49 protein-coding genes and 1 riboswitch (1 of these 50 running past the window's edge) are annotated in these 57,671 nt (G+C 63.0%); of the genes, 34 read left to right on the plus strand and 15 right to left on the minus strand.

Annotation, left to right across the window (positions count from 1 at the left end; all coding sequences use genetic code 11):
• Nucleotides 1-109: 109 nt before the first annotated feature.
• The 7 genes from IG627_RS07700 to IG627_RS07730 all read right to left on the minus strand — a co-directional run bounded on the left by IG627_RS07700 (nucleotide 110) and on the right by IG627_RS07730 (nucleotide 11,378).
• Complete coding sequence (locus IG627_RS07700; protein ID WP_193191777.1) at nucleotides 110-2,803, minus strand: nitrate reductase; 2,694 nt, start codon at nucleotides 2,801-2,803, stop codon at nucleotides 110-112.
• Between the two features lie 2 nt (nucleotides 2,804-2,805).
• Nucleotides 2,806-3,180 (minus strand): nitrite reductase small subunit NirD, encoded by a 375-nt coding sequence (gene nirD / locus IG627_RS07705; RefSeq protein WP_193191778.1) that lies wholly within the window; start codon nucleotides 3,178-3,180, stop codon nucleotides 2,806-2,808.
• A 152-nt stretch (nucleotides 3,181-3,332) separates the two neighbouring features.
• On the minus strand, nucleotides 3,333-5,885 hold the full coding sequence (gene nirB, locus IG627_RS07710; RefSeq protein ID WP_193191779.1) for a nitrite reductase large subunit NirB: 2,553 nt from the start codon (nucleotides 5,883-5,885) through the stop codon (nucleotides 3,333-3,335).
• A gap of 390 nt (nucleotides 5,886-6,275) precedes the next feature.
• Nucleotides 6,276-7,970 (minus strand): bifunctional protein-serine/threonine kinase/phosphatase, encoded by a 1,695-nt coding sequence (locus IG627_RS07715; protein WP_226864831.1) that lies wholly within the window; start codon nucleotides 7,968-7,970, stop codon nucleotides 6,276-6,278.
• A 55-nt stretch (nucleotides 7,971-8,025) separates the two neighbouring features.
• The gene (locus tag IG627_RS07720; protein ID WP_193191781.1) at nucleotides 8,026-9,489 is read right to left on the minus strand and encodes a NarK family nitrate/nitrite MFS transporter; all 1,464 of its coding nucleotides are present in this window, start codon (nucleotides 9,487-9,489) and stop codon (nucleotides 8,026-8,028) included.
• Nucleotides 9,490-9,653: 164 nt separating this feature from the next.
• Nucleotides 9,654-10,721, minus strand: a complete 1,068-nt coding sequence (locus tag IG627_RS07725; RefSeq protein ID WP_193191782.1) for a CmpA/NrtA family ABC transporter substrate-binding protein — start codon at nucleotides 10,719-10,721, stop codon at nucleotides 9,654-9,656.
• A 72-nt stretch (nucleotides 10,722-10,793) separates the two neighbouring features.
• Complete coding sequence (locus IG627_RS07730) at nucleotides 10,794-11,378, minus strand: ANTAR domain-containing response regulator (RefSeq protein WP_226864832.1); 585 nt, start codon at nucleotides 11,376-11,378, stop codon at nucleotides 10,794-10,796.
• 335 nt (nucleotides 11,379-11,713) lie between these two features.
• On the opposite strand from IG627_RS07730, the gene mobA reads away from it, so the two are divergent.
• The 3 genes from mobA (at nucleotide 11,714) to IG627_RS07745 (ending at nucleotide 15,397) form a co-directional block, all read left to right on the plus strand.
• Entirely contained in the window at nucleotides 11,714-12,313 is a 600-nt protein-coding gene (gene mobA / locus IG627_RS07735) for a molybdenum cofactor guanylyltransferase (protein ID WP_193191783.1), read from the plus strand.
• 272 nt (nucleotides 12,314-12,585) lie between these two features.
• Nucleotides 12,586-13,941 (plus strand): 8-oxoguanine deaminase, encoded by a 1,356-nt coding sequence (locus IG627_RS07740; RefSeq protein ID WP_193191784.1) that lies wholly within the window; start codon nucleotides 12,586-12,588, stop codon nucleotides 13,939-13,941.
• A gap of 70 nt (nucleotides 13,942-14,011) precedes the next feature.
• Nucleotides 14,012-15,397 carry a uracil-xanthine permease family protein gene (locus tag IG627_RS07745; protein ID WP_193191785.1) on the plus strand — a complete coding sequence of 462 codons (1,386 nt, stop codon included), beginning with the start codon at nucleotides 14,012-14,014 and terminating at the stop codon, nucleotides 15,395-15,397.
• A gap of 333 nt (nucleotides 15,398-15,730) precedes the next feature.
• Here the strand turns inward: IG627_RS07745 and xdhC are convergent, their stop codons facing one another.
• Genes xdhC through xdhA form a run of 3 tightly spaced genes read right to left on the minus strand, consistent with a single transcriptional unit; the run spans nucleotide 15,731 to nucleotide 20,509 of the window.
• Nucleotides 15,731-16,603 (minus strand): xanthine dehydrogenase accessory protein XdhC, encoded by an 873-nt coding sequence (gene xdhC, locus IG627_RS07750; RefSeq protein WP_193191786.1) that lies wholly within the window; start codon nucleotides 16,601-16,603, stop codon nucleotides 15,731-15,733.
• Complete coding sequence (xdhB, locus tag IG627_RS07755; RefSeq protein ID WP_193191787.1) at nucleotides 16,597-19,002, minus strand: xanthine dehydrogenase molybdopterin binding subunit; 2,406 nt, start codon at nucleotides 19,000-19,002, stop codon at nucleotides 16,597-16,599. Before xdhB ends, xdhC begins: the two co-directional genes overlap by 7 nt.
• The gene (gene xdhA, locus IG627_RS07760; protein ID WP_193191788.1) at nucleotides 18,995-20,509 is read right to left on the minus strand and encodes a xanthine dehydrogenase small subunit; all 1,515 of its coding nucleotides are present in this window, start codon (nucleotides 20,507-20,509) and stop codon (nucleotides 18,995-18,997) included. Before xdhA ends, xdhB begins: the two co-directional genes overlap by 8 nt.
• 361 nt (nucleotides 20,510-20,870) lie before the next feature.
• Here xdhA and IG627_RS07765 point away from each other — a divergent pair, with 361 nt between their 5' ends.
• Both IG627_RS07765 and guaD read left to right on the plus strand, forming a co-directional pair.
• The gene (locus IG627_RS07765) at nucleotides 20,871-21,608 is read left to right on the plus strand and encodes a TetR/AcrR family transcriptional regulator (RefSeq protein ID WP_193191789.1); all 738 of its coding nucleotides are present in this window, start codon (nucleotides 20,871-20,873) and stop codon (nucleotides 21,606-21,608) included.
• A 313-nt stretch (nucleotides 21,609-21,921) separates the two neighbouring features.
• Nucleotides 21,922-23,223 carry a guanine deaminase gene (gene guaD / locus IG627_RS07770; RefSeq protein ID WP_193191790.1) on the plus strand — a complete coding sequence of 434 codons (1,302 nt, stop codon included), beginning with the start codon at nucleotides 21,922-21,924 and terminating at the stop codon, nucleotides 23,221-23,223.
• Here guaD and IG627_RS07775 read toward each other — a convergent pair.
• Nucleotides 23,220-23,786 (minus strand): DUF2239 family protein, encoded by a 567-nt coding sequence (locus IG627_RS07775; protein WP_193191791.1) that lies wholly within the window; start codon nucleotides 23,784-23,786, stop codon nucleotides 23,220-23,222. The genes guaD and IG627_RS07775 overlap by 4 nt on opposite strands.
• A gap of 334 nt (nucleotides 23,787-24,120) precedes the next feature.
• Between IG627_RS07775 and IG627_RS07780 the strand changes: the two genes are divergently transcribed.
• Together IG627_RS07780 and IG627_RS07785 are read left to right on the plus strand one after the other, a co-directional pair.
• On the plus strand, nucleotides 24,121-25,467 hold the full coding sequence (locus IG627_RS07780) for an NCS2 family permease (RefSeq protein WP_193191827.1): 1,347 nt from the start codon (nucleotides 24,121-24,123) through the stop codon (nucleotides 25,465-25,467).
• A 113-nt stretch (nucleotides 25,468-25,580) separates the two neighbouring features.
• Nucleotides 25,581-26,339, plus strand: a complete 759-nt coding sequence (locus tag IG627_RS07785; protein WP_193191792.1) for an outer membrane protein OmpK — start codon at nucleotides 25,581-25,583, stop codon at nucleotides 26,337-26,339.
• An 87-nt stretch (nucleotides 26,340-26,426) separates the two neighbouring features.
• Here the strand turns inward: IG627_RS07785 and uraD are convergent, their stop codons facing one another.
• Nucleotides 26,427-26,954: a 2-oxo-4-hydroxy-4-carboxy-5-ureidoimidazoline decarboxylase gene (gene uraD / locus IG627_RS07790; RefSeq protein WP_193191793.1), complete on the minus strand. Its 528-nt coding sequence runs from the start codon at nucleotides 26,952-26,954 to the stop codon at nucleotides 26,427-26,429.
• A 150-nt stretch (nucleotides 26,955-27,104) separates the two neighbouring features.
• On the opposite strand from uraD, the gene uraH reads away from it, so the two are divergent.
• The 21 genes from uraH (at nucleotide 27,105) to IG627_RS07895 (ending at nucleotide 48,891) form a co-directional block, all read left to right on the plus strand.
• Nucleotides 27,105-27,458 (plus strand): hydroxyisourate hydrolase, encoded by a 354-nt coding sequence (gene uraH / locus IG627_RS07795; RefSeq protein ID WP_193191794.1) that lies wholly within the window; start codon nucleotides 27,105-27,107, stop codon nucleotides 27,456-27,458.
• Between the two features lie 61 nt (nucleotides 27,459-27,519).
• Nucleotides 27,520-28,911 (plus strand): urate hydroxylase PuuD, encoded by a 1,392-nt coding sequence (locus IG627_RS07800; protein WP_193191795.1) that lies wholly within the window; start codon nucleotides 27,520-27,522, stop codon nucleotides 28,909-28,911.
• 142 nt (nucleotides 28,912-29,053) lie between these two features.
• Nucleotides 29,054-29,758 (plus strand): GntR family transcriptional regulator, encoded by a 705-nt coding sequence (locus IG627_RS07805; RefSeq protein WP_193191828.1) that lies wholly within the window; start codon nucleotides 29,054-29,056, stop codon nucleotides 29,756-29,758.
• A 386-nt stretch (nucleotides 29,759-30,144) separates the two neighbouring features.
• The gene (gene puuE / locus IG627_RS07810; protein WP_193191796.1) at nucleotides 30,145-31,083 is read left to right on the plus strand and encodes an allantoinase PuuE; all 939 of its coding nucleotides are present in this window, start codon (nucleotides 30,145-30,147) and stop codon (nucleotides 31,081-31,083) included.
• Nucleotides 31,084-31,113: 30 nt separating this feature from the next.
• A complete protein-coding gene (locus IG627_RS07815; protein ID WP_226864833.1) occupies nucleotides 31,114-31,962 on the plus strand; it encodes a bifunctional allantoicase/(S)-ureidoglycine aminohydrolase in 849 nt (282 codons plus the stop codon).
• Nucleotides 31,963-32,031: 69 nt separating this feature from the next.
• On the plus strand, nucleotides 32,032-32,544 hold the full coding sequence (locus tag IG627_RS07820) for an ureidoglycolate lyase (protein ID WP_193191797.1): 513 nt from the start codon (nucleotides 32,032-32,034) through the stop codon (nucleotides 32,542-32,544).
• 67 nt (nucleotides 32,545-32,611) lie between these two features.
• Nucleotides 32,612-34,387 carry a glyoxylate carboligase gene (gcl, locus tag IG627_RS07825; protein WP_193191798.1) on the plus strand — a complete coding sequence of 592 codons (1,776 nt, stop codon included), beginning with the start codon at nucleotides 32,612-32,614 and terminating at the stop codon, nucleotides 34,385-34,387.
• Nucleotides 34,388-34,456: 69 nt separating this feature from the next.
• Nucleotides 34,457-35,233 carry a hydroxypyruvate isomerase gene (gene hyi, locus IG627_RS07830; protein WP_193191799.1) on the plus strand — a complete coding sequence of 259 codons (777 nt, stop codon included), beginning with the start codon at nucleotides 34,457-34,459 and terminating at the stop codon, nucleotides 35,231-35,233.
• 242 nt (nucleotides 35,234-35,475) lie between these two features.
• Complete coding sequence (locus tag IG627_RS07835) at nucleotides 35,476-36,363, plus strand: 2-hydroxy-3-oxopropionate reductase (RefSeq protein WP_193191800.1); 888 nt, start codon at nucleotides 35,476-35,478, stop codon at nucleotides 36,361-36,363.
• 282 nt (nucleotides 36,364-36,645) lie between these two features.
• Complete coding sequence (locus IG627_RS07840; protein ID WP_193191801.1) at nucleotides 36,646-37,956, plus strand: glycerate kinase type-2 family protein; 1,311 nt, start codon at nucleotides 36,646-36,648, stop codon at nucleotides 37,954-37,956.
• A gap of 10 nt (nucleotides 37,957-37,966) precedes the next feature.
• On the plus strand, nucleotides 37,967-39,421 hold the full coding sequence (pyk, locus tag IG627_RS07845) for a pyruvate kinase (protein ID WP_193191802.1): 1,455 nt from the start codon (nucleotides 37,967-37,969) through the stop codon (nucleotides 39,419-39,421).
• Between the two features lie 144 nt (nucleotides 39,422-39,565).
• Entirely contained in the window at nucleotides 39,566-40,291 is a 726-nt protein-coding gene (locus tag IG627_RS07850) for a GntR family transcriptional regulator (protein ID WP_193191803.1), read from the plus strand.
• A gap of 77 nt (nucleotides 40,292-40,368) precedes the next feature.
• Nucleotides 40,369-40,526, plus strand: a riboswitch (molybdenum cofactor riboswitch).
• Nucleotides 40,515-41,522: a GTP 3',8-cyclase MoaA gene (gene moaA, locus IG627_RS07855; RefSeq protein WP_226864834.1), complete on the plus strand. Its 1,008-nt coding sequence runs from the start codon at nucleotides 40,515-40,517 to the stop codon at nucleotides 41,520-41,522. It overlaps the preceding riboswitch by 12 nt.
• 151 nt (nucleotides 41,523-41,673) lie before the next feature.
• Nucleotides 41,674-42,201, plus strand: coding sequence for a molybdenum cofactor biosynthesis protein B (gene moaB / locus IG627_RS07860; protein WP_193191804.1), 528 nt, complete (start codon nucleotides 41,674-41,676; stop codon nucleotides 42,199-42,201).
• A gap of 10 nt (nucleotides 42,202-42,211) precedes the next feature.
• Nucleotides 42,212-42,709, plus strand: a complete 498-nt coding sequence (moaC, locus tag IG627_RS07865; RefSeq protein ID WP_193191805.1) for a cyclic pyranopterin monophosphate synthase MoaC — start codon at nucleotides 42,212-42,214, stop codon at nucleotides 42,707-42,709.
• Complete coding sequence (gene moaD, locus IG627_RS07870; protein ID WP_193191806.1) at nucleotides 42,706-42,954, plus strand: molybdopterin converting factor subunit 1; 249 nt, start codon at nucleotides 42,706-42,708, stop codon at nucleotides 42,952-42,954. The genes moaC and moaD overlap by 4 nt, the downstream gene beginning before the upstream one ends.
• Nucleotides 42,955-42,956: 2 nt before the next feature.
• Nucleotides 42,957-43,409 (plus strand): molybdopterin synthase catalytic subunit MoaE, encoded by a 453-nt coding sequence (gene moaE, locus IG627_RS07875; protein WP_319024521.1) that lies wholly within the window; start codon nucleotides 42,957-42,959, stop codon nucleotides 43,407-43,409.
• Nucleotides 43,410-43,603: 194 nt separating this feature from the next.
• Nucleotides 43,604-45,154 carry a Re/Si-specific NAD(P)(+) transhydrogenase subunit alpha gene (locus tag IG627_RS07880; protein WP_193191807.1) on the plus strand — a complete coding sequence of 517 codons (1,551 nt, stop codon included), beginning with the start codon at nucleotides 43,604-43,606 and terminating at the stop codon, nucleotides 45,152-45,154.
• Between the two features lie 15 nt (nucleotides 45,155-45,169).
• Nucleotides 45,170-46,615 (plus strand): Re/Si-specific NAD(P)(+) transhydrogenase subunit beta, encoded by a 1,446-nt coding sequence (gene pntB, locus IG627_RS07885; RefSeq protein WP_226864836.1) that lies wholly within the window; start codon nucleotides 45,170-45,172, stop codon nucleotides 46,613-46,615.
• A gap of 274 nt (nucleotides 46,616-46,889) precedes the next feature.
• Nucleotides 46,890-48,497 carry a S41 family peptidase gene (locus IG627_RS07890; RefSeq protein ID WP_226864837.1) on the plus strand — a complete coding sequence of 536 codons (1,608 nt, stop codon included), beginning with the start codon at nucleotides 46,890-46,892 and terminating at the stop codon, nucleotides 48,495-48,497.
• Between the two features lie 7 nt (nucleotides 48,498-48,504).
• Nucleotides 48,505-48,891 carry a hypothetical protein gene (locus IG627_RS07895; protein WP_193191810.1) on the plus strand — a complete coding sequence of 129 codons (387 nt, stop codon included), beginning with the start codon at nucleotides 48,505-48,507 and terminating at the stop codon, nucleotides 48,889-48,891.
• Between the two features lie 28 nt (nucleotides 48,892-48,919).
• Here IG627_RS07895 and IG627_RS07900 read toward each other — a convergent pair whose 3' ends face one another.
• The 3 genes from IG627_RS07900 to yhbY form a co-directional block, all read right to left on the minus strand.
• Nucleotides 48,920-49,987: a c-type cytochrome gene (locus IG627_RS07900; protein WP_319024522.1), complete on the minus strand. Its 1,068-nt coding sequence runs from the start codon at nucleotides 49,985-49,987 to the stop codon at nucleotides 48,920-48,922.
• Nucleotides 49,988-49,997: 10 nt separating this feature from the next.
• Nucleotides 49,998-50,606, minus strand: a complete 609-nt coding sequence (locus IG627_RS07905; protein WP_193191812.1) for a c-type cytochrome — start codon at nucleotides 50,604-50,606, stop codon at nucleotides 49,998-50,000.
• 177 nt (nucleotides 50,607-50,783) lie between these two features.
• Nucleotides 50,784-51,086, minus strand: a complete 303-nt coding sequence (yhbY, locus tag IG627_RS07910; protein ID WP_193191813.1) for a ribosome assembly RNA-binding protein YhbY — start codon at nucleotides 51,084-51,086, stop codon at nucleotides 50,784-50,786.
• Nucleotides 51,087-51,221: 135 nt separating this feature from the next.
• Between yhbY and rlmE the strand changes: the two genes are divergently transcribed.
• From rlmE to secG, 6 genes are all read left to right on the plus strand, one after another.
• Entirely contained in the window at nucleotides 51,222-51,842 is a 621-nt protein-coding gene (rlmE, locus tag IG627_RS07915) for a 23S rRNA (uridine(2552)-2'-O)-methyltransferase RlmE (protein WP_193191814.1), read from the plus strand.
• Between the two features lie 159 nt (nucleotides 51,843-52,001).
• The gene (gene ftsH, locus IG627_RS07920; protein ID WP_193191815.1) at nucleotides 52,002-53,915 is read left to right on the plus strand and encodes an ATP-dependent zinc metalloprotease FtsH; all 1,914 of its coding nucleotides are present in this window, start codon (nucleotides 52,002-52,004) and stop codon (nucleotides 53,913-53,915) included.
• An 83-nt stretch (nucleotides 53,916-53,998) separates the two neighbouring features.
• Nucleotides 53,999-54,865 (plus strand): dihydropteroate synthase, encoded by an 867-nt coding sequence (folP, locus tag IG627_RS07925; RefSeq protein ID WP_193191816.1) that lies wholly within the window; start codon nucleotides 53,999-54,001, stop codon nucleotides 54,863-54,865.
• 54 nt (nucleotides 54,866-54,919) lie between these two features.
• Complete coding sequence (gene glmM / locus IG627_RS07930) at nucleotides 54,920-56,272, plus strand: phosphoglucosamine mutase (RefSeq protein WP_193191817.1); 1,353 nt, start codon at nucleotides 54,920-54,922, stop codon at nucleotides 56,270-56,272.
• 222 nt (nucleotides 56,273-56,494) lie between these two features.
• Nucleotides 56,495-57,226, plus strand: a complete 732-nt coding sequence (tpiA, locus tag IG627_RS07935; RefSeq protein ID WP_193191818.1) for a triose-phosphate isomerase — start codon at nucleotides 56,495-56,497, stop codon at nucleotides 57,224-57,226.
• Nucleotides 57,227-57,293: 67 nt separating this feature from the next.
• Nucleotides 57,294-57,671 carry the 5' portion of a preprotein translocase subunit SecG gene (gene secG / locus IG627_RS07940; RefSeq protein WP_193191819.1) on the plus strand. It continues 51 nt past the right edge of the window, so only the first 378 of its 429 coding nucleotides appear in the window; the start codon lies at nucleotides 57,294-57,296; its stop codon lies off the right edge, out of view.

A 57,671-nucleotide genomic window follows, 5' to 3' on the forward strand; every position in this document is an offset into this window, starting at 1 on the left:
GGCCGGAATCCAGGTGCCACCGAACTGGATACCGGCCTTCGCCGGTATGACGAGACAATAAAAGCTTGTTTTGCAACAGAGTATCTACAGGGGAGCTGTAAAATTGCAGTCAGGCGACGTTTTCCCCAAGTGTCCAATCAATGGCTGTGTTCGCACGCAAGATCGATGCGATCTCCGGCTTGCAGGAACCGCAATTGGTGCCGCAGCCGAGCAGCTCGCCCAGTGCCTCCACTGAAGCGGTGCCCCCCGCTATGGCTTCCTCTATCTGTTGCCGCGACACCTGCTTGCAGCTGCACACCATCTGTGCGCCCGGGGCGATATTTTGCAGCAGTTGCGCCGGTGCCGGCGGCAGTGGTTGCTGTAGGTGCTGCTCCAGGACGCGCCTGTCGGGCAGTGTGCGCCAGTCGCCGCCGCTAAAGATCAGCAACTTCACCCGCTGCGTATGCGCCAGCCAGCGCTGCCCCTGTAACAATTGCAATTGCTGCCAGCACAGTGTCGGGCCGCTATTCGCAAACAGCTCCCCGCCGAGAGCGCGACCATCCAGCGATTCGCGCAGCGCCAGCTCGTAGCGATAGCCACCTTCACAGGGCACGCGGTACCAGTGCACCAGTTTTCTCTCCTGGCGGGCCAGCCACTGTTGCATGGGAGCGGCGGTCTCTTCGTGACATAGCAGCGTCGCGTAGCTGTGTACCGGCAGCGGGGACAGCTGCACTGGCAGCTGCTTGAATTCCGGCTGACCCGAGTGGGGATCCGTGGCCGGCCCGGCCAGCGCACTGACGCGGGCGTCCTGTGCCAGGGTTTCGCTCCAGTGAATCGGCGCGAACAGCTCGCCGGGTTTCTGCGCAGCGGAGACGAGGGCGCGGCCACACATCCTGCCGCGCGGGCTGCGCAGTTCCAATAGCTGGCCGTCGCCGATGTGGTAGTGTCTGGCGTCGCCGGGGTTGATCTGTATCTCTGGCATCTCGCTGTGGTCGAGCAGATTGCGCGCGCGGCCGGTGCGGGTCATGGTGTGCCACTGGTCGCGCAGGCGGCCGCTGTTCAGCCAAAGGGGGAATTCGTCGCTGCGACTCTGCTCCGGTGTACGCGGCTGCACCGAAATAAAGCGCGCGCGACCAGTCGCTGTGAAGAATTTGTGCTCGGTAAACAGGCGTTCCGTGCCGGTCGGGTTTCTCTCGTTCACCGGCCACTGTACGGGCTGCAAACCGTCGTACTGGCGCAGGCTGATTTCCGCCAGTGCGGAGATATCGAAGGCGCGGCTGCCGTCGTTCTCGAATCCCGACAGGGCCGCGTGCTCACGGAAAATCTCCACCGGGTGGGCGTAGTCAAATTGATCACCATGGCCGAGGCGCGCGGCCAGGTCGCAGATAATCTGCCAGTCGTGGCGCGCCTCTCCGGGGGGCGTCAGAAAAGCGCGTTGCCGGGAAATGCGTCTCTCGGAGTTGGTCACGGTGCCGTTCTTCTCACCCCAGGTGGTCGCCGGCAGCAGAAGGTCGGCGCAGCGCGCAGTATCCGTATCGGCCACGCAATCGGACACCACCACCAACGGACATTTCTGTAACGCGGACGCCACCCTTGCAGCATCCGGCATACTGACTGCCGGGTTGGTCGCCATAATCCAGATCGCTTTTATCTTCCCGCGCTCGACCGCCTCGAACAGATCCACCGCCTTGAGCCCGGGCTTTTGCGCGACCGAATCCGCCCGCCAGAAGCGCCCGACCCGGTCGATATCTCCCGCGTTGAAATTCATATGGGCGGCGAGCATGTTCGCCAAGCCGCCCACTTCGCGCCCGCCCATCGCGTTGGGCTGGCCGGTGATGGAAAAGGGCCCGGCCCCCGGCCGACCTATTCTGCCGGTGGCCAGGTGGCAGTTGATGATCGCGTTGTTCTTGTCGGTGCCGCTGCTGGATTGGTTGATGCCCTGGGAATAGAAGCTGACAGTCTTCTCCGTCTGCGCAAACAGCCGGAAAAATTCCAATAATTGCTGTTCGGCAATGCCGCAGGCCGCGGCGGTTTTGGCCAGTGACCAGTCCCGCGCTATATCGATTGCCTCGTCGAAACCCTCGGTGTGCAGGTCTATGAATTGGCGATCCAGCCTGTCTCGCTCCACCAGGAAATTGAGCAGGCCGTTGAAGAGTGCGGCATCGCTGCCGGGCGTAATTGCCAGGTGTAGGTCCGCCATTTCACTGGTGGCGCTGGCGCGGGGATCTATTACCACCAGCCTTGTGCTGGCCGCCTGCATGCGCTGGAACAGGATCGGGTGGGTCCAGGCGGCATTGGAGCCGACCAGCACCACCAGGTCTGCAACTTCCAGGTCCTCGTAGCAACAGGGCACCGCGTCGGCGCCGAGAGCGCGCTTGTAGGCGGCCACCGCCGACGACATGCACAGGCGCGAGTTGGTATCCACGTTGCCGCTGCCAATAAAGCCCTTCATCAGCTTGTTGGCGACATAGTAATCCTCGGTGAGCAGCTGCCCGGACAGATAAAAAGCCACCGAATCCGGACCGTGCTCGGCGATGGTGCGGGCAAACTGGCGGGCCATAAAATCCATGGCGCTGTCCCAATCGTGCTCGCGACCGTGCAACCGGGGCTGCAGCAGTCGTCCGCGCTCACCGAGGGTCTCCGCCAGCGCCGAACCCTTGACGCACAGGCGGCCGAAATTGGCCGGGTGCTGTTCGTCGCCGCTGACCGCTACGGTTTCTCCACCTCCCCGGCGCTTGACGGTCGCGGACACGCCGCAGCCGACGCCGCAATAGGGGCAGGTGGTGCAGGACCTGTGCGCGCGAAAATGCTCCGTCAACGACATTTTCAGCCTTCGTCAATCGCGATACACACGGTGTCGCCATCGAGGGCGACCGGGTAGCTGGCCAGTTGCACCGCCTCGTCCTCGATACAGGCGCCGTCGCCCAGGCGGAAGTGGTGCTTGTACAGCGGTGACGACACCGTCAGCTCGCCGTCTATCTCCGCCACAATACCGCGGGCGATAACGCCGGCGCCGGCGACGGGGTCCCAGTTGTCCAGGGCGTAGAGCTGCGGCTCGGCGCCGGGAATAAAAAACAGGGCGATGCTCTTGCTTGCGCCAGAGGCACCGCCCACAAGAGCACACACTCCGGAATCGGCAACCAGATCTGATCGCTGGCAGATCGGCTGCCACTGGGTGTGGGTTATGGCAACTTGGGTCATGGCTTGTTCCTAAGTAAGCAACGAAATTATTGGTTCGTCATGCCGGCGCAGGCCGGCCTCCAGCAGGCACTTCGAATCTCTGGATTCCGGCCTGCGCCGGAATGACGATGTGCGTTATGCGAAGGTGCTGGTGTCGCACCCGCTTCAAAAAATCAGGCCGGCTCGGCGATTTTGACGATTTCCTCGTTCCGCGCCGGACGCGGCTGGCCGCGCTCCTCGACGAAAACGATCTTCTCGTCCGGCTCATCCGTGTTGACGAACTGGCGGAAGCGCTTGACCATTTCCGGGTCGTTGATCGCCGTCTTCCACTCGCACTGGTAGGTGCCGACCACATTGGCCATCTGCGCCTCCAGCTCGTCACAGATGCCCAGCTTGTCGTCGACGATGACCTCGCGCAGGTAGTCGAGACCACCCTCCAGGTTTTCCAGCCACACCGAGGTGCGCTGCAGCTTGTCCGCGGTGCGCACGTAGAACATCAGGAAGCGGTCGATAGTTTTGACCAGCGTCTCGTCGTCGATATCGGTGGCGAATAGATCCGCGTGGCGTGGGCGCATGCCACCGTTGCCGCACACAAACAGGTTCCAACCCTTCTCGGTGGCAATCACGCCCACGTCCTTGCTCTGCGCCTCGGCGCACTCGCGGGTGCAGCCGGACACCGCCATTTTTATCTTGTGCGGCGAGCGCAGTCCCTTGTAGCGGTTCTCGATATCCAGTGCCATCTTGACGCTGTCCTGTACACCGAAGCGGCACCAGGTGCTGCCGACACAGGACTTCACCGTGCGCAGGGACTTGCCATAGGCGTGACCCGTCTCGAAGCCGGCATCGATCAGCTCACCCCATATCAGGGGCAGCTGCTCCAGCCGTGCACCGAATAGATCCACCCGCTGGCCGCCGGTGATCTTGGTGTAGAGGTTATATTTCTTCGCCACCTGGCCGAGTACGATCAGCTTGTCCGGCGATATCTCACCGCCGGGTACCCGCGGCACTACCGAATAGGTGCCGTTTTTCTGCATATTGGCCATAAAGGTGTCGTTGGTATCCTGCAACCCTACGTGCGGCTTCTTGAGGATATGCTCGTTCCACAGGGAGGCGAAAATCGAGGCCGCTGTCGGCTTGCAGATCTCACAGCCGCGGCCGCTGCCGTGCTTCTGTAGCAGCGCATCGAATGTTTTTATCTCCTCCACCTGCACTATGTGAAACAGCTCCTGGCGGGTGAAAGGGAAGTGAGTGCAGAGATGGTTGTTTACCTCCACACCCAGGGCCGCCAGCTCCTCGTCGACCACATTTTTCAGTAGTGCCGCGCAGCCGCCACAGCCGGTGGAGGCCTTGGTCGCGTCTTTTACATCGGCGAGGGAACAGCAGCCGCCGGCCACGGCATCGACGATCTGCCCCTTGCTGACGTTGTGGCAGGAACAGATGGTCGCGGTGGCGGGCAGGGCGCCGGCGCCCAGGGCCGGCGCGGCGCCATCGGCGGCGGGCAGAATCAACTGTTCCGGGTGTTCCGGCAGGTCGATGTCGTTCAGGTGGTATTGCAGCAGCTGATCGTAATCGTCCGTATCGCCCACCAGCACGGCACCCAGCAATTTCTTCCCTTCTGCATCGGTGATCATGCGCTTGTAGACGCCGCTCTGCTCGTCGACAAAGGTGATGGCCGCGGCGCCCTCTGCGCGACCGTGGGCATCACCGATCGATCCCACCTGCACGCCGAGCAGTTTCAGCTTGGTACTCATATCGGCGCCGGTGAAAACTTCACTCGTCTCGCCGCACAGCTGCGCCAGCGCGGTGCGCGCCATGGTGTAGCCGGGGGCCACCAGGCCGTAGACAAAATTGTTGTAGAGGGCACACTCGCCGATAGCGAAGATATACTCGTCGGAGGTGCGACAGGACTCGTCGACGGCGATACCACCGCGCTCGCCCAATTGCAGTCCGGCGGATTTGGCCAGCTTGTCTTCCGGGCGGATACCGGCGGAGAAGACGATCAGGTCGGTCAACAATTCACGCTCACCTTTACTCTCTCCTTGAAAGCGCATGCGCAGGCGGCCGTCCACCTCCTCGATGAGTTCGGTGGCGGTGCTGGTGTGCACGGTAACGCCCAGGTCCTCGATCTTGTTTTTCAGCAGCTCGGAACCGCCGCCGTCCAGCTGTACCGACATCAGGCCCGGGGCGAATTCCACCACATGGGCCTCCAGCCCCAGCTCCTTCAGCGCGTTGGCCGCTTCCAGGCCCAGCAGGCCGCCACCCACGACGACGCCCACAGTGCCGCCTTCACTGGCCGCGCGGATCGCATCCAGGTCTTCGATGGTGCGGTAGACGAAACATTTTTCGTGTTCGTGGCCGGGAATCGGCGGCACGAAGGGGTAGGAGCCGGTGGCGAGCACCAGGCGGTCGTAGTTCTTGACAGTGCCGCTGGCGGAGGTGACGGTTTTCTTGTCCCGGTCGATCTCCACCGCTGTGTCGTTCAGCAACAGCTCGAAGCCCCAGTCCCGGTACTGCTCGACCTTGCCCATAGCTAGGTCGTCAATGGTGCGGCCGGCGAAATACTCGGACAGGTGCACGCGGTCATAGGCGGGTCTGGGTTCGGCGCAGAAAACGGTCACGTCGAACAGTTCTTTTTCCGGCCGTGCGGCCAGCTGCTCGAGGAAGTGGTGGCCCACCATGCCGTTGCCGATAACGATGAGTTTTTGCTTAACCCTCGGTTCAATCATCTGAGTTCCTGCCATTTTTTCTGAATTTTTCGGCAGGGGAGGGGAGCGCGGTGGAGTGGCACGGGCGCCGCCTCTTCTCTGCCGAAGAGTCCGGGCGCCGTTGCCTCGTTAGGGGGATAAATTGTGTTGGTAGTTATTGTTATTCAAGGATTGTGCCAATACGAAATCCGTGTTTATTGCGGAATTTTGGCGGTCGATACTGACTCGGTTGCAATAAATTGGTGCGTCGGCGATTCGGCTGCCCCTCGATGGTGCCCGCCATTTCGCCCCGTAGAAGCGGCCCATGGCCGCGATCGGCATCTGGTGTTGCCCGTGAGTCTGATCGCGGCCATTAATTTAGTGTCAACGGGCCCTGGGAGATATTTGCGTAACGGAATTTGCGTAACGGAGTTACAGAAGGTGGAGGAGATGCGACAGCAGCAACAGCAGCGCAACCAGCTGCCAGAACAACAGCGGGTTGCGCTCCAGCAGCGGTTTTTCCCGCTCGCGGGTGAACTGCGGGTTCGGTGTCTGCAGGTCGTGCACGAATTCCGATAGTGCCGGGTAGCGGTTGCGCGGATCCGGCGCGCAGGCCCGGCGCAGGGCGCCATCTATCCACTCGGGAATATCCTCGCGGTGTTGCCGCGCACTGATGTACTGCATACCGGCATAGCTTTTCAGCTGGTAGTGGCGGAAGCCCGCACGCTCGCGGTAGGGGTAGCGACCGGTGAGCAGCTCGTAGGTGATGACGCCGAGTGAGAAGATGTCCGAGCGGTGGCTGGGCGCGTCGTCGAAGAAGTACTCCGGCGCGGCGTAGTTCTTGCTGCCTGGCGGGGCCTCTTCACCTGGATAGCCGCCCAGCTGCAGCTGTTCGCGCAGGCCGCTGCCATCGGCGCCGCCCAGGTCGATCAGTTTCAGGCGGCCGTCTTTCGCCACCATGATGTTTTCCGGCTTCAGGTCGCCGTGCACTATCTCCATCCGTTGCAGCCGGCGCAGGGCGCTGACCAGCTGGCTGATCAGTTCCCGCACCTGCTCCACCCCCGGGGCGGGATTCAATTGCATCCACTGGCGCAGGTTCTGGCCGTCGATATATTCCAGCACATGGTAGAGAAACTGCCGCCTGGCCCTGGGGGGAAATATTTTGACGATACCCGGGTGATCCAGGCGGCGGCCGGTCCACTCCTCGGCGACGAAGCGCTCGATATAGGCGGGGTCGTCGGCGAAATTGATCGATGGCGTCTTGATCGCGCGCAGCGCGTCGCTGTCGATATCCCGCGCCAGGTACAGCTGGCTGCGGGGGCTGGCGTGCAGCTCCTGCAGAATCAGGTAGTCATCGACTTTATCGCCCGGTCTCAGGTCCGGCGGGAAAGGCAGCTGGCGGTTGCGGTCCAGCAGTTCGTTGCCGCTCGGCCGCACGCGGTGGATGCGGCACACGGCCGCGCTCAGGTTGTCGCCGGAGCCGCCGGCCAGGGCTGCGTCGACCAGCGCCTGGGCGGCGGCCTCGCCGCTTTCCTGCAGTATTTCGGCGACGGTTTCCGACGGGAGAAAATCGTGCACGCCGTCGCTGCTGAGCAGGTAGATATCGCCGGCCCGCAGTTCCTCGCGGCGATAGTCCACATCCACATGGGCGTCCATGCCCAGGGCGCGACTGAGGAAGGTGCGGCCGGGGCCGAGGGCGCGGCTGTGATCGCGGGTCAGGCATTCCAGCTTTCCGCCGCGCAGGCGGTAGATGCGCGAGTCGCCGATATGGATCAGGTGAGCGCTGGCGCCCTTGAAAACAACGGCGGAAAAGGTGGTGAGCCATCCTTGGGCGATTTCGTCGCCGGCGCCCTGGCGATAGAGCCAGCTGTTCAGCGAGTGCAACACCCGCGCGGCGGCCTGCTTTACCGGCCAGGTCTCCGGGGTGCTGTAGTAGTCGGACAGGAAACCGCTGATGGCCGCGCGCGCGGCCTCGCCGCCGGCTTCGGCGCTGGCGACGCCGTCGGCCAGCGCGGCCAGGGCGCCGTGGGGGCGCAGTTCGGTCGCGGCCGGGGTGCAGGCGGCACAGGCGTCGTCATTGTATTGGCGGCGGCCGGCGCTGCAGGCACTGGAGAACTCCAGGGTCATTGTTTCCTCTCCCCCGCGAACGGGAGAGGGGAGTTTTTCTTCCCGAGTCCCGTTTTTAAGCAACATCGATCAGTGTCACGCTGCCATCCGGCGCTACCTCTGCCATATGTCCGCGCGGTTCTTCCAATAGCAGGGTGGCGGCGAAACCGAGCAAAGCGGTGGCGGCGATGACCAGGAAGAAGACCTGGTAGGACACCAGGCTCAGTACGGTGAGATAGAAGAGGCCGCCCACATTGCCGTAGGCACCCACCATGCCGGCGATCTGCCCGGTGAGGCTGCGCTTGATCAGGGGCACCATGGCGAACACCGCGCCGGTGCCGGCGTGCACGAACAGGGCGCAGAGCATGATGGCGCATACCGCCAGGTAGAGGGGCCAGGAGGCGTCGATGGTGCTAAGGCAAAAATAACCCAGGACCAGCCCCAGGGTTACCACGAGCAGGGTGGGTTTGCGCCCCCAGCGGTCGCTGATCAGGCCGCCGATGGGGCGCATGGCCAGGGTAACCACGGCGAAGGTGCCGGCGAGCAGGCCGGCTTCCACCGGATCCAGGTCAAAGGTTTCGGAGAAGAACAGCGGCAGCATGGATACCACCGCCAGCTCGGAGCCGAAGGCGATGAAATACAGCAGGTCGAGCACCGCCACCTGCTTGAATTTATAGCGGTGAATCGGCGCCGGCGGATTGCTGAATACCTCGCGATTGATGCTGAAGGTCTTCATGGCGTCGAGCGCGTAGAGCAGGGCCAGTGCGCAGTAGATCACCGCGGCCCAGAATCCGGTAATCATGCCGACGCCGCTGGACAGTTTCCAGGTCAGCAGTGCCAGGGCCGCGTACATGGGAATTTTCATCAACAGCAGCAGGACGAAGTCGCCGGGGCTGGTGACTGCCATGGCACCGCTCTTTTTCGGCTTGAAGTAGGTGGAGCCTTTGGGGGTGTCGGTAACCGAGGCGTAGTAGATAAAGCTGTAAATGAGTGCGATGGCACCGGTCAGGCCCACGGCCCAGCGCCAGCCATCGTCGCCGCCGAACAGCAACGCCAAGGTGGGCAGGGTAATGGCTGCGGCGGCGGAGCCGAAGTTGCCGAAGCCGCCGTAGATACCTTCGGCGAGACCCAGCTGGCGCGCGGGGAACCATTCGGACACCATGCGGATACCGATCACGAAGCCGGCACCGATAAAACCGAGCAGGAAACGGCCCAGGGCCAGTTGCACGAAGCTGTCGGCGAGGGCGAAGATAAAGCAGGGCACGCTGCCCGCCGCCAGCAGCAGCGAGTAGGTCAGGCGCGGGCCGTATTTGTCGGTGAGCATGCCGATCACGATGCGCGCGGGAATGGTCAGGGCCACGTTCAGGATCAGCAGCGTCTTCACCTGGTCGGGGGTGAGCGACAGGCTTTCGGATATTGCCATCAGTAGCGGTGCGTGATTGAACCAGGCCACGAAGGTAATGAAGAAAGCCAGCCAGGTGAGGTGAAGTATTCTGGTGTTCCCGCGGAAGGAAAACAGGTTCAGGGTATCGCTGGACATGCGCATTTCCTTAATCGTCATCGTTTTATCGCGGGCACAAAAAAAGCCCACGGGTGCGGTTTTTCCGCTGCCGGTGGACTTCGTTGTCCGTGTATCGGTTTGTCGTAGGATGGGCATGCTGCGCTTTGCCCATCCTACAGATTACGTATTCAATTTTTGTGCCATCATTTTTTCTTGTGCAGGAAGTCGACTGTCTGCTGGTACAGCTCCGGGCGGAAGGCGTTTTCCTCCCCGTCGGTGACCGGGGAGAAGTCGCGGCAGAGTTCCAACAGTTGCGTGGCTTTTTTCTTCGTCGGGCGACCAGAATCGTTTTCGAGTTGGGCGAACAGGTGCCAGCCGGGATTGGCAGCCGTTTCGGTATTGCCGTGGCGGAAGGGCTGCTCGCCCAGCGAAGGGGCCAGTATTTCCTCCGGTAAATCCAGGTACTGCCCACGAGCCAGTAGCGCTGTCGCATCGCGGCGCCGGTCGCGCTCCGACAGCCAGTCGCAGGCCTGCAGCAGCGCCGCGCGCAACGCCAGGTGGGCGGCGGGGTGGGCACGGTGCCAGCTCTCGGTCACCGCCAGTACCTTTTCCGGCATCGCCGGCAGCAGGCTGTTGCAGGGGGTGGCGATGGTGCCGATACCCCTGTGTGCAGCCAGTGTGTTCCAGGGTTCACCCACGCAATAGCCGTCTATATCGTCGCGCTGCAGGCTGTCGACCATCTGCTCCGGCGGCAGTACCACTAATTGCAGGTCCCGGTTCGGATCTATGCCCGCCGCGCGCAGCCAGTGACGCAGTTGCAGTGTGTGGCTGGAAAAGGGATAGACGGTGGCGAACCTGAGCAGTGCCTCGCCGCCGGGACGGTTTTGGATATAGGTTGCCAGGGCACGGCCGACCCCGGCGCCGTCGCAGTCCGCTGCCGGCAGTATCAATTTGCGATACAGGGAGGCGGAGAGCGTAATTGCATTGCCGTTACAACTCAGTATCAGGCCACTCAGCAGTTGCTCGCCGCACTGGGGCAGCGCCTGCGCCAGGGTCAGCGGCATGGGCGCGAGCATGGCGGCGGCGTCGGCGGCACCGCCGATCAGCTTGTCGCGCAGCGTGGCCCAGGAAGTCTCGCGCTGCAGTTGCACTTTGAGGCCGTAGCGATCGAAGAAACCCATTTCCTGCGCAATGATCAGCGGTGCGCTATCGGTCAGACGCAGGTATAGCAGTTTGATATGGCTTTTTTCCGGGCGCAGCTGTATCGGCATACTGGACTCAAGTTTTATGGCTGAAGGCTCAAATTGTTTGGAGCTGAAGGTTCAGTTTTTGGAGCTGAAGGCTCAATTTCCGGGCTGAAAATAGTGAATTATCTGTTCCGCCACTGCGCGCATGGTGGCATTGCTGCTCATGGCCAGGTTGCGCAGTGTCTTGTGCGCCGCGTCTTCGCTGAGGTTTTTCTTCGCCATCAGCAAGCCCTTGGCTCTCTCAATGGCTTTGCGCTCATCCAGCTGCTTCTGGGTGCGCTCGAGGGATTGGCGCAGCTGCTGGTAGCTGCGGAACTGCGCCATGGCGATTTCTATTGCAGGCTGGACCCGCTCGGCGGATATCCCCTCGGCCATATAGGCGCTCACCCCCGACTCCACGGCGCGGGCGATAAACTCCGCATTGCCGCGCGCGGAAAATACGGCCACCGGCGTGGGGGCCTGGCGGTTGATAATCGCCAGGCTCTCGAGAATATCGCGGTCCGGCGACTCGATATCGATCAGTACGATATCCGGCTTGTGCCTCTCCACCTGGTACAGCAGCCCCTCGGCACTGCTGAGCTGCGCCAGCAGGCGATAACCGGCCGCGCGCAGCTGCTCGCACACCATCTGTGCGCGCTCCGCCTGGTCATCGACCAGCATGATGCCGAGGGACTTGTTCATCGTTTCTGTCGTTGTCTTCTGTAATCTACAGACTAAAAAGCCCGGCCCACCAGTCAGTGCAGCCGGGCTTCTTTGCCATTGCCCAATGAACAATCAAGACTTGTGCCAAATACGCCACGACCGCGATTGACAGGGATTTTCAATGCCCGTCATTTTTTGCATTCGTTGCGATTGCACATCGGTGGTGCGGGGAGGGTAAGGTCGGCCTGATTTTGGTGCGTGTGACTGGCGATACTGGTGCGGCAGCAGGGCGCGGACTCTATGGCACGGTGTTTGCGTTGTGTTATTGGTGACGGCACAGCGCGGTAGATTGGCAGTGAGAGCGAAAAAAGATAATGACCGATAAAGTGATGCGCATCTGTCCGCTACTGCTGGCCGGCGGCCACTCGAGTCGCATGGGACGCGACAAGGCGCAGGTGGAGATCTCGGGCGGGCAGACACTGCTGGCGCGCGCGGAAAAACTGTTGCGTGACCTGCCGTCGCGGGCGGGCCTGCAATTTATGTCGCCGCGTATCAGTGGTGACAGGCCCGGCGGTATTCGCGATCTGGTGCCCGGTCGGGGCCCGCTGGGGGGACTCCACTCTGTGGTGGAATATCTGTACGAAAACAACATCGCCTGCGATGCGCTGCTGGCGATTCCGGTGGACATGCCCAATCTGCAGCGGCAGCAGTTGCAAAGTCTCTGTGCCGCGGGTCACTCCGGTGGCGACAGCGCGCTCTGTTTCGGCCACTGCTACCTGCCCCTGTGGTTGCGCCTGGACAATCACAGTCGCACTTACCTGCGCGCCTGTGTCGGAGGCGTGGAAGATTCCTCCGTCGGCGCCATGCTGCGCGCCCTGAATGGGCGCCAGCTGGAAATGCCGCCGGGGGACTGGCATCACAATCTCAACTGCCCTCAAGCGCTATACCGTTACCATCAGTCCCTCTGCCGCTGAGCCTCGCAAGGCGCTGTTCTCTCATCCTTATCTCTCTTTTCTGTGTATCGTATTTGTATACGAGATAGTGTCCCTTCTCTCCTGAATTCGCTGCAGGCGATTCTTTCTGGCGTATAAAAACTCTATTAGGTGGATATGTGTGCCACTTGTTTGTCACTCGCTTGACAGTTGACGCATCAGTCTTCAAATTCGGTATACATAAAAGTACACAATAATGATTGCTACGGTGGCGCTGAAATTGTTGCGCGGTCGTCGCGGCCGAGGAGAGAAACATGGCAGAAGAAAACCGTACCCTGTGGATTCGCGACCCGCTGGACTGCGCCGACAGGGGCGCGGCCGGTGGTGTCGTCGTGGACGGGACGCGCATCCTGGAGAAAGTACCTGCGGGGGGTAGGCCCAGCCGGCCGCCGCAGGAGATCATTGACGCCTCCAGCCATGTGCTGCTGCCCGGCCTGGTCAACACCCACCACCACTTCTACCAGACACTGACCCGCGCCTACTCCCCCGCCCTGAACAAGGAACTCTTCCCCTGGCTGACCACCCTCTACGACGTCTGGGCGCACCTGGACGAGGAACAGCTGGCGCTGGCCAGCGAACTGGCCATGGTCGAGCTGCTGATGTCCGGCTGCACCACCGTCGCCGATCACCACTATGTCTTCTCCGGCGCCTTGGAGGGCGCCATAGACCGCCAGGTGGAAACGGCCCAGCGCCTGGGCGTGCGCGCGGCGCTGACCCGCGGCTCCATGAGTGTGGGGCGCGACGAGGGGGGGCTGCCGCCGCAGTCGGTGGTGCAGGACGAACAGACCATCGTCGACGACAGCCAGCGCCTGATCCGGCGCTACCACCAGCGCGGCGACGGCGCCATGGTGACCATTGCCCTGGCCCCCTGTTCCCCCTTTTCTGTGAGCCGCGAGCTGATGCGCGAGAGCGCGCATCTGGCCCAGGCCGAGGATGTGCGCCTGCACACCCACCTGGCCGAGACGGAGGATGAAACTGCCTACTGCCAGGAACTGTTCGGTATGCGCCCGCTGGATTACCTGGAGGACAGTGGCTGGCTGTCAAACCGCACCTGGCTGGCCCACGGCATCCACTTCAACGACGACGAAATAGCGCGCCTGGGCCGCGCCGGCACTGGCATCGCCCACTGCCCCTCCTCCAACATGGTGCTGGGCTCCGGCCTGTGCCGCACCCTGGAGCTGGAGGCCGCCGGCGCACCGGTGGGCCTGGCGGTGGACGGCTCCGCCTCCGCCGATCACTCCAACCTGGCCGAGGAAATGCGCCAGGCGATGCTGCTAGGGCGCCTGCGTTACAGCCCCAGCCAGGTGACCCACGAGGCAGTAATCCGCTGGGCTACACAGGGCTCGGCCCGCTGCCTGGGGCGTGAGGATATCGGCGGCCTGGAGCCGGGCCAGCAGGCCGACCTGGCGCTGTTCAAACTCGATGAACTGCGCTTCTCCGGGGCCGAGAATCCCCTCGCCGCTCTGCTGCTCTGCGGTGCCAGCCGCGCCGATCGCGTCATGGTGGCGGGTCGCTGGCGGGTGACCGACGGACTGCCCTGCGATCTCGATCTGGACCAGCTCATGGCCCGCCACGACAGCGCCGCCCGGCGCCTCAGAAACGCCCTGTAACCGAGCGATGCGCCGGTAGCGGCGTCGCTCTCCTCACCTTGAAATAAAGATAAAAATTGGGAGAGCCCTGATGTCTACAACTCCTTCCGCAAGTTCCGCCGCGGTCGTCCCTGACAGTCGCGATGTCAATGCCATACCGCCGCTGCGGCGCGCGGTGCCACTGGGTATCCAGCATGTGCTGGCGATGTTCGTGGCCAATGTCACGGTGCCGATTGTCATCGCCGGTGCCGCCGGCCTGTCGGCGGAGCAGACCGCCTTTATGGTGCAGGCGGCCATGTTCGTCGCCGGCGTCGCCACCCTGCTGCAGTCCTTAGGGGTGGGCAGGGTCGGGGCGCGGCTGCCGATTGTCATGGGGACCAGCTTCGGCTTCGTGCCGGTGCTGATTCCCATCGCCGTGGGCATGGGGGTGCCGGCAGCGCTGGGTGCCGGCCTCTGCGGCGGTATCGCCATGGCCCTGGTGGGCTTCTTCCTGCCCTGGCTGCGGGCGCTCTTCCCGCCGGTGGTGACTGGCACCTTCGTGATCATGCTGGGCATACTGCTGATGCCGGTGGGCTTCGCCTATGTTGGCGGCGGCTTCGGCGCCGAGGACTTCGGGGCAAGTCAGCACCTGGCCCTGGCAGCACTGGTGTTTTTCGTGACCGTCGGCCTGCACCAGTTTGGCCGCGGCGTCTGGTCCGAGGCGGCGCCGCTACTGGGCCTGCTGAGCGGATACGGGGTGGCCATGGCTTTCGGCCTGGTGGACTTCTCTGCGGTGGGCTCCGCCGCCTGGTTTTCACTGCCGGTGCCCTTTGCCATAGGTATCGAGTTCCACCTGGCCGCGGTGGTGCCGGTGGTGCTGCTGGCGCTGGTCACCTGCGCCGAGTCCATCGGCGATATTGTCGGCACCACCGCCGGCGGCTTGAACCGCGAGCCCACCAAAAAAGAACTGTCCGGCGGCGTGATGGCCGACGGCATTTCCAGTATCTTCGCCGCGGTGTTCAACGCCTTCCCGCAGATCAGCTTCAGCCAGAATGTGGGTATGGTGGCGCTGACCGGTGTGGTCAGCCGCTATGTGGTGGCCATCGGTGGTGTCTTTTTAGCGCTGGCGGGCCTGCTGCCCAAGTTGGGAGCGGTGATCACCAGTATCCCCAGCGGCGTGCTCGGCGGCGCCGTGCTGATCATGTTCGCGATGATCGGCAGCGCCGGCGTGCAGATGCTGAGCCAGGTGAATTTCAACAAGCGCAATATGATGATCATCGGCGTGCCGCTGGCGGTGGCCGTGGGCCTGCCGGTGCACAAGGGCCTCTACGCCGGCCTGTCGGAAAACCTGCAGGCGATCATAGAGTCGGGCCTGATTCCGGCGGCGCTGTGCGCGATAGTGCTGAACCTGGTGTTGCCCGGGCGCGACAGCATGGCCGGCGAGGTGGAAGAAGAGGGTGGCGAGGCCCTGGACACCGCGCGCACGGCAGGGGCCTGATGGGAAATGGAATGAAAGAAGGCTGGACGGACTACTCCGGGCTGGGCGAGTCGGGCCTCTAGTAACAGTTAGGACTTGTCTCCCCGGTAGGAGCCTGCTTGCCGGCGGACGGCTTCCGCGGTTTTCCCCTTTTCCCTGCCAGCCGGCTCCCACACGGAGGGCCCCTGAAGCTGGTTCATAACGTAGCGTCCGCGCAGTAGTTATGAAGTTGCTTGCGGCCAAACCACTAGGACCAGCATTTCGGGAGCGCTTGCACGCGTCCCTGCAGCTCCGCCGGCATCCCTGCTCGGCAGCCCCGAAATGCTGGACCTGGTGGCTCGGCCCAGAAAAACTTCAGCAGCTGGCCGCCTCCGCCTTCTCGCTGGTGTCGCTGCCGTTCAGCGCCTTGAGATCGCGCCAGGACAGGCCGCGGCGGGCAGGTTTTTCGGTATTGTCTGCGGCGGCCAGGGACAGCAGTTCCGCGCTGATCGACACCGCCACTTCCATCGGCCGTTTGCCGGGTACATCGCTCCTGCCCACCGGGCAGCGGATGCGGTCGATTGTCTCAGCGGAAAAGCCGCGGTGCTCCAGGCGCTGGCGGAAGCGCCCGGCCTTGGTGTCGGAGCCGATCAGGCCGATGCTGGCGGCGCTGTCCGCCTTCAGCAGTGCCTGGCACAACTCGAAATCCAGCGCGTGGTTGTGGGTCAGTATCAGTGCGTGGGCGCCGGCACAGAGTTCCCCGGCGTCGCCGGCCGGGTCGTCGGTGTGGTGTACCCGCACATTGCCGGGGATTTCCGCCGGGAAGGTCTCCGCGCGGGAGTCCACCCAGGTCACCCGCCAGGGCAGCTGGCCGAGGATCGCCATCAGCGCCTGGGCCACGTGGCCGGCGCCGAAGACCACCAAGTGGTTTTCCGACCCCGGCTGCGCCTCCAGCAGCACCGCGACGGATCCGCCGCAGCACTGGCCGAGGCTGGCGCCGAGGGGGAAGTGGGCCAGCTGGTAGCGGTAGTCCCTTGCCGCCAGCTGCTCCCGGGCCTTGGCGATCACCCGGTACTCCAGGTGACCGCCACCGATGGTGTCGTAGGTCTGCTCGCCGGTGATCACCATCTTGGTGGCCGGCTCCCGCGGCACAGAGCCGGTGACGCCGAGCACCGTAACCAGCACATAGGGCTGGCCGCGATTCTCACATTCGGCCACCGCCTGGTGCCAGTTCAGCTTCTTCAGCATACCGGCTCCCCGGTGGCCGGCGCCCCGGCGGCCGCGGTGTCTTTTTCCTTCACCCACTGGCGCGTGGCGGTGACTGCATTCAGCACCCGCTCTGGCGTGGCCGGGGTATCCAGGGGTGGCGAATAGCGGTAGTCGGCGATGCTGGCCACGGCGTCGCGCAGGGCCGACCACACCGACATACCCAGCATAAAGGGCGGTTCGCCCACGGCTTTTGAGCGGAACACCGTCGCCTCGCGGTTGGGGCTGTCCTTCAACAGCTGCACGTTGAACACCGGCGGTGCGTCGGACACCGCCGGTATCTTGTAGGTGGCGGGGCCATTGGAGAGCAGGCGGCCGTCGTCGTTGAACACCAGCTCCTCGGTGGTTAGCCAGCCCATACCCTGCACGAAGCCGCCCTCTATCTGGCCGATATCGATGGCCGGATTCAGTGAGTCGCCCACGTCGTGGAGTATATCCACGCGGGTGCAGCGGTATTCGCCGGTCAATGTGTCCAGCACTACTTCAGCGCAGGCGGCGCCGTTGGCGTAGTAGTAGAAGGGGCGGCCCTTGCCGGTAGCGCGGTCGTAGTGGATCTTCGGCGTGCTGTAGAAGCCGGATGAAGATAGCGAGATGCGCGCCATATAGGCGCTCTGTACGAACTCGGCCCAGTCGACGGACTTGTCGCCGGCGATGACCTGGTTGTCGGCGAAGCGGACCTCGTCAGTGGAGACGCCATAGGTCTCGGCGGCGAATTCGACGAGACGCGCCTTGATCTTCTCACAGGCGTCCAGCGCCGCCATGCCGTTCAGGTCGGAGCCGGAGGAGGCGGCGGTGGGGGAGGTGTTGGGCACCTTGTCGGTGCGGGTGGAGGACACCTTGATCTTGTCCAGGTCCACCTGGAAGGCGGAGGCCACCACCTGCGCGACCTTGATATAGAGGCCCTGGCCCATCTCGGTGCCGCCGTGGTTGATCAGTATGCTGCCGTCGGTATAGATATGTACCAGGGCGCCGGCCTGGTTCAGGTGCTGGGCGGTAAAGGAGATACCGAACTTCACCGGCGTCAGCGCCAGGCCGCGCTTCAGCACCGGGTTGTCGCGGTTGAATTCGGCAATCTCCACGCGACGATTCCTATAGTCGGAGCTGGCTTCCAGCTGTTCGATCAGGTCCGCCAGCACATGCTGCTCCACCACCTGGCCGTAGTGGGTGGTGTCGCGGCCGGGGCGGTAGAGATTGCGCTTGCGCAGGTCCAGCGGATCGAGACCGCGGTGGCGGGCGATATCGTCCATGGCGCACTCGATCACCATCATGCCCTGGGGGCCGCCGAAACCGCGGTAGGCGGTGTTGGAGACGGTGTGGGTCTTGCAGCGGTGGCCGGTGACGCGGGCGTCGCCGAGGCTGTAGGCGTTGTCGGAGTGGAACATGGCTCGGTCGACGATGGCGTCGGACAGGTCCGGCGAGAAGCCGCAGCGGCCGGCCACCATGATGTCGGCGCCCTGCAGTATGCCGTCGTCGTCAAAGGCGATGTCGTAGGTAGTGAAGAAATCGTGGCGCTTGCCGGTCTGCACCATATCGTCCTGGCGCGCCATGCGGTACTTGATCGCGCGGCCGGTGTGGCGGGCGAGCAGGGCGGCGATACAGGCCAGTGGCGCCGCCTGGGTCTCCTTGCCGCCGAAGCCGCCACCCATGCGTCGCACTTCCACCTGCACTTCGTGGATCGGCAGGTCCAGCACTTCCGCCACCAGTTTCTGCACTTCGGTGGGGTGCTGGCTGGAGGTGTGCACATGGACGCCGGCATCCTCTGTCGGCTCTACCAGGCAGGCCTGGCCCTCCAGGTAGAAGTGTTCCTGGCCGCCCACGTACAGCTGGCCCTGCAGTCGGTGCGGGGCTTCCTTCAGTACCTTATCCGGTTCGCCGCTCAACTGCTGGTGCATCGGGCGTACGAAACTCTGTGCTTCCAGTGCCTGCTCGGCGGTGAGGAATTTTTCCAGCGGCTCGTATTCGACCTTGGCCAGGCGCGCTGCCTGGCGTGCGGCGCGGTGGCTGGTGGCGGCCACGGCGAAAAGCGGCTGGCCGATATGCTCGACGATATCGTCCGCGAGCACCGGGTCGCCGGGAAATACCGGGCCTATATCGGTGTGGCCAGGCACGTCTTTGACCGTCAGCACCGCCACTACGCCGGGATAGGTGCGCACGGCGGAGAGGTCCATGGATTTGATGCGTGCGTGGGCCTGGGCACTCTGGCCCACGGCCGCGTGCAACATGCCGTCCGGTTCCGGCAGGTCGTCGATATAGCGGGCCTGGCCGCGCACATGCTTCCAGGCACTGTCGTGTTCGGCGCGGCTGCCGACCAGGCCGCGAGCGCCCGCGGCGGGCTTAGCGCCTGCGACGGATTGAGGGTTGGTATCGATCAGTTTACGCATAGTCGGTCACCATCAGCGGCTGCTTCTTGTCCTTGTGAGTGGATTCCAGCAGGGCGCGGCGCAGCAGGTTGCCGGCCACCTGCATGCGGTAGGCACTGGAGCCGCGCACATCGGACATGGGGGTGAACTCGCCCTCGAGGGCGGTCACCGCGGCCTCGACGGAGGAGATATCCCAGGTCTGGCCGCGCAGCGCCGCCTCTGCGGCGGGGCCGCGCTTGGGGATGGCCGCCATGCCGCCGAAGGCCAGGCGGCAGTCCGCCACCCGCTCGCCGTCGCTTTTGATCCAGAAGGCGCCGAGCACCGCGGAGATGTCGTCGTCCAGGCGCTTGGAGATCTTGTACAGGTACAGCTGCTCGTCGGCCTTGGGCTCGGGTATCCAGACGCCGCGGATAAATTCGTTGGGGCGCAGGTCGGTTTTCTTGTAGTCGTGGAAGAATTCCTCGAGGGGCATGCGGCGTATGCCGTCGACGCTGTCCAGTTCCACTTCGGCGCCCAGGGCGATCAGCGCCGGCGGCATATCGCCGATGGGGGAGGCGTTGCCGATATTGCCGCCGATGGTGCCGCGGTTGCGGATCTGGCGTGAACCGAGGCGCTCGATCATGGCGTGGAACTGGGGCCAGCGACGGCTGAGCAGCGGTTCCGCCTCGCGATAGCTGACTGCGGCACCGATATAGAGGCCGTCTTTGTCCTCGCGGATCTCATGTAGCTTGTCCACGTTGGCCACCGAGATCAGGTGATCCAGATCCTTCAGGAATTGGGTGATTTCCAGCGACAGGTCGGTGCCGCCGGCCACCAGGCGCGCCTGTGGGTACTGATCGCGCAGTTGGCGCAGGGCCTGGATATTGGTCGGGGCGTCGTAGCGGCGGCCTTCGCTGTCTTCCAGCCCTGCGGCGCGCTCCTGGATCTGCCCCAGTGTCGCCAGCATTTCGGATGCCTGTAACCAGGCGGGACCAGAGAGGTCGATTTCATCACCTTTGGCCTGCTGTTCCGTGCCCTGTGCCGGCTCCCAGGTCTGCGCCGCGGCGCGGCGACCCGCCTCGATAATGGGCCGGTAACCGGTACAGCGGCACAGGTTGCCGGACAGCGCCTCCAGCAGCGCCTTGTCGTCGGCACTGGCGCCGGTGGCGGCGCTCTCGGTGTGCAGCGCAAACAGGGACATGATGATGCCCGGCGTGCAGAAGCCACACTGGGCGCCGTGGCACTCGACCATTTCCTTCTGCACCGGGTGCGGTTGTTCCTGCTGCAGGCCATCCACGGTCACCAGGTGTCTGCCGTGCAGGCTGCCCAGCGGGGCTATGCAGGCGTTGACGCTGTCGTAGCGCAATGCGCCGCCGCGACCCGCATCGGGTGAGCCTATGGCCACGGTGCATGCGCCGCAGTCGCCGGAGGCACAGCCCTCCTTGGTGCCGGTGAGTCGCGCATCGGTGCGCAGCCATTCCAGAATGCTGAGATTGGGATCGGCGCTGTGCAGCTGCCGGTGCCGACCGTTCAAATAAAATTCGATCACGGAGTTCCCCACTGTTTTTATTCTCGCGCCGCCCGTCCCGCGTCCACTGCTGAATCATCGGTTTCAGGCGACTGAGCCCTCGTCAAACCCCGCTTTGGCGCGCCGATTCCGCTGTGCGGATGCCGCTGTCAAGGTCGGGGTGAGTGTTGTTTTACACTTTCCTGACCATTTGGACAAGTTTTTATGGTTGCATAATCGATTATTTTCATGGATTTATTCTGCAGTTCAGTCAGAAAGCTGATCGCCTGGTCGGTTTTCCTGGGGGCTGAGAGGTGGCGTTTTTTTGCCTGTGGCGGGCACTTGGGATACTGTCGGCTTATTGATCGCTTTTTCACTCGTCACTCAGCAGTTGTCCAAGGCAATGACCAACCGATTAGAAGCAGACACCACCAAGATCACCGAGGCGCTGGCCCCCGGTAAGAGCCGCAGGAACCGCCCCGGGCGGATTCGGGAGCGCAATCGCGACTGCATACTGGCGGCGGCGGAGCGGGAGTTCGCCCTGCACGGTTTTCGCGGCACCACCATCCAGGGCATCGCCGAGCGCGCGGAGTTGCCGAAATCCAATGTGCTCTACTACTTCAGCAACAAGAAGCGTATCTACTGCGCCCTCTTCGACTCGATCATGGAGCGCTGGAACGCCATGCTGTCGGAGATAGAGCCCGAGGATGATCCGGCCCTGACACTGGCGCGCTTTATCCACGCCAAGGTGGAGATGTCCCGCACCCACCCGCTGGCGTCGCGCCTGTTTGCGATGGAGGTGATCCAGGGCGCGCCCATCGTCAAGGATCACCTGCGCACCACCATGCGCGAGTGGGTGCGCGACCGCTCCGGGGTGATACAGCAGTGGATTGACGACGGCCGCATGGCAGCGGTGGACCCGGTGCAGCTGATACTGCTGATCTGGTCCTCCACCCAGCACTACGCCGATTTCCAGGCGCAGATACTGCTGATCGAGAACAAGGCCGAGTACACGCCGGAGGATTTCGATCACGCGGCCGATTTCCTGACCCAGGTGATATTGCGCGGTTGTGGATTGGAGGTGCCGAGTGCGGAGGCGATTGCCGAAGCGGCTGAGATTGCTGAAGTTCAGGCGGGGTGAGGCTCTAGAGCTGACACTTCGTGGTTCGTCAATGCGATGTGCTTGATGCGAAGATCCCGCTGTCGGGGACTTTGCTCAGTGGTAGCAGGGCCTCCACATCGTGTCTCGCAGGACTGTGAGACTCCAGGGGTTTGTACGCTATTTGGACTGCGTGAACTCCTAATTTCTTGACGATTTGGTCAGGTTTTTGTTGACGGGGCTTCCGGCTCTGGTTTAATTTTTTTTGGTTCTCCAGCTGGTCAATGCGGTATCCGACCGCTGGAGAAGCACCCTGTAACCAGAACAGAAACCAGAGAAGAATTCGGGAGTGATCATGTCCCAGCGCCGAGCCCATCGCGCCGCCATACTGCACACTGTCGCCGATCCCCGCGAGGTCGGGATCGAGGCCTGTTACCAATATTTTGAAGATGGCCTGCTGGTCGTCGAGGACGGCAAGGTCGTCCAGCTGGGCGATGCCGAAGAACTGTTACCGGCGCTCGGGGGCGACGTGGAAGTGGTGACGCACGGCGATGCGCTGATCACCCCGGGATTTATCGATACCCATATTCACTACCCTCAGGTGGGCATCATCGGCTCCTACGGCGAGCAGCTGCTGGAGTGGCTGGAGACTTACACCTTCCCCGGCGAGGCCCAGTTCGAGGATATCGATCACGCCCGCGCCCAGGCCAACCTGTTTATCAAAGAACTGCTGCGCAATGGCACCACCACGGCGCTGGTCTTCGGCAGTGTGCACAAGCAGTCGGTGGACGCCTTCTTCGAGCAGGCCCTGGAACTCAACCTGCGCATGATCGCCGGCAAGGTGCTGATGGACCGCAATGCGCCGGATTACCTGCGCGATACCCCGGAATCCGGCTACGCCGACAGCCGCGAGCTGATCGAGCGCTGGCACGGCAAAGGGAGGCTGCACTATGCGGTGACTCCGCGCTTCGCACCGACGAGTACTCCTGAACAGCTGGCCGCCGCCGGCAAGCTGTTCAATGAATACCCAGACCTGTACATGCACACCCACTTGTCCGAGAACAAGGCGGAAATCGAGTGGGTGAAAGAGCTGTTCCCGGAGCGGGACGGCTACCTGGATGTGTACGACCACCACGGCCTGATCGGTGCGCGTTCGGTCTTTGCCCACGGCGTGCACCTGTGCGACAGCGAGTGCGCGCGCCTGGGGGAGAGCGGCTCGGCAGTGGCATTTTGCCCCACTTCGAATCTGTTCCTGGGCAGCGGCCTGCTGGACCTGGAGAAACTGGAGGGGCACGGCGTGCGCGTCGGCCTGGGTACTGATGTGGGCGCCGGTACCAGCTTCTCGCAGCTGCAGAGCCTCAACGAGGCCTACAAGGTGCTGCAGCTGCAGGGGCAGAAACTGGATCCCTTCAAGGCGCTCTACCTGGCCACCCTCGGCAGTGCGCGCGCCCTCTACCTGGACGACAAGATCGGCAACCTGCAGCCCGGCAAGGACGCGGATTTCGTGGTGCTCGATTACTGTGCCACGCCATTGCTGGAGCACCGCACCGGCAGGGCGGACAGCCTGCGGGAGAAACTCTTTGCGTTGATGATTCTCGGCGATGACCGCGCGGTGAAGGAGACCTTCGCCGCGGGGGAGTCGCTGCACCGGCGCTAGTCTACAAAAGCCGCCGCGCTCAGCTTCTGCAGGTGGGCGCGCAGGCCCTTGGGCCAGGACTCGATGGTGGCTTCAAAAATCCTGCGCTCGCCGGCGCGCAGCGCCGCCTCGGCCTGTTCGAAGCCCGGCAGTTTTTTCGCCAGGGCCGACATGGAATTCTGGATGGCGTCGCAGGCTCGGCGCCGGCTTTCGGTCCTGCTCTGTTGCCGGCCCTCGGCCTCCTCGGCCAGCCTGCGCAGTGTAGTGCCCGCGCCGCCGGGCTGGCCGTCGAGCCAGGCCCACAGGTGCGCGGGCAGTGTGATCTCCCGGGCGCGACCCGTCTCTACGGGCGCAGCCGCACCACCACCCTGCCGCGCCGGCAGGCGCGCCAGAACCTCCTCCTCGCTGCCGCGGAAGTCGATTTCCACCAGCTGGCTGCTCTGGTCGCTATAGACCATGACCGAGGCCAGTTCCCGCTCCGACAGCTCGCGTTTCAATGACAGCGCCACATCCGCGATATGCCCCCTGGCCAGGCGCCGCTCGCCGTAAAATGCGCTGACATTGTGTTGATTCTGTTCGCTCATTGTTGTTATCCCCGGGTAATGTCTTGCTTTTTTTGGGTCGCCCGCCGGTAGTATCTGCCGGCCGTGCGAATCATTCTTGTACACAATAATCTGCTAAAAATCCGAATAAATTACTACCGATTTGCAAAATTGGCGCTAAATTCATCCTAATGGTGACTCTTTATTCGATCTATTACGAAAGTTTTGTTGCAATTCTTGTATACAAGGAGATAATCAACTCAGCTCCTGGTTCTTGACCTTTTGGTCAGGAGAAGCTGTAGAGAGGGGCCGAACCGCCACCTTCCCCGGGCGATGCACCCGGGTGATTGACAAAAATAACGATGAGGGATTGATTGTGGAATCCATCAACCAGCAGGATCAGCAGACACTGCGACAGTCACAGCAAACAGACTGGCTCGAGCGCTTGTTCAAGCTCAGCGAGCACAAGACCAACGTCCGGACCGAACTGGTCGCCGGGCTGACCACCTTTTTCACCATGGCCTACGTGATATTCGTCAATCCCAACGTCATGGCCCAGGCCGGGGTTGACCACGGTGCGGCCTTCGTCGCCACCTGTATCGGCGGCGCCATCGCCTGTTTCCTGATGGGGCTCTACGCCAACTGGCCGGTGGGCCTTGCCCCGGGCATGGGCCTCAACGCCTTCTTTACCTATACGGTGGTGGGCGAGATGGGTCACAGCTGGCAGGTGGCCCTGGGGGCGGTATTCATCTCCGGTATCCTGTTTACGATCATGAGCCTGTCGCGCATCCGCGAGTGGCTGTTGAACAGTATCCCCATGAGTCTGCGCTTCGCCATGGGCGCCGGTGTCGGCCTCTTCCTCGGCCTGATCGGCCTCAAGACCGCCGGTATCGTGATCGCCAGCCCCGCCACCCTGGTCACCCTGGGCAGCTTCGGCGAACCGGCCACACTGCTGGCCGCACTCTGCTTCCTGTTGATCGCGATACTCAGTCACCGCAACGTCTTCGGCGCGATCCTGTTCAGCATGCTCGCGGTCACCGCTATCGGCTGGGCCTTCGGCCTGGTGAGCTACAACGGCCTGGTATCCATGCCTCCGAGCCTGGCGCCCACCTGGATGGCGATGGATATCGCCGGCGCCCTGGAAGTCTCCATGGTGAGCGTGATCCTGGCCTTCCTGTTCGTGAATATGTTCGACACCGCCGGCACCCTGATGGGGGTGGCGCACCGCGCGCAGCTGGTGGACGAGAATGGCCGCATCAAAAATCTGTCCCAGGCCCTGAAGGCGGACAGCAGCTCCAGCGTGATCGGTTCCTTCGTCGGCTGCCCGCCGGTGACCAGCTATGTGGAGAGTGCTTCCGGCGTGGCCGCCGGTGGCCGCACCGGGTTGACCGCCGTCACCGTGGGTGCGCTCTTCCTGCTGGCAATGTTTTTCGCCCCACTGGCGGGCATGATTCCCGCCTACGCCACCGCCGGCGCGCTCATTTATGTGGCCATGCTGATGATGGCCGGTATGGCGCATATCGACTGGAAGGATCACACCGACACCATTCCGGCGATAGTCACCGTAGTGATGATGCCGCTCACCTTCTCCATCGCCAACGGTATTGCGCTGGGCTTCCTCACCTATGCGGCGCTGAAGCTGGCCACCGGCCAGAGCGAAAAGGTGTCCGTGAGCCTCTATGTGCTCTGCGCCATTTTTATTGCCAAGTTCGCTTTCCTCTAGAACCAGAATCCCAACCCAATGTGGAGTGCTCTCTCTTCTCTTTCGAGGGGAGAGTCGCCCCGCGCCCATAAAAATAAGCTGCCCATAAAAATAAACTGAAAGGATGATGAGCTATGAAACTACACAATAAACTACTGGCTGCACTCTGCGCCTCGGCCGCTATCGCGCCCGCGGCCCACGCTGAGAAGTTTTTCGGTTCCTCGAGCATTTCCGGTCTCTACGGCGACCAGTACGAAATCTTCGGTGGCGACCAGGAGGCAGCCAGCGTAATCACCATAGAAAATGTGTCCGCGCACAACTGGGGCGACAGTTTTCTGTTTATCGACCGCTACCAGGTGCAGGGGGATTCCGACAGTCCCAATGACGTCTACGGCGAATTCGCCCCGCGCCTGAGTCTCGGCTGGCTCACCGGCAGCGAGCTGAAGTTCGGGCCGATCAAGGATGTCCTGTTGGCGGCTACCTATGAATACGGCGGCGGTGCGGATGCGAATAACCTGCTGACCGGTGTCGGTTTCAGCTGGGATGTTCCGGGGCTGCAGTATTTCGATACCAACTTCTATCATGTGGATAATGACGACGCTTTCGATACACCGGACGACTGGCAGACGACCATCACCTGGGGTGCGCCCTTCGAGATTGGACCGGCCCGCTTCCTGTTCGATGGCTTTATCGATTATTCATCCGGTGTCGGCGGTGCGCAGAAAGCAGAGCTGCACGTGAATCCGCAATTCACCCTGGATATCGGCCACTTCTCCGGCAACCCGGGTGTGATGTACGCGGGCATCGAGTACTCTCACTGGCGCAACAAGTTCGGTACTTCGGCGATCGAAACCGAGAACGCCGTCAGTGCGCTGGTGAAATTCCACTTCTGATTTTCATTGCGCTTCCGAAAAATAAAAATGCCGGGCGATTGCCCGGCATTTTTTTATCCATCTCTCCGAGACGGCCAGTTTCGCAAATCAGGAATCGGCACGATCCTCCAGGCGGAAAAGCGCAATGCGATTGATCTGCTCAATCGCCATACCCCGCTCCTCCTCCAGCGAATTCAGCAGCCGCTCTTCGAACGCGGCCAGAATCACGTGCCGATCGCTGCCTTTCACCGCCATGATGAACGGAAAACCGAAGCGCTTCTTGTAGGCCGCATTCAGTTTTTCGAAGCGGGCCATCTCCTCCGGCGTGCACTGGTCCAGGCCGGCGCCGGCCTGCTCGCGGGTGGAGTCGTCGGTCAGGGTGCCGGCAATGGCCGCCTTGCCGGCCAAGTCCGGGTGCGCGCGGATCACCTCCAGCTGTCTCTCCGGATCCGCCTCGCGCAGCTCCCGGCTCATGGCTTCCGCCAGGCCCAGGGGAGTGTCCTGTCTGTCGCCCAGGCCTCTGTCCCAGGCCAGTTCCGCCACCCAGGGTGAGTGCTCGTAGATGTCGCCAAAACGGCCAACGAAGGCGTCGCGCGCCAACTGGCTGGGTCTCGGTGTCAGGGTCTTGCCGCTCATATTCGGGTTACTCCTCTTATTGTGCAAATAATGTTGCAACAAAGTGTATACAATATTGATGCATAAGTGTATTCTATTTTTAAGTTCAGTGAATCATTATATGTCGACACTTTGTCGAGGTGACTGTTTACACCATGTAAGGAGGCTTTTATGGGACGCCTGACCACGCACGTACTGGATACAGCCCTGGGGCGACCGGGGCAGGGCATTCGCATCGAGGTTTTCCGCCTGCAGGGCGGAGAGCGGGCGCGCTTGACCGAAGTGGTGACCAATGACGACGGGCGCTGCGATGCTCCCATTCTCGAGGGCGAGGCATTCGTTACCGGCGAGTACGAGCTGGTCTTCCATGCCGGCGATTACCTGTCGCGCCAGGGGCTGGAGAGCGGCGAGCCGCGCTTCCTGGACGTGATTCCGCTGCGTTTCGGTGTGGCAGATGCGAGCCAGCACTACCATGTGCCGCTGCTGCTCTCCCCCTACAGCTACTCCACCTACCGCGGCAGCTGAGCCGGCAGCGGGTAACCAATAGACGTATCGACAATAACTGCAATAAAGAGAGAGCGGGCCAATGGAATCCTTTGTCTTTGAATTTGCCAACTTTATGCTGCGCTGGCTGCACGTGATCGCCGCCATCGCCTGGATCGGTGAGTCCATCTACTTCGTGATGCTGGACAACAGCCTCAAGACGCCCAAGGGCGAGGCATGCCGCAAGAAGGGTGTGTTCGGTGAGATGTGGGCCGTGCACGGCGGCGGCTTCTACCATAACCAGAAGTACGCCACCAGCCCGGAGTCCCTGCCCGAAGACCTGCACTGGTCCTTCTGGAAGTCCTATGCCACCTGGCTATCCGGCTTCGCGCTCTTCGTCATCCTGTATATGGCCAAGCCCAGCTTTTACCTGGTCAATCCCATGAGCAGCTGGGAGTGGGCCGCCGGCATGAGCGGCTGGCAGGCCAACACGGTAGCGGTGCTGTTTCTGCTCGGTGGCTGGCTGGTCTACAACGAGCTGTGCAAGCGTATCAGCCCCAATATGGAGCGCGACGGCCTGCTCAGTATTGCGGTGGCGCTACTGATGGTGCTGGTGGCCTATCTCAGCACCCAGATTTTCTCCGGGCGGGCGGCCTTCCTGCTCACCGGCGCGGTGATGGCCACGGCCATGTCCGCCAACGTCTTCTTCTGGATAATCCCCGGGCAGCGGCGCATGGTGGCGGCGATCAAGGCGGGCGAACAACCGGATCCCCTGGATGGCAAGCGCGGCAAGCAGCGCTCCGTACACAATACCTATTTCACCCTGCCGGTGGTGCTGCTGATGATCAGCAACCACTACGCCTTTACCTACACCCACGAATACGCCTGGGTGTTGATGGCGCTGTTTATCGTCGCCGGCGCCCTGATTCGCCAGTTCTTCGTGCTGATGCACGCGGGCCAGATTCGCCCGGCCTACCCGGCGGTGGGCGCGGCGCTGATACTGCTGGTGTTCTGGATAGCCGCACCGGCGAGCAAGCCGGTGGCGGCCAATGTGGCAGCAGCTGTCGAGGTGGGGACGCCCGAGCAAGAGGCCGTTACCAAAGAGGCTGCCGGGCCGGAAGTCGAGGTGGTTGCCACCGAAGAGGTGGATGCGGCACAGCCGGTGGCGGATGTCGAGGCAGAGGCGGGCGGCGAGACCGCTGCGGCCGAGGCGTCCACCGAAGCGGCAGACAATGCACTGGAAAGCAGTGCCCAGGCCGACGCTGAGGTTCTGCATGCACTGATCGAGCGCCACTGCGTGGCCTGTCACTCGCAGACGCCGACCCAGCCGGGCTTTGTGGCGCCGCCGGCGGGCGTTGCCCTGGATACCGAGCGGCAGTTGGCCCTGCAAAAGGCCAAGATCCAGGAGGTGGTGGCCAGTGGCTATATGCCGCTGGGCAATATGACCGGCATGACCGCCGAGGAGCGACAGCTGATCGCCGCCTGGTCCGAATAAGCTTTTGACGCGCTTGTACCCCGGAGCCCGCGCCGCGGCCTCCGGTTTTTCTATTTGGGCGGCTTTCTCTACTTAGCGGCACGATTTGTATACAATAGGCGCCAGTGGAACCGAGAATAAAGTGAGGAAGCCTGTGAGCGAGATGCCCAAGGCGTCTAAGACCGACAGCAAGAGGCGCGGCGCCGAGCGCGACGACGCCATTTACCGTGCCATCGCCGATGCGGTGGTGGAGCACCGGTTGAAGCCGGGCGCACGCCTGCGCGAGGATGCGCTGGCCGAGGTATTCGGCGTCAGTCGCACCGGTATCCGCAAGATTCTGCAGCGCCTGGCCCTGGAGCAGCTGGTCACCCTGACCCCGCGCCGCGGTGCCAGTGTCACCCGGCCCACCGCCGCCGAGGCCCGCGAGGTCTTTGAGGCGCGCCGTATGGTGGAGTGCGGCCTGATCCCGGAGGTGGTACGGCGCGTCACCAAGGGCGATATCGACGAGCTGCGCGAGCTGACCCGGCGCGAGGTCGAGGCGCTCAACTCGGGTGAGCAGAGTGCCGCCATCAAGATTTCCGCCGCCTTCCACGAGCGCCTGGCGCAGCTGTCCGGCAACAGCACCCTGGCGGAATTCGTGGCCCGTCTCTGCTCCCGTTCATCGCTGATCCTGGCGGTCTACGGCAATTCCGGCCACGCTGGCTGCGAGTCCCACGATCACTACGAGCTGGTGCAGCTGTTGGAGGAGGGTGCCGGCGAGCGGGCCCGCGCCTTTATGGAAAAGCACCTGAGCGCGGTGGAGTCCTCCCTGTCCATCGTCGAGGGCGCCGACGAGGTGCCGGATCTCTACAGCATTTTCGCCGGCTGATCGAGCTTCCCCTCTAATACCTGTGCAGGCCTCCCGTTCCCCGGGTGGCCTGCCGCCGTCCGGCGGGCAGTCGCGCCCGCGCCCGCATAGCCACCTCCACCCATTCGATCCTGTAGGGCTGCACAGCGGGCGCCAATGCCTCTGTGCGCCCGTTGCGTCATCTGTATACAAGTCGCTTGCCCTCAACATCGGCGCCAAAGGGCGCCAGATCTCGATTCTTTCCGTTTGCCCCAGGTCCCGCCCGGCTTTGTTGACCAATAAGTTTCAACAGGGATTGCAAAAGTTATGAATACACTATATCGTAAAACTGTATACAATAATGTCGACCAAAGAGTGGCGCCAAGTGCATCCACCTGGTCGCACGATAACGCAAAGGAAAAGAAGTCTTGAGTTCCTACGAGCAGGATCAATACCCCCGCGATCTGGTTGGCTACGGCCGCAACCAGCCGCAGGCCAACTGGCCGGGCAGGGCGCGCATCGCGGTGCAGTTTGTTCTCAATTACGAAGAGGGCGGCGAGAGCTGTGTGTTGCACGGTGACAGTCACTCCGAGCGCTTCCTGTCCGAGATAGTCGGCGCCGAGGCCTATGCCGACCGGCATATGAGCATGGAGTCCATCTACGAGTACGGCGCCCGCGCCGGTGTCTGGCGCATCCTCGGTGAGTTCGAGAAGCGCGGTCTGCCACTGACGGTATTCGGCGTGGCCATGGCATTGCAGCGCCACCCGGAGGTCGCGCTGGCCTTCAGGGAGTTGGGCCACGAGATCGCCTGTCACGGCTGGCGTTGGCTGCACTACCAGGATGTGCCGGAGAGCGTCGAGCGCGAGCACCTGCGCTGCGCCATCGAAATCTTCCAGGGGCTCTACGGCGAGAAGCCGCTGGGCTGGTACACCGGCCGCGACAGCCCCAACACCCGCCGCCTGCTGCTGGACGAGGGGGGCTTCCTCTACGACAGCGACAACTACGGCGACGACCTGCCTTTCTGGACCAGCGTGCAGGATAGCAGCGGCGAACTGCGGGACCACCTGGTGGTGCCCTACACCCTGGACACCAACGATATGCGCTTCGCCACGCCCCAGGGCTTCAACAGCGGCGAGCAGTTCTTCGATTACCTGCGCGACGCCTTCGACGTCCTCTACGCCGAGGGTGAGGACACGCCGAAGATGCTGTCGGTGGGACTGCACTGCCGCCTGATCGGTCGCCCCGGGCGCTTCAGGGCCCTGCAGAAATTTCTCGATCACATAGAGCGCCACGACCGGGTCTGGGTGACACGCCGCCTGGACATAGCCCGCCACTGGGCGGAGCAGCATCCGCCCTCGGCAAGATGACAGCAACCGCAACGGAAGACCAAGAAACCCATGAGTAACGCGAAGTACCCCATGCACAACTACTACGCACCCAAAGGCGGCCATCCGCCGCAGACGCAACTGCTCACCGACCGCGCCGTATTCACCGAGGCCTACGCGGTGATTCCGAAGGGCGTGATGCGCGATATCGTCACCAGCTACCTGCCTTTCTGGGAGAAGACCCGCCTGTGGGTGCTGTCGCGCCCGCTGTCCGGATTCGCCGAAACTTTCTCCCAGTACATCATGGAAGTGCAGTCCGGCGGCGGCAGCGAAAAACCGGAAACCGATCCCGGCGCCGAGGGCGTGCTGTTTGTGGTCGAGGGCGAGCTGACCCTGATTCTGAACGGTGAAACCCACCGCATGCTCGAGGGCGGCTACGCCTTTATTCCGCCAGGCAGCGACTGGCAGGTGCGCAACGAGTGCGCCTCCACCCTGCGCTTCCACTGGATCCGCAAGGCCTACGAAAGAGTCGACGGCATAGACGTGCCCGAGGCCTTCGTCACCAATGAAAAAATGATCGAGCCGATCGACATGCCCGGCACCGAGGGCTGCTGGAGCACCACCCGCTTCGTGGATATCGAGGATATCCGCCACGACATGCACGTGAATATCGTCACCTTCCGCCCCGGCGGCGTGATTCCGTTTGCCGAGACCCACGTGATGGAACACGGCCTCTACGTCCTGCAGGGCAAGGCCGCCTACCTGTTGAACAAGGACTGGGTGGAAGTGGAGGCCGGCGACTACATGTGGCTGCGCGCCTTCTGCCCCCAGGCCTGCTACGCCGGCGGCCCCGGCCCCTTCCGCTACCTGCTGTACAAGGATGTGAACCGGCAGATGAAGCTGGGCATCGGGCAGAAATAGCGCAGAGGTACAGCAAAGAAAGCGGGCGAGGGTCGGATACCGAATTTTTTAACTGCAGGAGACAGCACCATGTTGCAACTCAAGGCACAACCGCTGACCGCCGAGGCATTCGCGCCTTTCGGCGATGTCATCGACAGCCGCACCGCGGATTCCTTCGCCATCAACGGCGGGCGGGCGCAGCGGTATCACGATCTGGCCCGCATCGAGACCCTGGGCGATGAATCGCGACCGCTGATCAGCATCTTTATCAGCGAGCCGGTGGACCTTCCCCTGCAGCTCACTTACCTGGAGCGTCACCCACTGGGCAGCCAGGCATTTATTCCGATGCACGGCGAGCGCTTTGTGGTGGTGGTGGCCCCGAAAGGGGAAAGCATCGATCCGTCTGAAGTGCGCGCCTTCGTCACCGATGGCCACCAGGGCGTCAACTACCGCGCCGGCATGTGGCACGGCGTGCAGTCGGTGATCGAGCGCCGGGGGGAGTTCGTCGTGGTGGACCGCGGCGGCCCGGGCAACAACTGCGAAGAGTATCCGCTGGAACTGCGGGTAGAAGTGGAAGGGGTTGAGGTCGCGACCCCGGCGTAAAGGACATAGGCCGATCCGGCCGCGTCGGAAAGGCCGAGAAAATAACAGTAATTATTGGAGAGAACCTATGGCTCGCATGACAGCAGCAGAAGCCGCCGTTCACGTCTTGAGAAAAGAGGGTGTCGATGTCGCCTTCGGCGTTCCCGGCGCAGCGATCAATCCCTTTTACTCCGCGATGCGCAAAGTCGGCGGCATTGACCACACTCTCGCGCGCCATGTGGAAGGCGCCTCGCATATGGCCGAGGGCTACACCCGCACCAAGGCCGGCAATATCGGTGTCTGTATCGGCACTTCCGGCCCCGCCGGCACCGACATGATCACCGGCCTCTACTCGGCCAGTGCCGACTCGATTCCGATCCTGTGCATCACCGGCCAGGCGCCGGTGGCCAAGCTGCACAAGGAGGACTTCCAGGCGGTGGATATCAAGGCCATCGCCAGCCCGGTGGCCAAGTGGGCCGTGACCGTACTGGAGCCGGCCCAGGTGCCGCGCGCCTTCCAGCAGGCCTTCCACCTGATGCGCAGCGCGCGTCCGGGCCCGGTGCTGATCGACCTGCCTATCGACGTGCAGATGGCGGAAATCGAATTCGATCCGGACACCTACGAGCCGCTGCCGGTGTACAAGCCGAGCGCCACCCGCGCCCAGGTGGAAAAGGCACTGGAAATGCTCAACGCCGCGGAAAAACCCTTGTTGGTAGCCGGCGGCGGTGTGATCAATGCCGACGCCAGCGATCTGCTGACCGAGTTTGCCGAGATTACCGGCGTGCCGGTGATCCCGACCCTGATGGGCTGGGGCAGCATTCCCGATGACCACCCGCTGATGGCGGGCATGGTGGGCCTGCAGACCTCCCACCGTTACGGCAACGCCACCATGCTGGCCTCGGATTTCGTCATGGGTATCGGCAACCGCTGGGCCAACCGCCACACCGGTAACCTCGACACCTACACCGAGGGCCGCAAGTTCGTGCACGTGGATATCGAGCCGACCCAGATCGGGCGCATATTCGGCCCCGACTACGGCATCGTCTCCGACGCGAAAGCGGCGCTGGAGCTGTTTATCCAGGTGGCCAGCGAGTGGAAGGCCGACGGCCGCCTGAAAGAACGCGGTGCCTGGGCCGAGGAGTGCCGCGAGCGCAAGCGCACCCTGCTGCGCAAGACCCATTTCGACAATGTGCCGGTAAAACCGCAGCGCGTTTACGAAGAGATGAACAAGGTATTCGGCAAGGACGCGCGCTACGTCAGCACCATCGGCCTGTCGCAGATCGCCGGTGCCCAGTTCCTGCACGTGTACAAGCCACGCCACTGGATCAACTGCGGCCAGGCCGGCCCGCTGGGCTGGACCGTGCCCTCGGCGCTGGGTGTGGTCAAGGCGGACCCGGAGGCGGAAGTGGTGGCGCTGTCCGGCGACTACGACTTCCAGTTCATGGTCGAGGAACTGGCCGCCGGTGCCCAGTTCAACCTGCCCTATATCCACGTGCTGGTGAACAACTCTTACCTGGGCCTTATCCGCCAGGCGCAGCGCAATTTCGATATGGACTACTGCGTGCAGCTGTCCTTCGAAAATATCAACTGCCCGGAGATCGAGGGCTATGGAGTCGATCACGTGTCCGTGGTCGAGGGCCTCGGTTGTAAGGCGCTGCGGGTCACCCAGCCGGACGATATAGCGCCCGCGCTCGAGCAGGCGCGCGAGCTGATGAAGCAACACCGGGTGCCGGTAGTGGTGGAAGTGATCCTGGAGCGGGTCACCAATATCGCCATGGGCGTGGACCTGGACGGCGTCAACGAGTTCGAGGCACTGGCCGAGAACCAGGCCGACGCGCCCACGTCCATCGCCGCGCTGACCTGAGCCCTGACGACTCCTCCCCTCTCTTCTGTAGAGAGGGGAGAGAGGCCACCAAAAAACAGGAGATAAAGAATGCCGAAATTTACCGCCAACCTGAGCATGCTGTTTACCGAGCTGGATTTCCTCGACCGCTTCAAGGCCGCCGCCGAGGCAGGCTTCAAGGGTGTTGAATACCTGTTCCCCTACGATTACAGCGTTGAGCAAATCAACCAGCGCCTGAAGGCCAACGGCCTCGAGCAGGTGCTGCACAACCTGCCGGCCGGCGACTGGGCCGCTGGCGAGCGCGGTATCGCCTGTCACCCGGACCGGGTGGAGGAATTCCGGGAAGGCGTCGACAAGGCCATCGAATACGCCACGGCACTGGGCTGCAAGCAGGTGAACTGCCTTGCCGGTATCAAACCCGCCGGCGTCAGCGAACAGCAGGCGCGCCAGACCCTGGTGGAAAACCTGCGCTTCGCCGCGGACAAGCTCGAGGCCGCCGGCATACTGCTGCTGGCGGAGCCGATCAACACCCGCGATATCCCCGGTTTTTTCCTCAACGGCACCGAGCAGGCGCTGGATATTTTTGATCAGGTGGACAGCGACAACCTGAAGCTGCAGTACGACATCTACCACATGCAGATCATGGAGGGGGACCTGGCACCGACCATCGAGAAACACCTGGCGCGCATTGCCCACGTGCAGCTGGCCGACAACCCGGGTCGCCACGAGCCGGGCACCGGCGAGATCAACTACCCCTTCCTGTTCCAGCACCTGGACCGCCTCGGCTACCAGGGCTGGATCGGCTGCGAGTACAAGCCGAAGACCACGACCAGTGAAGGATTGGGTTGGCTCGATAGCGCGCACTGACTCACCGGATGGATGTATCCGGTGCGTTTCCTGCTGATCGGGTGTGGCACAGGAGTAGGGAGTCCGGCTGGGGTGCGCCTTTCCGGGACCGTATGAGGCATGGATGCCGATTACGAGCGTACAGGGATGTATTCACAGCGTGTCCCGGAAAGGCGCACCCCAGCCGGACCCGCGCAGGAATTTGCCGTTCCCACCAACACAAATGTGGATTTTGAGCGAAGTAAGAAATTAGGAGAAAGATAATGAGCAAGATCGGATTTATCGGCCTCGGCATTATGGGCCGCCCCATGGCCGGACACCTGCTGGACGCCGGCCACCAAGTGACTACCGTTGCCCGCCCGCGCGGCCTCGACGAGGGCCTGGCGGCCAAGGGCATGAAAGAGCTGGCCAGTCCCAAGGCGGTGGCCGAGCAGGCGGAAATCATCATCACCATGGTGCCGGACACCCCGGACGTGGAAGAAGTGCTGTTCGGTGAAAACGGCGTGATCGAGGGACTGCAGCCGGGCACCCTGGTGATCGACATGAGTTCCATAGCCCCGGTGCCGACCCAGGAATTCGCCCAGCGTATCGCCAAGGCCGGCGGCGAGTATGTGGACGCGCCGGTATCCGGCGGCGAAGGCGGCGCCATCAACGCCGCGCTGACCATCATGGTGGGCGCCACCCAGGAGGGCTTCGTGCGCGCCCAGCCGATTCTCGAGATCATGGGCAAGACCATCACCCACGTGGGCGATCACGGCGCCGGCCAGACCTGCAAGGTGGCCAACCAGATAGTCGTGGCCCTGACCATTGAAGCGGTGGCCGAGGGCCTGCTGTTCGCCTCCCGCGCCGGCGCGGATGTGGCCAAGGTGCGCGAGGCGCTGCTCGGCGGCCTGGCCCAGTCCAAGATCCTGGACGTGCACGGCGAGCGCATGATCAAGCGCACCTTCGATCCGGGTTTCCGCATCCGCCTGCACCAGAAGGACCTGAACCTGGCCCTGACCAGCGCCCGCGCCTTCAACCTGGCACTGCCGGGTACCGCCAATGCCCAGCAGCTGTTCCAGGCCTGTGCCGCCAACGGCGGCGCCGACTGGGATCACGCCGGCATACTGCGCGCGCTGGAAAAACTGGCCGACCACGAGATCGGCGAATAAGCGCCCGCGGCCAATAAAGCGCCCGCGGCCAATAAAGAGGCAATTGACGAATTCCCGCGCCCCCAGCCCGACAGTAGATCCACTGCGAGCTGAGGGACCGCGGAAAAAGAAGGACCCAGTATTCCGCCGGCGCGCGATGAATCGCCGCCCGCCGGCGGCTTTTTCTCCCTCCCCCGATCAGGGCATCTATGCCAGGGCCAATAGGTGAGGTGCAACCAGTAACCGCTGCGTTTCGCCTATTTGTCTTGCACCGTTAAGTAACCCCGCTGTGAGGAACCGCCGATGAATGCACTGCCCGAATTAGAGACTCTCAAGCGCCCGGCGGATCTCGATGCCTGGCTCAGGCAGCTGGCCGAGACAGCGGTGGCCGCAGTGCATCCGGACGCACTGCTGCCGGATCAGCTGCCCGAGCCACCCGCCGGCCGCACCTTCGTCGTCGGGGCCGGCCAGGCCGCCGCCGCCATGGCCTCCGCCCTGGAGAAGGCCTGGGGTAAGAAATACCCCGATGCCGACCTGGATGGCCTGGTCGTCACCCGCTACGGCCACGGCGTGATCTGCGACAGGATCGAAGTGCTGGAGGCCTCGCACCCGGTGCCGGACGAACTGGGGCAGAGGGCCGCAGTGCGCATGCTGGAATCCGTGGGTGGGCTCACCGCCGACGACCTGGTGATTGCGCTGGTGTCCGGTGGCGGCTCGGCGCTGATGACCCTGCCGGCGCCGGGCATCAGCCTGGGTGAAAAGCGGGCCATCAATAAGGCTCTGCTGCGCAGCGGCGCACCCATCAGCGCCATCAATACCGTGCGTCGCCACCTGTCGGCGATCAAGGGTGGGCGCCTGGCCGCCGCCGCCCACCCGGCGCGGGTGGTCACCTACCTGATTTCGGACGTGCCCGGCGACCTGCCCAGCCTGATCGCCTCAGGGCCGACCCTGCCGGACAACTCGATTCCCCAGGATGCCCTGGCGCTGCTGGAGCGCTACAAGGTGCCTGTGCCCGACTCGGTGCGCCGTCACCTGGAGGCGGGCGCCCCGGCGCCCAGGTCCAACGCCTCCGCTTTCGCCGCCGACAGCGCCCATATGCTGGCCAAAGCCAGTGACGCCCTGGCGGCCGCCAGCGATGCGGCCAGTGTCGCCGGTGTGCAGGTGCGTATACTGGGCGATGACCTGGAGGGCGAGGCTCGCGAGCTGGGGCGTGCCCATGCGCGCCTGGCCCTGGCGGCCCAGCGGGAGAGCGACGCGCCCCTGCTGATAGTGTCCGGTGGCGAGACCAGTGTCACCGTTACCGGCGACGGCCGCGGCGGGCGCAATGTGGAGTACCTGCTGGGACTCTTTGCCGCCCTGGAGGGCGCGCCGGGAATCCACGCCCTGGCCATTGATACCGACGGTATCGACGGCTCCGAGGACAACGCCGGCGCCCAGTTCTCCCCGGACGACTGGCCGCGGTTGTCGAAGCAGGGGCTGGATCCCGTCGCTTACCTGGCGCGCAACGACGCCTATAGTTTCTTTGCCGAGCTGGAGCGGCTGATAGTCACCGGTCCCACAAGAACCAATGTCAACGATTTCCGCGCCATACTGATATTGCCGCGGCAGTCGTGAGGAGCTAACCATGCAGCAGAAAAACCCGATCAGACGCACAAAAATCGTCGCCACCCTGGGCCCCGCCAGCGATCGCGAGGGTGTGCTGGAGGCCATGATCGCCGCCGGTGTGGATGTGGTGCGGCTCAACTTCTCCCACGGTTCCGCCGAAGACCACCGCCGGCGCCTGGCCGAGGTGCGCGAAATCGCCGCGCGCCAGGGCAGGACGGTGGCGGCCCTCGGCGATCTGCAGGGGCCCAAGATCCGCATAGCGCGCTTTAAAGATGGCGCCGTGGAGCTGTCCGAGGGGGATGCCTTCGTGCTGGATATGGCGCTGGATTCCGATGCCGGCGACAGCGCGCGGGTCGGCTGCGACTACAAGGCGCTGGTGGAGGATGTCGCCCCCGGCGACAAGCTGCTGCTGGACGACGGCCGCCTGGTACTCGAAGTGGAGCGGGTGCTGGACAAGCAGGTAAACACCCGCGTCGTGGTCGGCGGCAAGTTGTCCAACAACAAGGGCATCAACAAGCAGGGCGGCGGCCTCTCCGCCGCGGCCCTGACCGACAAGGACAAGCGCGACCTGGAAACCGCCATCGACATAGGTGTCGATTACCTGGCGGTCTCCTTCCCGCGCACGGCGGCGGATATGCAAGAGGCGCGCGCGCTGCTCGGCGAGCGGGGCCGGGAAATCGGCCTGGTGGCCAAGGTGGAGCGCGCCGAGGCGGTGGCGGACGAAGAGACGCTGGACGACATCATCCGCGCCTCGGATGCGGTGATGGTGGCACGCGGCGACCTGGGCGTGGAAATCGGCGACGCCCAGCTGATCGGCGTGCAGAAACGCATGATCAAGCGCGCGCGCCAGCTCAACCGCGCCGTGATCACCGCCACGCAGATGCTGGAAACCATGATCACCGCGCCGCTGCCCACCCGCGCCGAGGTATTCGACGTGGCCAATGCAGTGCTCGACGGCACCGACGCGGTGATGCTGTCCGCGGAGACCGCCGCCGGCGATTTCCCGGTGGAGGCCATCGAGGCCATGCACCGCCTGTGCCTGGGGGCCGAGCGCGAGAAGAGCGCGCAGGAGTCCGGCCACCGTATGCACCAGGGCTTCACCCGCGCCGACGAGACGGTATCCCTGGCGGCCATGTACGCGGCCAACCATATGCAGGGGGTAGCGGCCATCGCCTGTATGACCGCCACCGGCTACACGCCGCTGATCGCCTCGCGCATCCGCTCCGGACTGCCCATCGTCGGCCTGGCCCACGACCCGGTTGCGCAGCGCCGAATGGCCCTCTACCGGGGTGTCATATCGCTGCCTTTCGACACCGAGTCCATGGGGGATGCGGAGATCAACCGCGCGGCCCTGGCGCTGCTGGAGTCCCGCGGTATCGCCGCGCGCGGCGATATGGTGATCCTGACCCGGGGCGACCTGATGAATGCGCACGGCGGCACCAATACCCTGAAGATACTGCAGGTCGGGGAATAGTCACGTCCCCTTGTGGTGCAGGTGCCGCCCTCTTTTGGGGCGGGCTGGAGTGCAAAAAAAGTGTATACACTTTCTGTCGACAGCATTACACTCGATTGAACAGAATTTGAACCGAGAGAGCCCGCGGGGCGAGAGCAACCTGTAATGAATGAGGCCTGGCAGCGACAGATACTGGCGGAAAGTGGCAACGGCCGCATCAGCGACCAGCAGATAGTCGACAAGATCCGCAGGGCGGTACTGACCCAGCGTCTGCCCCCGAACACGCGCCTGCCCGAAGGTGCGCTGGGGGATATCTTCGGCGTCAGTCGCTCGGTGGTGCGCAAGGCACTGACCCGCCTGGATGCGGAGCACGTGGTCAGCCTGGCGCCCAACCAGGTGGCGCGGGTGCGCGCGCCCAATATCGACGAGACCCGCGACACCTTCGTCGCCCGCCGCCTGGTGGAGGGCGAGGTGGTGGCGCTGCTCGCCGGCAAACTGACGGCGGCACAGCTGGCGGATCTGGAGAAGATGGTGGCAGGAGAGGCCGATGCCTACCGGCGCGGTGACGAGGGAGCGCGCATCGAGCAGTCCCTGCGCATCCACCACCTGCTGGCGGAACTGTCGCCCAACCGGGTGCTGGGCAGCATACTGACCGACCTGATTCTGCGCACCTCCATCGTGATTGCGCTCTACCGGCGGGACGGCCTGGCCTCCTGCTACCTGGAGGGGGATCACCCGCGACTGCTGGCGCACCTGCGCGCCGGCGAGGCGGAGGCGGCGCGAGGGGCTATAGTGGATCATCTGAACGCCCTCGAGAGACTGATGGATCTCGGCAGCCGCGATGCCAGTATCGACCTGATGGAGATACTGGGCGGACGGCGCGTGGGTTGATACGGCACGAAAATTGCTGTCATCGAAGAGTCACTGGCAGTGGAAACTGACAACTAACGGAAAACTGACCACCGAATCATCACAACAGCTACCGAGCCACTGGGCCTAAGTTCGCCAATAGCGCGAGTAGGGCCTCTTGGCCGCAGGTTCCGGAGTCAGACAGACTGAGGTGCCTGCCAGGGTCGGCGGAGAAATCTTCCGGCCTCCCGAATTTGGAAAGGTAATGCGAAACAACGAAATGCATGAAGCTGGCCAGGGCGTCCTGGAAGACGGCCACGGCCGCCGCTTCTACTATCTGCGCCTGTCGGTCACCGATGCCTGCAACTTCCGCTGCGACTACTGCCTGCCGGAAGGTTACCGGGCGCGGGCCGGCGAAGCGGCCCCCCTCAGCGTCGCCGAGGCGGCGACCGCAATGCGCGCCTTTGCCCGATTGGGCACCCGCAAGGTGCGCCTCAGCGGCGGCGAGCCATCCCTGCGTGCCGACCTGCCGGACATCATCGCTGCGGCCCGCAACACCCCCGGTATCCGTCGCGTGGCGGTCACCAGCAACGGCTACAAACTGCCGAAGGTCATCGACGAGTGGCGCCGCAGCGGCCTAGACCAGCTCAATATCAGTATCGACAGCCTGGACGCGGCGGAGTTTGCGCGCATCACCGGCCACGACTGCCTGCCGCGCATCCGCACCGGCATAGACCGCGCCCTGGAGCTGGGGGTACAGACCAAGGTCAACGCGGTACTGCTCAGCGACGGCGCCACCGAGCGCCTGCAGCAGTTCCTCGACTGGCTGCGGGATACTCCGGTCACCCTGCGCTTTATCGAGCTGATGCAGACAGGCGACAACCGCGACTATTTCGCCAGCAATCACCTGCGCGGCGACACCATAGAGCGGCAGCTGATAGAGAGCGGCTGGCAACTGCTGCCGCGGGCCATAGACGCCGGTCCGGCGCGGGAGTATGCGCACCCGGATTACCGCGGCAGCATCGGCCTGATCACCCCCTACAGCAGGGATTTCTGCCAGAGCTGCAACCGCCTGCGGGTGTCGGCCCAGGGCAAGCTGCACCTGTGCCTCTTCGCCGATGCGGGTCTCGATCTGCGCGAGGAAATCCGCCGCGGCGATGTGGCTGCACTGGCGGAGAGAATTCAGACCCTGGTCGGCGGCAAGGCCGCCAGCCACTACCTGCAGCAAGGACAGACGGGTGCCACCCGCAACCTGTCCGTGATCGGCGGATAAAAGCCAGATAACTGAATGGGCTGGATTCGTGGGGTGCGCCGTGCGCACCGGATCAGGGCGGATGTTGGCTTCAGCGCTTTTCGGTGCGCACGGCGCACCCTACGGCCGCAGTGAATAGAGAACCCCAAAGTATTCAACGAGGTAAGTAACAGTGTCCCATCACACAGATAACAGCGGCGCGGCACTCAATATCGCGGTGCTGACGGTTTCGGACACCCGCACCGAGGAAAACGATACCTCCGGCCAGTACCTGGTCGAGGCGCTGCGCGCGAGCGGGCACAAGCTTGCCGACAAGAAAATCGTGCGCGACGACGTTTACCAGCTGCGCGCCCAGGTCTCCCAGTGGATCGCCGACGGTTCCATCGAGGTAATCATTACCACCGGCGGCACCGGCTTCGCCGGCCGCGACTCCACCCCGGAGGCGCTGGCCCCCCTGTTCGACAAGACGGTCGAGGGCTTCGGTGAGTTGTTCCGCGCGATTTCCTACGAGGAGATAGGCTCCTCGACGATACAGTCCCGCGCCCTCGCCGGACTCGCCAACGACACATTGATCTGCTGCGTACCCGGTTCCACCGGTGCCTGCCGCACTGCCTGGGAAAAGATACTGCGCGAGCAGCTGGACGGCAGTCACAGGCCGTGCAATTTCGTCGAGCATCTGCGCCGCGGTGATAAAAGGTGAGGAGCTGAGCATGAGCCTGACCCATCTCAACGAGCGCGGTGAGGCCAGTATGGTCGACGTCACCGACAAGGCCGTCAGCGAGCGCAGCGCCCGCGCCCAGTCACTGGTCACCATGAGCCCCGCGGCCTTCGCGCAATTGGTGGCGGGGCAGAACAAGAAGGGCGATGTGCTGGCCACGGCGCGTATCGCCGGTATCCAGGCGGCCAAGAAAACTGCCGACCTGATCCCGCTGTGCCACCCGCTGGCGCTGACGAAAGTGCAAGTGGATTTCGAGCTGGAGCCGTCGCAAAACAGCGTGCGCATCGCCAGCTACTGCCGCCTGGCCGGGCGCACCGGCGTGGAGATGGAGGCGCTGACCGCGGCCTCGATCGCGGCGCTGACCATCTACGACATGTGTAAGGCGGTGGACCCGGCCATTGTCATCAGCGAGACGCGCCTGGTGGAAAAGCTCGGCGGCAAGCGCGGCCACTGGCAGCGCGGTGACGAACAGAGTGGAGGTGAGCAATGATTCGCGTACTCTTTTTTGCCAGCCTGCGCGAGCAGCTGGATTGTGCCGAACTGCAGGTGAATCCCGGCGAGTGCGGGACCCTGGCCGAACTGCGCGAACAGTTGAGCGGGCGCGGCGAAAGCTGGCGCCGCGCCCTGGCCGACCCCAGCCTGCAGGCGGCTCTGAATCGCGAGGTGGCCTCGGGCGAGGCAACGCTCAACAGTGGCGACGAGGTGGCCTTCTTCCCGCCGGTGACCGGGGGCTGACAGTGAGCGTTTCCGTATCCGTGCAGGAGCAGGCCTTCGATGTCGGCGCCGAGTACGCCGGCCTGCGCAACGGCAACTGGGCCGACGGTGCCACGGCGATGTTTGTCGGCTCGGTGCGCGACTTCAACCTGGACAGCGCCGTCAGCTGTATGGAACTGGAACACTACCCGGGAATGACCGAGCGGGTGCTGCAGGATATCGCTGAGAAGGCGCAGCGGCGCTGGGCGCTGGGTCGGGTGCGTGTAGTGCACCGGGTGGGACGCCTGGGCGCCGGCGACGACATAGTGTTTGTCGGCACCTGTGCGCCGCACCGCCAGGCGGCACTGGAGGCCTGCGCCTTTGTGATGGATTTTCTCAAGACCCGGGCGCCCTTCTGGAAAAAGGAAAAGGGACCGGACGGCGAACGCTGGGTGGAGGCCCGGCAAAGTGACAGCGACGCGCTGGAAAAATGGTAGGGGACATTGTAGATCGCGGGTTTCGCCTATAAGCAACACCAATCCCGACTATTCCATTTAGTCTCTTTTCATCTTCGCAGTGTGGGTTTACACTCGAATTCCTTTTAAATTGGTCAGACCAATAATAACAAATGTAACTAAAAGGATAGATTTAGCGGTAATTCAAAAAACAGTAATTGAGAGGGAGCAAAGCGGTGATCATAGCCATACCGAGAGAGACCGCTCCGGGGGAGTCGCGGGTAGCGGCCACGCCCGACAGCGTGAAGCGTTTGCGCGATCTGGGATTTTCCGTCGCGGTGGAAAAAGGGGCTGGTGCAGAGGCCAGCTTTACCGATGAGGCCTATATCGAAGCCGGGGCCGAAATTCGCAAGGATTTCAAACATTGCCTGGAGGGCGCCGGCCTGGTGCTCAAGGTGCAGGCGCCCAGCGATGAGGAGCTGGCGCTGATTCCGGAGGGCGCGACCCTGGTCGCTTTCCTCAAGCCGGCACAGAATGCAGAGTTGCTGCAGAAATTCGCCGACAGGAAGATCAATGCCCTGGCGGTGGAGTCAGTCCCGAGAATTTCCCGCGCGCAGAAAATGGATGCGCTCAGCTCCATGGCCAATATCGGCGGCTACCGCGCGGTGATAGAGGCGGCGCACAATTTCGGCCGCTTCTTTACCGGGCAGATCACTGCCGCCGGCAAGATTCCACCGGCCAAGGTGCTGGTGATCGGCGCCGGTGTTGCCGGACTTTCCGCCATCGGTACCGCCAAGAGTATGGGGGCGATTGTTCGCGCCTTCGATACCCGCGCCGAGGTGCGCGAGCAGGTGGAATCCATGGGGGCCGAATTCCTCACCGTGGAAATCGAGGAAGAGGGCTCCGGTAGCGGCGGCTACGCCAAGGAGATGTCCAAGGAATTTATCGAGGCGGAGATGGCCCTGTTCCGCGAGCAGGCCAGGGAGGTGGATATCGTTGTCACCACCGCCCTGATTCCGGGCAAGCCGGCGCCCAAGCTGTGGCTCGCGGATATGGTCGACAGCATGGCCGAGGGCTCTGTAGTGGTGGACCTGGCTGCGGAGATGGGCGGCAACTGCGACTACACCGTGGCCGACGAGAAAGTCGTCAAGAGCGGTGTCACCATTATCGGCTACACCAACCTGGCCAGCCGCGCCGCCACCCAGTCCTCCAGCCTTTACGCCACCAACCTGGCGCACCTGCTGAGTGAACTGAGCCCGGAGAAAAACGGCGAAATTGATATCAATTTCGACGACGAGGTGATCCGCGGCGCGACCGTGGTCAAGGCCGGCGAAATCACCTGGCCGCCGCCCCCGCCCAAGATCTCAGCGCAGCCGAAACCCGCGGAGAAAAAGGCTGAGCCGCAGGCGACGGTGGTCGAGGAGCAGCCGCCGAAGAAAAAGTCACCGCTATCAATACTGGCCTTCTGGCTGGTCGCCGGCGGCCTGTTGCTGTGGCTCGGCCGCGTTGCACCGCCGGACTTTGTATCCCACTTCACCGTCTTCGTGCTGGCGATCTTCATCGGTTGGCAGGTGATCTGGAATGTGACTCACGCGCTGCACACGCCGCTGATGAGCGTAACCAATGCGATTTCCGGCATTGTCATCGTCGGTGCCTTGCTGCAGGTGGGCGCAACTGGCTCGGGCCTGGTGACACTGCTCGCCTTTATCGGTGTGCTGGTTGCCAGTATCAATATATTCGGTGGCTTTTTCGTCACCTATCGTATGCTGAAAATGTTTCGGCGCTAAGGGGGGAGAGTAATGATGAACGGTATGATTTCCATGGCTTATCTCTTCTCCGCGGTGATGTTCATTCTCAGCCTCGGCGGACTTTCCAGCCACGAGACGGCCCGGCGCGGCAATGTCTACGGTATGGTGGGTATGGCCGTGGCCATTATCGCCACCGTGGCTGGTATCACTACCGGCGCCTACTGGATGGTGGCTACCGCTATGGCGGTGGGCGCGGTCGTGGGCCTGGCGCTGGCCAAGCGTGTGGCCATGACGCAGATGCCGCAGATGGTGGCGCTGCTGCACAGCTTCGTCGGCCTGGCTGCGGTGCTGATCGGCTGGGGCGGATACCTGGATCCGCGTTTGTCCCTGACCGGTGCCGAGCACATAGTGCACAACACCGAGATCTACCTGGGTGTCTTTATCGGTGCCATTACCCTGACCGGTTCGGTGGTGGCTTTCGGTAAGCTGCAGGGCCTGATCTCCGGTAAGCCGCTGATGCTGCCCGCGCGCCACTGGCTGAACCTGATAGCGATCATTGCCTGCGTGGTGCTGGGCGCCCAGTTTATTCCCGCCGATCAGAGTGCGGGCACGGTCATCAATCTGCTGATCATGACGTCGATTGCGCTGCTGCTGGGCATTCACCTGATCGCCGCCATCGGCGGTGCGGATATGCCGGTGGTGATTTCGATGCTGAACAGCTATTCCGGCTGGGCCGCCGCGGCCACCGGTTTCATGCTCAGCAACGACCTGCTGATCGTGGTCGGTGCACTGGTAGGCTCCTCCGGTGCCATCCTGAGCTACATCATGTGTCGCGGCATGAACCGCTCCTTCGTCAGCGTGATCCTCGGCGGCTTCGGCTCCGACGGTGGCGAAGTGGCAGAGGGCGAGATTGAAGGCGAGGTGGTGGCCACCAGTTTCGACGAGATGGCGGCGGACCTGGAAGCGGCCGACAGCATCATCATAGTGCCCGGCTTCGGCATGGCCGTGGCCCACGCCCAGCAGGCAGTCAGCGACCTGACCGACAGGCTGCGCAAGATGGGCAAGACGGTGCGCTTCGGCATTCATCCGGTAGCCGGCCGCCTGCCCGGGCATATGAATGTGCTGCTGGCGGAGGCCAATGTGCCTTACGATATCGTGCTGGAGATGGATGAGATCAACGGTGACTTCCCCAGTACCGACCTGGCGCTGGTGATCGGTGCCAACGATACCGTCAACCCGGACGCGGTGGAGAAACCCGGTTCCCCCATCGCCGGTATGCCGGTGCTGGAGGTCTGGAAGGCCGGCAAGGTGGTCGTGTTCAAGCGCTCCATGGCCTCGGGCTACGCCGGTGTCGCCAACCCGCTGTTCTACAAGGAGAACGCGCGCATGCTGTTCGGCGATGCCAAGGACAGCCTGCAGAGCGTACTGGGTAAGCTGAGCACCGAGAGCTCCCGTCAGGGAGCGGCCACTGGCGGCCGCCAGCAGGCCGTCGCTACCTGATAATGCAGCGTCCGCATTAAACAGCACAGGGATGTGCTGGCGCCGGCCCCGGGCCGGCGCAATTCCCTCCTCTCTTCCCCCTCCTGAATTCGCGTCGGTTACCTTTCCCCCCCTGCCATTGGTACCCGCAGCGGCTGAATCGTCGGACACTTTTTCCGGTCGATTGTATTGGGTGGTGGTGATAATCTCCCGGCTTCGAATAACTAATTAGAAAATGGAGTTCGTTGTCATGGGGGCTGGTTACCGCCGCTTTTTCTTATCTACTTTCCTTTCGTTGAGTGCTTTCTGTCTCGCTGCCTGTAGTGGCGGTGGAGGCGGAGATAGTAGTAACAGCGGCAACGACAATGACAACAACTATAACGAGCCGGTAGGTTGGCAGTCCGGCGTTTTCCAACCGGCCGATGACTTCGCCAACCGCTGCGAGTCTCCCCGCAGCGGTATCGACCCGGCCACAGATGCGCCCTATAAGGATATACGGGGCACAGCCCTTGACGAGAGGAATTGGCTGCGCTCCTGGAGCAACGACTTCTACCTGTGGTACGACGAGATTGCCGATCGGGATCCCGCCAACCACGGTACTCACGAATATTTTGATCTGCTGAAAACCACCGAACTCAGTTCCACGGGGGGCGAAAAGGACAAATTTCATTTTCTGATGCCCACGGACGACTGGAACCAGCAGTCCCAGTCCGGTGTTGCGGTGGGCTATGGCTTCCAGTGGGCTATTCTCCAGTCCAAACCGCCGCGACAGATACTGGCGGCTTACAGCAACGGCGAGGACAGCTGGCCGACCGGTATTTCCCGCGGCGCCAGGGTGCTGATGGTGGACGGTGTGGATGTGGTCAATGCCGAGGATCAGGCGAGTGTGGATATTCTCAACGCCGTCTTCTTTCCCGCTGAGTCCGGTGACAACCACGACTTCCTCGTTGAGTACCCGGACGGCACCACTGCCAGCGTTTCCCTGACGGCAAGCGCCGTCACATCGGATCCGGTGCAGAATGAGAATGAGGATGTTATCACCATAGCCAATGGCAAGCGGGTGGGTTATCTGCTGTTCAACGACCATATAGCCACCGCGGAAAAGGAACTGAAGCTGGCAGTGGAGCAATTAAGTGCGAAAGGCATCGACGAGCTGGTACTGGATCTGCGCTACAACGGCGGTGGCTACCTGGCAATTGCCAGCCAGCTCGCTTATATGATTGCCGGCCCCGAACAAGCCGGAGTCAATTGGAACGCTGGGGAGTGGACTGCCAATAAGACCTTTGAGCAGCTGGAGTTCAACAACAAGCACCCGGATACGGACCCCTTCACCAAGGAACCCCTGGACCCGATACCCTTTATCCCCGTCACCATCGGTCTCTCGCCGTCGCTGGATAAAAACCAGCCGCTGCCGAGCCTGAATCTGGACCGGGTCTTCGTGCTCACCGGTCCCAACACCTGCTCCGCCAGCGAGGCGATTATCAACGGCCTGCGCGGCGTGGGCGTGGGCGTGGTGCAAATCGGCAAGCAGACCTGTGGCAAGCCCTATGGCTTCTATCCCACGGACAACTGCGGCACCACCTATTTCTCGATTCAGTTCCGCGGTGTCAATGAGAAGGGCTTCGGAGACTATTCCGACGGCTTTATCCCGGCCAGTTACGACGACGGCGGCGCCGTAGTGCTCGGCTGCGAGGTGGGCGACGATTTCAGCCGCCCGCTTGGCGACGTCGGCGAGGCGCGCCTCGCGACCGCGCTGAACTATATTGAGACTGACAGCTGTGGTGCGTTTTCCGCCAACAGTTTTGCCGGTGAGGCGCAGTATGGAGTCCGCCTCTCCGCCGGCGAGGGGCGCATCGCCAAGAGCCCTTGGCGGCAGAACCGTATCTTGCTGATGGGGAGATGAGGCAGCTATGAGAAAAGTAGCGACAGCCACGGTATTGGCCGCACTGGCCCCCATGATCGCCTGCAACTCACAGCCGGCCCAAGGTGATGAGAAGCCGGCTGTGATTGCCGAAGCCACGCCGCAGAGCCACGCCGAACTGCAACGCCTGGTGACAGAGGCGCTGGGCGGAGCGCCGGTTACCCTGGCGGAGGACGCGCTGACGCGCGAGAGCGTCCTAGTAATAGAGCGCAATCCACCGCAGGATCTGCAGCAGCGCCCCCTTCAGGGGCGTAACCGGGAAATGCCGAAGAAGTTCCGCCTGTTGCTTAGCGGCGACCGCTGCTGGCTGGAGCGCGCAGCCGACGGCGAGCGCTGGGAGCTGCTGGAAGCCAAGTGCGTGCCCGCGGACAATTAAAGGAAAAGGGGTGCGGATTCCGCGCCCCCTAATCGCCTCTTCTGGGAAAATCCGCAAAGGCCTCGCTGCCCAGTATTTCACCACCATCAAGGCTCTGCCCGTAATAGCACTGATGGTGGTGATACTTCTTGCGCAGTTTTTCCACGTCACCCAGGAACCTGGGATCCTGCGGCCTCTCCCGTGAGTTGATATAGGCGGCCACATCCCAGGCCTGCTGCTGTGTCAGCTGAATGCTTTTGCCCAGCGGCATGTTTTCGTAGATGAAGGAGGCGGCGGTGTTGATGCGGTGCATGCCTGCGCCCCAGTTGTAGCTCTGCGGTCCCCACAGGGGCGGCAGTGTGTGGACGCCGGCACTGGCAAAGCCCTGGCCGTCGGCGCCGTGGCACAGAAGGCAGTGTTCGACGTAGACCTGCTGTCCGCGCTCCGGTGAGTAGGCTTCCGGTGGGTTTTGCAGTGGCGGGTAGCCGCGTCCGGCCAGTGCGGCGCGCTTGTCCACCGGCAGTGCCTTCTTCAGGGCGACCGGCATGGGGAAGTCCTCCCGCCTGCCTCCTTTGACCAGTTCCTCGTCGCTGATGGCGGGCACAGACCCATCCAGTTCGTAAAAATCCATCAGGCCGCCCATGCCGAGCCAGTAGGCGTAGGCGGACAGGGCTATGGCCTCAGCCCCCCCGACCGGGGGACCCTCGCCATTGGTGGAGTAGGTGAAACAGCCCTGCAGCCGCTCGGCGAAGCTGTTCACCTTGTCGTTCTTCTTGCGATAGGCGGGATAGGCGAAGTAGGCCGCCCACAGGGGAGCCGAGTTGGCCCGCCGACCCGCGTCCATATGGCAGTTCACGCAGCTGAGGTCGTTGCCCACATAGCGGTCGCGCAGCAGCTGGGAATTGACGAAGAGCCGGTAGCCGAGACGCACCTTGTCGCCAAACTCTCCCGTCGGTATCCGCTCCAGTGGTCGCGGGACTATGACCGGGTGCATCTCCTCTATTGGCGGCGGCAGTGGCTCCTGGCGGTCCAGTATTTCCTGGGCCGCCAGGGGCGTTGCGGTGATGGCTGCAGCATTGAACGCGGTGATGAGGGCGGCGGGCAACTTCCGTTTCACGGCGGCTTTCTCATTCAAGTTCGGCGAAATAGCGGGACAGGGCCCGGATTTCGTCATCGTTCAGCTTGCCGGCGATATTGGCCATAACGCCGTCCCTGTCGCCTTTGCGCCGCCCCTGTTGCCAGTCCCGCAGCTGGTTGCGCAGGTAGTCGGCCTGCTGGCCGGCGAGCCGCGGGATATCGCCCACTCCGGTACCGGAGGGGCCGTGGCAGGAGACACAGGCGGGTAACAGGCGCGGCCAGTCACCCTGGTAGGCCAGCCGCTCGGCGGGGTCTGTAAACAGTATTTTCTCACCGCGCCGCAGAATGGTGACGGGTCTCACCGACTGGGCTGCGAAGTAATTGGCCACCTGTGCCAGGGGTTCGCCTTCGATTTCCATCGCCAGTGTGTGCATGCTGACATTCCGGCGTTCGCCGACCTGGAAGTGCCTCACCTGCTCGCTGATATAGGTGGCTGACAGACCGGCAATGCGCGGCCCCAGTTTTTCAAGACCCTGACCGTAGACGCCGTGGCAGCCGGCGCAGACCTCCGCCGCGGGCGGCATGTCTGAGCTGAAACTGTTGCTGCACGGGACGGTGCCGAAAAGGCATAGATACAGGGCAACTGGGGCGGGCTTCATGGTGCATCCACTCCCTGGGGTGGTGGCGCCCGCAAAGGGCGATCGGGATCGTCGCCTAAATATTAGGAACTATTGCCGGGGGAGGAGGTGGGATGGCGTATTAATGGACTCGAAGTTTCGGTTGCACGGGAAATGGGGGCTGACCGCGACCTGGCCGCCCCGCTTTTGTCTGGCGGATCAGCGCAGTAGATTGGAGAGCCTGGCGTTGGGTTTCTTGGCCTGGCGGTAGATCAGTGCAATCTTGCCGATCTCCTGCACCAGCTCGGCGCCGCTCTGCTGGCACAGTTCGCCGATCACCTGGTGGCGCAGTTCGCGGTCGGCGATCATCAATTTGACCTTGATCAGCTCGTGATCCTCCAGCGCCCGGTCCAGCTCTTCCATGACCCCCTCGCTCAGGCCCTTGCCGGCGATGGTCACCACCGGCTTGAGGTTGTGGCCCAGGGTGCGCAGGGCTTTTTTGCGGTCGGCGGTTAAAGGCATACAATACTCCATGCCCACAATGTGGGTACCTATAAATTGTAGGAGCGGCCCATGGCCGCGATCGGAGCCGGCTATAGGCACTGATCGCGGCCATGGGCCGCTCCTACGGAGAAAATTTAGGAAGTATTGTACCCGATGGGCCGATCCAAGAGCAGCCACCGCTGGCTGCGTGAACATTTCAACGACCAGTACGTCAAACAGTCCCAGAAGGAGGGCTACCGCTCCCGTGCCAGCTACAAGCTGCAGGAACTGCAGAAGAAGGACCGGCTGTTCAAGCCGGGCATGACGGTGGTGGACCTGGGTGCGGCGCCCGGTGGCTGGTCCCAGGTGGCGGCGGAACTGGTCGGTCACAAGGGCCGGGTGCTGGCCTCCGACATACTGCCGATGGATCCCCTGGCCGGGGTCGAGTTCGTGCAGGGGGACTTTACCGAGGAGTCGGTGTTGAACCGGTTGCTCGAGCACCTCGGCGATGACATGGCGGACCTTGTGATTTCCGATATGGCCCCCAATATGAGTGGAGTGCGTGACGTGGACCAGCCGGCCTCCATGTACCTGGTGGAACTGGCGGTGGATATGGCGAGCCGGGTACTGAAACCCGGCGGCGCCTTCGTCGCCAAGGTATTCCAGGGCGAGGGTTTCGACCAGCTGATCCGCGACCTGCGCGGCAGCTACAACAGCGTTGTGACCCGCAAGCCCGGTGCATCCAGGCCCCGCTCCCGCGAGGTCTATGTGGTGGCGCGGGGCTTCAGGGGCTGACAATTGTCCGGGCCGTTTCTGGCCGCTGTCCCTTGTATGGTATAAGCGTACCTGTGACGCCGGGAGACAGGGGTGCCCTGCCTATACTGGTGTGGACGCCTGGTGTGAATGGATTTCGAAAGTGAGTGCGAAAGCGAGAGGGCTATCCCTTTGAACGATATGGCAAAGAACCTTGTACTGTGGTTGATCATCGCGGCGGTGCTGCTGATGGTGTTCCAGAACTTCAAACCGCAGTCACGGGATGAGGCGCTCAGCTATTCCGACTTTGTGCAGGATGTGCAGGCGGGCCAGGTGAAGAGTGTGCTCGTGGACGGGCTGGTGATCACCGGTGAGAAGGCCGACGGCAGCCGCTTCAAGACCATACAGCCGCAGATCATCGACGACGAGCTGACCAATGAGCTGGTGCGCAGTAATGTGCAGTTCGTCGGCCGCGAGCCCGAGTCTCCCAGTATCTGGCAACAGCTGCTGGTGGCCAGCTTCCCGATTCTGATCATCATCGCCGTGTTCATGTTCTTTATGCGCCAGATGCAGGGCGGTGCCGGCGGTCGCTCCGGCCCCATGGCCTTCGGCAAGAGCAAGGCGCGCCTGCTGGGCGAGGACCAGATCAAAACCACCTTCGCCGATGTGGCGGGCGTGGACGAGGCGAAAGAGGATGTACAGGAACTGGTGGAGTTCCTGCGTGATCCGTCCAAATTCCAGCGCCTGGGCGGTGCCATCCCCCGTGGCGTGTTGATGGCGGGTCCTCCCGGCACCGGTAAGACGCTGCTGGCCAAGGCCATCGCCGGCGAGGCCAAGGTGCCCTTCTTCTCCATTTCCGGTTCCGACTTCGTGGAGATGTTTGTCGGCGTGGGTGCCTCCCGCGTGCGCGACATGTTCGAACAGGCCAAGAAGCAGGCGCCCTGCATCATCTTTATCGACGAGATCGACGCTGTCGGTCGCCATCGCGGCGCCGGCGTTGGCGGCGGTCACGACGAGCGCGAACAGACACTCAACCAGCTGCTGGTGGAGATGGACGGTTTTGAGGGCAACGAGGGCGTGATCGTCATCGCCGCCACCAACCGCCCGGACGTGCTGGACCACGCGCTGCTGCGCCCGGGGCGCTTCGACCGCCAGGTGTTTGTCGGCCTGCCGGATATCCGCGGTCGCGAGCAGATTCTCAAGGTGCATATGCGCAAGGTGCCGGTGGACGATAAGGTATCCGCACAGACCATTGCCCGCGGCACGCCGGGTTTTTCCGGTGCCGACCTGGCCAACCTGGTCAACGAGGCAGCCCTGTTCGCCGCGCGCGCCAACCGCCGCGTAGTGACCATGGAGGAGTTCGAGCGCGCCCGCGACAAGATCATGATGGGCGCCGAGCGCAAGTCCATGGTCATGAATGAAAAGGAAAAGGTGAACACCGCCTACCACGAGGCCGGTCACGCGATTATCGGCCGCCTGGTGCCGGAGCACGACCCGGTACACAAGGTCACCATCATTCCCCGCGGCCGCGCTTTGGGTGTTACCCAGTTCCTGCCGGAAGAGGACAAGTACAGCCTGTCCAAACGCGCTATCGAGTCGCAGCTGTGTTCCCTGTTCGGCGGCCGTATCGCCGAGGAGATGACCCTGGGCCTCGACGGTGTGACCACCGGTGCCTCCAACGATATCGAGCGGGCCACCGAGCTGGCGCGCAATATGGTCACCAAGTGGGGCCTGTCCGAGAAGCTGGGCCCGCTGCACTATGGCGAGGACGAGAGCGGTCAGCCCGGTCACGGCAATCCCGTGTCTGGCAATACCTCCAATGAGATCGACACCGAAGTGCGCCGCATCATCGACAGCTGCTACGACCGCGCGCAGAAACTGCTGGAGGAGAATCGCGATATTCTCGAGGCGATGAAAGACGCGCTGATGGAATACGAGACCCTGGATGCAGAGCAGGTGGATGACCTGATGGCGCGGCGCAAGGTGCGCCCGCCGCGTGACTGGCATGACAGCGATCTCGGTTCCGGTGGCAGCGGCTCCGCCGACGACACCGACCGCGCCGCCGCCGAGGCGGACAAGGGCAACCCGGTCGGCGGCCCCCTGAACGGACACTAATAACGGAAAGATGAATGCGGAATGCTGGATGTGGAAAGGGATAGCTCCTGCCGCATTCAGCGTTCCGTTTTTTGTATCGGTCTATGAAAATTACCTGTGGCAAGCGCTCGCTCGACCTGACCCGTCCGGTCGTGATGGGCATTCTCAATACCACCCCTGACTCCTTTTCCGACGGCGGCAGCTACTTTGCCAGTGGTGCCCTGGATCTGGATCTGGCACTGCGGCGCGCGGAGCAGATGCTGGGTGAGGGCGCGGCCATCATCGATGTCGGCGGCGAGTCCACCCGCCCCGGTGCCGCCCCCGTGTCCGAGCAGGAGGAGCTGGAGCGGGTGGTGCCGGTAGTTGAGGCCATCAATGCCAATCTGGACGCGCTCGTCTCCGTCGATACCAGCACGCCGGCGGTCATTTCCGCAGCGGCTGCGGCCGGCGCCGGCCTGATCAACGATGTGCGCGCCCTGGAGCGCCCGGGTGCGCTGGAGGCCGCGGCGGCCACCGATCTGCCCGTGTGCCTGATGCATATGCAGGGTCAGCCCGGCAATATGCAGCGGGACCCGCACTACGACGATGTGGTGGCAGAAGTGGGCGCTTACCTGCTCGATCGTATGGAAGCCTGCAGGGCTGTGGGTATCGACTGCGAGCGGATCATCTTCGATCCCGGTTTTGGCTTCGGCAAAAATGACGAACACCACCTGGCACTGCTGCGGAACCTGGCTTTCTTTGGCAAATTGGGGAATGGGTCGCCATCGGATATCCCACTGTTGGTGGGGGTATCGCGCAAGTCGATGGTCGGCCGACTGCTGAACCGCGAAGTGCACGAGCGTCTTCCTGGCAGCCTGGCCCTGGCGATGCTGGCGGCACAGCGCGGGGCCAGGATTCTGCGCGTGCACGACGTCGCCGCCACGGTGGATGTGCTCAAGATGCAGCAGTTGGTAGACAACCCGAGTCAATGATGGGTAAAGGCGCGCGACGGCCTGCCCATCAATAAGGAACGAGAGAAGTAAAAAATGGCGAGACAATATTTTGGCACTGACGGCATCCGCGGGCGCGTGGGTGAGGGGGTAATTACTCCAGACTTTATGCTGCGCCTCGGCTATGCCGCCGGCAAGGTGCTGGGTGACATGGCCGGCAGCAAGCGCCCCGGTCGCCCGAGGATCCTGATCGGCAAGGACACCCGGGTGTCCGGCTATATGTTCGAGGCGGCACTGGAAGCGGGATTGATCAATGCCGGTGTCGACGTGGGCCTGTTGGGCCCCATGCCCACCCCGGCCATCGCCTACCTGACGCGCACCTTCCACGCTCAGGCGGGCATCGTTATCAGCGCTTCCCACAACCCTTACCAGGACAACGGCATCAAGTTCTTCAGCGCCGAGGGCAGCAAGCTGCCGGACCAGGTGGAGCTGGAGATAGAAGCGGCACTGGACCTGCCGATGACAACCTCGCCCAATCTGGGCAAGGCCTGGCGTATCGACGACGCCGCCGCGCGCTATATCGAATTTTGCAAGGCCTCCACTCCCTGGGGCTTCTCCCTCGATGGGCTCAAACTAGTGCTGGACTGCGCCAACGGCGCCACCTATCACATAGCGCCCAAGGTGTTCCGCGAGCAGGGGGCCGAGGTCACCACCATCGGCGTCAGCCCCGACGGTCTCAATATCAACCTGGAGTGCGGCTCCACCAAGCCCCAGCAGCTGCAACAGGCAGTGCGGGAGCGCGGCGCCGACCTGGGCATCGCCTTCGATGGCGATGGCGACCGGGTGCTCTTCGTCGACAGGGATGGCGAGCTGATCGACGGCGACCAGCTATTGTTTATGATCGCCATGCACCGCCAGCAGTTTCTCGGCGGCTGCAACGGCGTGGTCGGCACGCTGATGAGCAACTATGGTTTCGAGCTGGCCCTGCGCGAGCGCAAGATTCCCTTCGAGCGCGCCAAGGTGGGTGACCGCTACGTGCTGGAGAAGATGCACGCCAACGGCTGGACCCTGGGTGGCGAATCCTCGGGCCATATCATCTGTGCCGATGCCACCACCACCGGTGACGGCATAGTGTCCGCGCTGCAGGTGTTGCGCGCCGTCTGTGACTTTGACGAGCCCTTGCACCAGCTGAAGACGCGCATGAAAATGCTGCCCCAGCATATGATCAATGTGCGTCTGGCCCATCGCGACGGGGTGCTGGACCACGCGGATGTAAAGGCCGCGGTCAGCGAGGCGGAAGGCCAGCTGGCGGACAGCGGCCGGGTGCTGTTGCGCCCGTCTGGCACCGAACCGCTGATCCGGGTCATGGTCGAGGGGCGGGATGGCGCACAGGTGGAGCAGCTGGCCAAGCAGATCTCCATTGTCGTCGAGCGGGTTGGGAATGAATGATGAAGGCGGAATGATGAATGCGGAATACGCGCGCCGACTCCGTGCTGTAGGAGCGGCCGCTGGCCGCGATTGAGCCTTAGGCAGCCCCCAATTTTTGGGCGCGGCCGCGAAGCTTCCCGATAGCAGTGAGCCACTCCGCGAATTCCGCATTCATCATTCATCATTCCGCATTTACATTCCCCGACAATATCGCTAAGATTTGCGCCCCTTGAAGGAGCACACATGCGCACACCGCTGGTAGCAGCTAACTGGAAAATGAACGGCAGCCGAGCGTTCGCCGAACAGTTTTTCACCGCCCTCGATCTGCAGGGCTCTGGCTGCGAGGTGGTCATCTGTCCTCCTTATCCCTACCTGCCATTGGTGGCGGAAAAGGCGGGGGCCGGTTTCTCCACCGGGGCTCAGAGCCTCAGTGAAGAGTCGTCCGGGGCCTATACCGGCGAGGTGTCCGCGGATATGCTGCTGGACTGGAGCGTTCGCTATGCGATAGTGGGGCACTCGGAACGTCGCAGCCTCTATGGCGAGAGCAGTGCGCTGGTGGCGCGCAAGTTTGTCGCTGCCAAATCGGCCGGGTTGATTCCGATCCTGTGTGTGGGGGAAACCCTGCAGGAGCGGGAAGAGGGGCGCACGCTGGATGTGGTTGCCGCCCAGTTGCAGGCGGTCTCAGAGGCCGCTGGCGATGATGTCTGGAGTCGTGCCGTGATCGCCTACGAGCCGGTCTGGGCCATAGGTACCGGTAAAACGGCCACGCCGGAGCAGGCGCAGCAGGTGCATGGATTTATCCGCGAGCAACTTGGCGAAACCGGTGCCGCGGTGCAGATCCTGTACGGAGGCAGTGTGAAAGCCGCCAACGCCGAAGCGCTGTTTGCCCAGGTGGATATAGATGGCGCCCTCGTGGGTGGAGCCTCGCTGGATGCGGAAGAATTCAGCAGAATTTGTCACGCCGCCGACCGCTGATCCGGCAGCGGAATTAGAGAATACTGAATAACGGGTTCACGGAACCCCGGTAGAGAGTTTCCAGAAAATGGAAAAATTGGTTTTAATCGTACATATACTGACTGCGCTGAGTATCATCGGCTTGATTCTGCTGCAGCAGGGCAAGGGTGCGGAAGCGGGTGCCTCCTTTGGCGCCGGCGCCTCCCAGACTGTATTCGGCAGCCAGGGTAGCGGTAACTTCTTCTCGCGCCTGACCGCCATCATGGCTACCGTGTTTTTCGTGACCAGTCTCGGCCTGGCTCTGCTGGCCAAGCAGGGTGCCGAAACAGATATCGATGCCGACCTTCCGCAGATCCCTGAGGCGATTGAGCAACCGCTGCCGGGCGAATTGCCGCAAATCGACGGCGATGACATCCCGCAGCTGGATGCGCAGCCCGAGGCGAGCGACATTCCGGAGGTTCCGGCA

This window comes from Microbulbifer taiwanensis, from assembly GCF_014904815.1.
GTDB classification, from domain to species: Bacteria; Pseudomonadota; Gammaproteobacteria; order Pseudomonadales; family Cellvibrionaceae; genus Microbulbifer; species Microbulbifer taiwanensis.

Bases quoted from the DNA above. Each gene is read 5' to 3' on its own strand.
- IG627_RS07850 (WP_193191803.1), top strand. From the start codon at position 39,566: ATGAATGAGGCCTGGCAGCGACAGATACTGGCGGAAAGTGGCAACGGC.
- nirD (WP_193191778.1), bottom strand. From the start codon at position 3,180: ATGACCCAAGTTGCCATAACCCACACCCAGTGGCAGCCGATCTGCCAG.
- nirB (WP_193191779.1), bottom strand. From the start codon at position 5,885: ATGATTGAACCGAGGGTTAAGCAAAAACTCATCGTTATCGGCAACGGC.
- IG627_RS07785 (WP_193191792.1), top strand. From the start codon at position 25,581: ATGAAACTACACAATAAACTACTGGCTGCACTCTGCGCCTCGGCCGCT.
- uraD (WP_193191793.1), bottom strand. From the start codon at position 26,954: ATGAGCGGCAAGACCCTGACACCGAGACCCAGCCAGTTGGCGCGCGAC.
- pntB (WP_226864836.1), top strand. From the start codon at position 45,170: ATGAACGGTATGATTTCCATGGCTTATCTCTTCTCCGCGGTGATGTTC.
- moaC (WP_193191805.1), top strand. From the start codon at position 42,212: ATGAGCCTGACCCATCTCAACGAGCGCGGTGAGGCCAGTATGGTCGAC.
- ftsH (WP_193191815.1), top strand. From the start codon at position 52,002: ATGGCAAAGAACCTTGTACTGTGGTTGATCATCGCGGCGGTGCTGCTG.
- guaD (WP_193191790.1), top strand. From the start codon at position 21,922: ATGTCCCAGCGCCGAGCCCATCGCGCCGCCATACTGCACACTGTCGCC.
- IG627_RS07840 (WP_193191801.1), top strand. From the start codon at position 36,646: ATGAATGCACTGCCCGAATTAGAGACTCTCAAGCGCCCGGCGGATCTC.
- uraH (WP_193191794.1), top strand. From the start codon at position 27,105: ATGGGACGCCTGACCACGCACGTACTGGATACAGCCCTGGGGCGACCG.
- IG627_RS07895 (WP_193191810.1), top strand. From the start codon at position 48,505: ATGAGAAAAGTAGCGACAGCCACGGTATTGGCCGCACTGGCCCCCATG.
- IG627_RS07765 (WP_193191789.1), top strand. From the start codon at position 20,871: ATGACCAACCGATTAGAAGCAGACACCACCAAGATCACCGAGGCGCTG.
- IG627_RS07775 (WP_193191791.1), bottom strand. From the start codon at position 23,786: ATGAGCGAACAGAATCAACACAATGTCAGCGCATTTTACGGCGAGCGG.
- rlmE (WP_193191814.1), top strand. From the start codon at position 51,222: ATGGGCCGATCCAAGAGCAGCCACCGCTGGCTGCGTGAACATTTCAAC.
- xdhC (WP_193191786.1), bottom strand. From the start codon at position 16,603: ATGCTGAAGAAGCTGAACTGGCACCAGGCGGTGGCCGAATGTGAGAAT.
- IG627_RS07805 (WP_193191828.1), top strand. From the start codon at position 29,054: ATGCCCAAGGCGTCTAAGACCGACAGCAAGAGGCGCGGCGCCGAGCGC.
- IG627_RS07835 (WP_193191800.1), top strand. From the start codon at position 35,476: ATGAGCAAGATCGGATTTATCGGCCTCGGCATTATGGGCCGCCCCATG.
- xdhB (WP_193191787.1), bottom strand. From the start codon at position 19,002: ATGCGTAAACTGATCGATACCAACCCTCAATCCGTCGCAGGCGCTAAG.
- IG627_RS07715 (WP_226864831.1), bottom strand. From the start codon at position 7,970: ATGACCCTGGAGTTCTCCAGTGCCTGCAGCGCCGGCCGCCGCCAATAC.
- tpiA (WP_193191818.1), top strand. From the start codon at position 56,495: ATGCGCACACCGCTGGTAGCAGCTAACTGGAAAATGAACGGCAGCCGA.
- IG627_RS07820 (WP_193191797.1), top strand. From the start codon at position 32,032: ATGTTGCAACTCAAGGCACAACCGCTGACCGCCGAGGCATTCGCGCCT.
- gcl (WP_193191798.1), top strand. From the start codon at position 32,612: ATGGCTCGCATGACAGCAGCAGAAGCCGCCGTTCACGTCTTGAGAAAA.
- IG627_RS07905 (WP_193191812.1), bottom strand. From the start codon at position 50,606: ATGAAGCCCGCCCCAGTTGCCCTGTATCTATGCCTTTTCGGCACCGTC.
- IG627_RS07740 (WP_193191784.1), top strand. From the start codon at position 12,586: ATGGCAGAAGAAAACCGTACCCTGTGGATTCGCGACCCGCTGGACTGC.
- IG627_RS07745 (WP_193191785.1), top strand. From the start codon at position 14,012: ATGTCTACAACTCCTTCCGCAAGTTCCGCCGCGGTCGTCCCTGACAGT.
- pyk (WP_193191802.1), top strand. From the start codon at position 37,967: ATGCAGCAGAAAAACCCGATCAGACGCACAAAAATCGTCGCCACCCTG.
- glmM (WP_193191817.1), top strand. From the start codon at position 54,920: ATGGCGAGACAATATTTTGGCACTGACGGCATCCGCGGGCGCGTGGGT.
- mobA (WP_193191783.1), top strand. From the start codon at position 11,714: ATGACCGATAAAGTGATGCGCATCTGTCCGCTACTGCTGGCCGGCGGC.
- moaD (WP_193191806.1), top strand. From the start codon at position 42,706: ATGATTCGCGTACTCTTTTTTGCCAGCCTGCGCGAGCAGCTGGATTGT.
- moaA (WP_226864834.1), top strand. From the start codon at position 40,515: ATGCGAAACAACGAAATGCATGAAGCTGGCCAGGGCGTCCTGGAAGAC.
- IG627_RS07815 (WP_226864833.1), top strand. From the start codon at position 31,114: ATGAGTAACGCGAAGTACCCCATGCACAACTACTACGCACCCAAAGGC.
- IG627_RS07800 (WP_193191795.1), top strand. From the start codon at position 27,520: ATGGAATCCTTTGTCTTTGAATTTGCCAACTTTATGCTGCGCTGGCTG.
- IG627_RS07730 (WP_226864832.1), bottom strand. From the start codon at position 11,378: ATGAACAAGTCCCTCGGCATCATGCTGGTCGATGACCAGGCGGAGCGC.
- yhbY (WP_193191813.1), bottom strand. From the start codon at position 51,086: ATGCCTTTAACCGCCGACCGCAAAAAAGCCCTGCGCACCCTGGGCCAC.
- folP (WP_193191816.1), top strand. From the start codon at position 53,999: ATGAAAATTACCTGTGGCAAGCGCTCGCTCGACCTGACCCGTCCGGTC.
- hyi (WP_193191799.1), top strand. From the start codon at position 34,457: ATGCCGAAATTTACCGCCAACCTGAGCATGCTGTTTACCGAGCTGGAT.
- IG627_RS07720 (WP_193191781.1), bottom strand. From the start codon at position 9,489: ATGTCCAGCGATACCCTGAACCTGTTTTCCTTCCGCGGGAACACCAGA.
- IG627_RS07700 (WP_193191777.1), bottom strand. From the start codon at position 2,803: ATGTCGTTGACGGAGCATTTTCGCGCGCACAGGTCCTGCACCACCTGC.
- IG627_RS07725 (WP_193191782.1), bottom strand. From the start codon at position 10,721: ATGCCGATACAGCTGCGCCCGGAAAAAAGCCATATCAAACTGCTATAC.